This window comes from Streptomyces sp. NPDC059906, from assembly GCF_042730645.1.
GTDB lineage: Bacteria > Actinomycetota > Actinomycetes > Streptomycetales > Streptomycetaceae > Streptomyces > Streptomyces rubrogriseus.
Window position 1 is genome coordinate 1 of the sequence record NZ_JBHWKU010000013.1, and the last position, 56,630, is coordinate 56,630.

A 56,630-nucleotide genomic window follows, 5' to 3' on the forward strand; every position below is an offset into this window, starting at 1 on the left:
GAGACAGGCACCGCGCGGGCCGGTGTGCGCGGCGCCGACTTCGCGGCGCGGGCGGCACGGGTGGCCCGCGCCGCGCTGCCCGGGGGATCGCGGGACTGGCGGGCCGGGCCCCGGGCGCACCTCGCGCTGCGGCCGGTCGCGAGGGACGAGGTGCGCCGGGCGGGCGGTACGGAGCGGGTGGGACGGCGGGTGGCGGCGGCACTGGCCGAGCACCCGGACGTGCTGTCCGCCTACTGGGACACCGGTCTCGCCAGACTGGTGGTGACCGCGACCGAGGACACGCTCACCGACCGCGTCATGGACCACGCCACCGAACTCGCCGAACGCCACGGACTCACCCGGGTGGACCAGGCGGACCGGACCGGCCTCACCGACCCTGCCAAACGGGTCGACGACGGCCTGGTGGGCGACGATCTCGTGGGCGACGATCTGGTGGACGAGACGGACCACCCCGGCGACCCCGCCCCGGTGCGCGTCGCGGCGGCCGCGCTCGGCGCCGACGCGCTGGGCATCGCCGCCGCCGTGACCGGAGCGCGGCTGCGGCTGCCGCCCTCGCCCCGCCTGGTCACCGCCGTCGCGACGCTGCTGCGCGAGAACCCGGCCTTCCGCGCCTGGCTGCGCGAGCGGCTCGGCGACCACCGCATGGACGTGGCGCTGGCCGCCGCCAACGCCGCCGTCCACGGCGCCGGGCAGAGCCCCACCTCGCTGGTGCTCGACGGGGCGCTGCGCGTGTGCCAGCTGACGGAGGCGGTGGCGCGGGGTGCCGCCTTCGAGGTCGTGCACGACCGGTTGTGCGTCCCCGGCCGCGACAGCCTGCCCGCCGCCCCCGCCCTGCGTCCGCCGCCGCGCACCTCCCCGGCCCAGGACTACGCCGCCCACGCCTCGGCGGGCAGCGTGGCGGGCGCCGCCGCGACCCTGCTGGTCAAGCACGACCTGGCCGAGGCGGCGGAGGCGGTGCTCGCCGGTTCGCCCAAGGCCGCCCGTTACGGGCCCGCCGCCTTCCACGCCGTACTGAGCGCCGCGCTGTCCCGCACGGGCGTGCTGGTGCGCGATCCCGGGCGGCTGCGGCAGCTGGAGATGGCCCGCACGGTCGTACTGCACCCCAGCGCGCTGCGGGTGCCGGACGCGGGCGCGGACCCGTGGACCGAGGACGTGCTGGACGCGGCGCGGCGCGCGGGACTGCGCGTGGTCATGGTCGAGGACCCGGCCCTGGCCGACTTCACCGGACTCGCCGACCAGGTCGTCGGCGCCGGGCTCCCGCTCGCGGACGTCGTGGCCGGACTGCGCGCCGAGGGCGGCGTCGTCACCGTCGTACGGCCGCTGCCCGGCGACGACGGGTCCGTGTCGGCCGGGCTGCTCGCCGGGGACGTGGCGGTCGCGCTGGCCGACGGGGACTGCCCGGTGGCGTGGGGCGCGGACGTGCTCGCGCCGCAGGGGCTCGCCGACGTGTGGCGGGTGCTGCGGGCGGTGCCGGTCGCGCGTGCGGTCGGGCGCCGGTCGCAGACGCTGGCCCGGTCCGGGGCCGCGCTGTCCGGTCTGCTGGTCGCGGTCGGCGAGGCGCGCGGCAGGAGCCGGGGCGGCGTGTCGTCGCTGCTGGGGATGCGGCACGCGCCGGTCGACGCGAGCGCGGCGCTGGCCCTGCTGTCCGGCACCAGGGCGGCGATCGGCGTGGCGACGGCCCGCGCCCCGCACCCCCGGGCCCGGGTCGCCTGGCACGCGCTGGACCCGCAGGACGTACGGGACCGGCTGGAGCGGGAGCGCGAACCCGAGCCGACCGCCGTGGAACAGGCCACGGCCGGGCTGCGGGCGGCCGCCGACCGGGCGGGGCGGGTGCCCGTGCTGGCTCCGGTCCGCTGGTCGTGGCAGCTGGCCCGGGCCGTACGCGGGGAGCTGGACGATCCGCTCACTCCGGTGCTGGCGGTCGGCTCGGCCGCCTCCGCCATCCTCGGGTCGGTCGTGGACGCGTTGCTCGTGGTCGGTGCCCTCGACCTGAACGCGCTGGTCGGCGGCTTCCAGCGGCTGCGCGCCGAGCGGGCGCTGTCCGGGCTGCTGGCGGAGCAGAAGCAGAAGGCCCGGGTTGCCGAGGAGCAACTCGGCCCGAACGGCGCGGAGTTCGCCATGGAAGGCGAGCCGCGGATCATGGACGCGGCCAAGCTGCACCCGGGCCAGGTGATCGAGCTGAAGGCGGACGACGTGGTGCCCGCCGACGCGCGGCTGCTGTGGGAGGACGGTCTGGAGGTGGACGAGTCCGCGCTGACCGGTGAGTCGCTGCCGGTGGACAAGCGCGTGGACCCGGCGCCCCGCGCCCCCGTGGCGGAGCGGTACTGCATGGTCTTCGAGGGCACGACCGTGGTGGCCGGGCGGGCCCGCGCCGTCGTCGTCGACACCGGCGACCACACCGAGGCGGCGCGCGCGGTCGCGCTGGCGGCCCGTACGCCGTCCGCGGCCGGAGTGCAGGCGCGGCTCCAGGAGCTGACCCGCAAGGCGCTGCCGCTCACCCTGGCGGGCGGCGCCGCGGTGACCGGGCTGTCGCTGCTGCGCGGGGCGCCGATCCGGCAGGCCGTCGCCGGTGGCGTGTCGGTGGCGGTGGCCGCGGTGCCCGAGGGACTGCCGCTGGTGGCGACCGTGGCCCAGCTCGCCGCGGCCCGCCGGCTGAGCCGCCGGGGCGTCCTGGTGCGCACCCCGCGCACGCTGGAGGCGCTCGGCCGGATGGACACCGTCTGCTTCGACAAGACGGGCACCCTCACCGAGAACAGGCTGCGGCTGTCCCGGATCGCGGGCGCCGACGGCACGGTCCGCCGGGCGGGCGACCCGGAGACCGCCGAGACCGTACGGACCGCCGCGCGCGCCTGCCCGCGGCTGGACGGCGACGGTGCCCGGCCCACGCACGCCACCGACGAGGCCGTCCTGGACGCGGCCGGGGACGACCCCGACTGGACGCAGGAGGAGGGCCTGCCCTTCGAGACCTCCCGCGGCTACGCCGCCGCCGTCGGACGCGAGGGCGGTTCCAGCGGTTCCGGCCGTTCCGGCGGCCCCGCCGTGCTGGTGGTCAAGGGCGCCCCGGAGACGGTGCTGCCCGCCTGCGCCGACCTGCCGGGGCACGCCCTGGAGGTGGCGCAGCGGCTGGCGGGAGACGGACTGCGCATCATCGCGGTGGCGCGGCGGACCCTGGCCAAGGGCGAGAAGGCGGCCGACGTCCTCGAACAGCAGCCCTCGAAGCTGGAGTTCACCGGACTGCTCGCGCTGGCCGACGTGGCCCGCGAGACCTCCCCGGCGCTGGTGCGCGGGCTGCGCGAGGCGGGCGTACGGCCCGTGGTGCTGACCGGCGACCATCCGCAGACCGCCCACGCCATCGCCGTCGACCTGGGCTGGCCCGAGGACGCGGTCGTGGTCACCGGCGACGAACTGGCCGCCGCCGACCGCACCGCCCGCTCCCGGATGCTGCGCGACGCGGACGTCGTGGCCCGGGTGGCACCCGAGCAGAAGCTCCAGGTCGTCGAGTCGCTGCGGGACGCCGGGCGGGTCGTCGGCATGGTCGGCGACGGGGCGAACGACGCCGCCGCGATCCGGGCCGCCGACATCGGCGTCGGCATCAGCGCCCGCGGCTCGGCCGCCGCCCGCAACGCCGCCGACCTGGTGGTCACGGGCGACGACCTGCTCGTGCTGGTGGAGGCGGTACGGGAGGGGCGTGCCCTGTGGCACAGCGTCGCCGACGCCATCGCCATCCTGATCGGCGGCAACGCGGGCGAGGTCGGCTTCGGCATCCTCGGCACGGTGCTGGGCGGCGCCGCCCCGCTGTCCACCCGCCAGATGCTGCTGGTCAACCTCTTCACCGACCTGTTCCCCGCGATGGCGGTCGCGGTGACCAAGACGGGCGATCCGGAGCAGGAGGCCGCCGACGCGGGCGCGCCGCTCGGCACGGCGGTGCTGGGCGAGCCCCTGCTCCGGCAGATCCGGCACCGGGCCTTGACCACGGCGCTCGGCGCGACCGCGGCCTGGCTGCTGGGCCGCTTCACGCCGGGCACCCGGCGCCGCTCGACGACCATGGCGCTGTGCGCGGTCGTCGGCACGCAGCTCGCCCAGACCCTCGCCGACCGCCGCGACAGCCGCCTGGTCCAGGTCACCTCCCTCGGCTCCGCCGCCGCCCTGGTCGCCCTAGTCCAGACCCCGGGCGCCAGCCGCCTCTTCGGCTGCACCCCGCTCGGCCCGGTCGCGTGGACGGGCGTGGCCGCGGCCATCGCGCTGGCACTGGCGGGGCAGCGGGCGCTGCCGGGCGTGGAGGACGCGATCGTCAAGTACTGGCCGAGGGCGGCGGAACGGCTGCCGCGGGCGGTGCGGTGAGGCGGGGCCTCAGCCCGTCGCGGCACCGGCGACGCGCAGCCGGAACGTCAGGAGGCCGGTGTCCTCGCCGTCGCCGTCGCCGTCGCCGTCGGCGTCGGTGTCCGGGACGGGGGCCAGCCCGGCCGCCGCGGCGAGCCGCTCGAAGTCGGACCTGCGGTACCAGTGCAGCGCCCAGGCACGCTCCACGACGGTGCTCTCCCCGCCCAGCCGGCGTTCGTAGCGCAGTACGGCGGTCTGGGTGCGGGCGTCCTCGTCGCGTTCCTCGGACACCATCGAGAAACGCAGCTCGGCGCCGTCGGCGGCGGGGGCCGTGCGGACCGCCCCAAGGTGTTCCGCGGGGGTGGGGGCCGGGATGTGCAGCGGGATCAGGGCGGTGCCGTCGTCCGTCAGGTGCGCGCGGACCCGGCGCAGAGCCGCCTCGGCGGTGGCGTCGTCCGGCAGCAGGTTGAAGGTCGGCCCGGCCAGGAAGACCGCACGGAACCGGCGGTCCAGGCGGAGTTCCTCCATGCGCTGGTGGTGGACGGTGACGGTGAGGCCCTCGCGGGCCGCCCGCTCGCGGCAGCGTTCCAGCATGTCGGCGGAGGAGTCGACGCCCTCCACGTCCAGCCCCTGCCGGCGCAGGGCGAGCAGCGGGTCGCCGTCCCCGCAGCCCAGCTCCAGCGCGGGCCCGCCGCACTCCCGGACGAAGTCGGCGTACGGCTCCGGATCGGGGGAGAACGATTTCAGCGGACCGTAGGACTCCGCCACGATGCCGGTGTAGAAGTCTGCCGCGTCCGCCATGCAACCGCCCCTTTCCAGGCCGCGGTTCGGCCCGGGACCGTGTCGCCGTCGGCCGGGCGCCGACGGACCGGTGTCGCACGGTAGTGCGCGGGTTCCACCGGTCTCCAGTGGATTACGGCGTCACGTCCCCGCCCGCGCCGCCTCCCGCACCTCCGGCGACTCCAGGTGCTCGGCCGTACGCTCCGCCGTGCGGTGGGCCCAGCGGCCGCTCGTGACGGCGCCGAGGACGAGGACCGCGAGGCCGCAGGCGGCCAGGATCCACCAGCCGGGGCGGGCGGCGGAGACGAATGTGTCGCCGTACGACGAGCCGCTCACGCCCGCCGCCAGCACCGCGCCGACCACCGCCACGCCGAGGGTCTGGCCCAGCTGGCGGCTGGTGGAGGCGACGGCCGCGGCGACCCCGGCCTGGGCCCGGGGCATGCCGGAGACCGCGGTGTTGGTGATGGGCGCGTTGACGAAGCCGAAGCCGATGCCGAACAGGACGTAGCCGAGGAAGAGGGTGAGGTCGGACGTCTCGGCCTCGAAGGCGGCGAAGAGGGTCCCGCTCACGGTCAGCGCCCCGCCCGCGATCAGCAGGGGCAGGCGCGGTCCCCGGCTGCCGACCAGCCGGCCGGCGAGCGGGGCGCACAGGAAGGTCGGCACGGCCATCGGCAGCATCCACAGGCCGGCCTCCAGGGCGCTCAGTCCGCGCACGTTCTGGAGATACAGCGTGGACAGGAACAGGAAGCCGCCCAGCGCGGCGAAGGCGCTGATCGCTATGACGGTGGCCCCGCTGAACGGCGCCGACCGGAAGAAGCGCAGCTCGATGAGGGGATCGGTGCGGCGCGGCTCGTGCACGAGCAGACCGGTCAGCGCGGCGAGCGCCAGGACGGCGAAGGGCAGCACGTGCGTGAACCCGGAGTTCGGCGCCTCGATGATCGCGTACGTCAGGGAACCGAACAGCACGATCACCATCAGCTGGCCCAGCGGGTCGGGGCGCCGGGCCTTCGGCGCGCGGGACTCGGGGACGAAGCGGAGGGTGAGCAGCAGGGCGGCCAGGCCCACCGGCAGGTTGACCCAGAAGATCGAGCGCCAGCCGACCGACTCCACCAGCACCCCGCCCACCAGGGGACCGGCGGCCATGGAGATGCCGACCACCGCGCCCCAGACGCCGATCGCGCGGGCGCGCTCGCGCGGGTCGGTGAAGGTGTTGGTGATGATCGACATCGCGACCGGGTTGAGCATCGAACCGCCCACCGCCTGCATCATCCGGAAGACGATCAGCGAGGACAGGTCGGGGGCCAGCGAGCACAGCAGCGAGCCGAGAGTGAAGATCACCAGGCCGGTCATGAAGACCCGCTTGCGGCCGATCCGGTCGGCGGTGGAGCCGGACAGCATCAGCAGCGCGGCCAGCACCAGGGTGTACGCGTCGATGGCCCACTGCAGGCCCGAGGTGCTCGCGTGCAGGTCGCGCTGCATGGAGGGGAGGGCGACGTTGAGGATCGTGTTGTCGATACTCACGATCAGCAGACTCATGCAGCAGATGGCGAGCACGAGCATGCGGCGGCGATGGGTGAGCTCGGGCATGAACTCCAGCCTACGCCTACTTCGATAGTGCGTCTAACTAATGACTGGTGCACGGGTCTTCGTCCACAGGGCGCACGGGTCTTCGTCCACAGGGCGCACGGGTCTTCGTCCACAGGGCGCGACGGGCACCGCCCCGCGTGCGTGACAATGGGGGAATGTCCACGCTCACCACGCCCGCCCCCGGCACCGCCGCCGCACCCCTGCCGATCGGCCCGCACACCGTCGCCCCGCCGGTGGTGCTGGCGCCGATGGCCGGGATCACCAACGCGCCGTTCCGCACGCTGTGCCGTGAGTTCAGCGGGGGCAAGGGCCTGTTCGTGAGCGAGATGATCACCACCCGGGCGCTGGTCGAGCGCAACGAGAAGACCATGCAGCTGATTCACTTCGACGCGACGGAGACCCCGCGCTCGATCCAGCTGTACGGCGTCGACCCGGTGACCGTCGGCAAGGCCGTCCGCATGATCGCGGAGGAGGACCTGGCCGACCACATCGACCTGAACTTCGGCTGCCCGGTGCCCAAGGTGACCCGCAAGGGCGGCGGCTCGGCGCTGCCGTACAAGCGGCACCTGCTGCGGGCCATCGTCCGCGAGGCCGTCACCGGCGCCGGTGACCTGCCCGTCACGATGAAGATGCGCAAGGGCCTCGACGACGACCACCTCACCTACCTCGACGCCGGCCGGATCGCCGTCGAGGAGGGCGTCACCGCCATCGCCCTGCACGGCCGCACCACCGCCCAGCACTACGGCGGCACCGCCGACTGGGACGCCATCGCCCGCCTCAAGGAGCACGTCCCGGAGATCCCGGTGCTGGGCAACGGCGACATCTGGTCCGCCGAGGACGCGCTGCGCATGGTCCGCGAGACCGGCTGCGACGGCGTCGTCGTCGGACGCGGCTGCCTCGGACGGCCGTGGCTCTTCGCCGACCTGGTCGCCGCCTTCGAGGGCCGCACCGACGCGTTCGTACGGCCCACCCTGCGCGAGGTCGCCGACGTGATGGTCCGGCACGCGACCTTGCTCGGGGAGTGGATCGAAAATGGAGGGACGGCCCGAAGGGCCACCGTTGAGGGTGGTGGTGGGCGACGGGCGGGCGAGGCACGCGGTGTCATCGACTTCCGCAAGCACGTCGCCTGGTACCTCAAGGGCTTCGCCGTCGGCTCCGAGATGCGCAAGCGGCTCGCGATCACCTCCTCCCTCCAGGCCCTGCGCGCCGGGCTGGACGAACTCGACCTCGACCAGCCCTGGCCCACCGGCGCCGACGGCCCCCGCGGCCGCACCTCCGGCAACAACCGGGTGGTCCTGCCCGACGGCTGGCTCAAGGACCCGTACGACTGCGCGGGCATCGGCGCGGACGCGGAGCTGGACACCTCCGGCGGCTGATCAGCCCCCTGCACCGGTGGGATGCGGAGTCGAGCCGTACGCGGTCAGGAAGCGGTCGCGGAAGGAACTCATCTTCCACACCGGGGCGTCCTGGGCCGGCTTCAGCCCCTCCGTCCAGTCCCAGCCGTCGATCGCGTCGAGCACCTTCGGGTCCCTGGCGACGATCGACACCGGGACGTCCCGGCTGGCCTTGTTCCCGCTGACGCGGGCGAGCGGCTGGTGGTCGCCGAGGAAGACGAGGACGGTGTCGTCGGTGCCGTAGCGCTCCAGCCACTGGGTGAGGCTGGTGACCGAGTACTGGATCGACTTGCCGTACTCCTCCTTCGAGCGGGCGGAGTCGGTGATGATGTCGGGCGCCCGCACGCCCGCCGCCTCGATGCCGTCGTACACCGACCCGTCGCCGACCTCGTCCCAGCCGACCATCCGCGGGATCGGCGCCCAGGGCTGGTGGCTGGAGGTGAGGATGACCTCCGCCATCAGCGGCCGGTCGCGCTTCCTGCCGTGCTCCAGGCGCTGGAACGCCTCCAGCGCGTACTGGTCCGGCATCGTCGACCAGCTGAACTTCGGCCCCCGGTAGCCCATGTCGAAGGCGTCGTAGACCTTGTCCAGCCCGTGCCAGTCCGCCTCCGGCCAGGCCTTCTGCACCCCCGGCATGATCCCGACCGTGTCCCAGCCGCCGGTCTTCTGGAAGGCCTTGGTGAGCGTGAGGTGGTCGCCGGCGGTGACGGTGCGGTAGCGCTGCTGGTTGTCCACCCACAGGCCGGACAGGAAGGTCGAGTGGCCGAGCCAGCTGCTGCCGCCGTACGTCGCCGAGGTCAGCCAGCCGCTGCGGGCGTGGAAGCCCGCCTTCGCCAGCGCCTCGGTGCTCGTGTCCAGGGTCCGGTCGACACCCGGTGCCATCACCGGGTCCTCGATCGCGCTGCGGCCGTAGCTCTCGATGAACGTGAAGACCATGTCCTTGCCGCGCAGGTCCGGCACCAGCTCGGCGCCGGGTGTGGCGCCGAAGCGGTCCGCCTTCGCCTCCTTCGCGAAGGCCGCCTCGTCCCGCAGCGTGTCCACGACCCGGTGCGCCTGTGCCTCCATCGCCCGGGAGGCACTGGTGGTGGCCACCGGCACGCCGAAGGTCTGCAGGCCCAGTGAGGCGCAGGTCATCCACACGGTGGCCGTCATCAGCGCGCCCCGGGCCGCCCGCTCCCGGTGCGCGGCGAGCAGTTCACCGAGCCGGACCGCCGCCAGCGCCGTGAGCACCAGCAGCGAGCCGGCCAGCACGACGGCGCCCACCGCGGCCCAGGCCGCCGTCGCCCCGCCCATCGAGTCCGCCACGAAGGACTGGGCGTCGTCCAGCAGGCCCCAGTCCAGGACGAGGTTGAAGTTCCGGCCCAGGTACTCGGTGAAGCCCATGTCGAGCAGGTTCAGCACGGTCAGCGCGCCCAGGACGGTCCCGAACAGCGCGGCCGCCACCAGGCGCGGCACCCGGGGCAGGCAGAGCAGCAGCACCGCCGCGACGACCGCCTCCACCGGGATCCGTGCGAAGCGGTTGGGCTCCAGGGCCGCCGGCGTGTTCGGCAGCAGCAGCGCCCCGAGCACCAGAATGGCCGAAAGAGCCGTGGTGACCCGGCGGACCACGACGGCGGCACGCGGGTGCTGGGAGCGCCACGCGCGCCAGCGGGCGAGGCGGGCTCCAAGGGCTCCAAGGGCCTTGAGGGCCTTGAGGGCCGTGCGGGCCTTCAGCGGGGCGGGTCCGGGTGCGCCAGGGGTGTCGGGGTCGTCGTCGGCTGTCTGCGGCGGCCGGCGGAAAGGCGTGATGACGGGCACCCGAAGGTCCTTCCGTGCGAAACCCGGTGGACGGCGGGCCCCGGCGAGGGGGCCGGGACCCGCCGCACTCTCGTACGTCCGGCACCGGCGGTCCGTTCACGGTCCGCATGGTGAAATCCGGCGGTCTGTGGGAGCGTGATTCTCGCCACCTCTGATAGGGGTGGTGCTCAGATGAGCGGATCTTGGACGACTCCACTTCTCCAAGGTGTGGCACTGAGTGCCATGCGTTGATCGTTCATCGAGCGAACTCAAACGTAGATAATGGCGCTCAGGTGAGCGGAGAGTTCGGCATACGAGAGTTCATGCGTTCAAGAAGTGAAAACACAAGCGGTCGGTCGCTTGCCAAGCCTTGACTTTCGATCCGCTGGCGGACGGGTGGTTACAGGCGCATGACGCACACGTGGACGTACCCACAGGCCTTTGATCTGGGTACATTCCTCGCCGTCAGGGCAGCCACCGCGTCCTCGAGGAGTCGAGACCCGTGTCGGAAAACAAAGATCCCCAGGTAGCGAACGCAGCGAAGTTCGTTTACGACTTCACCGAGGGCAACAAGGACCTCAAGGACCTCCTCGGCGGCAAGGGCGCCAACCTCGCCGAGATGACCAACCTGGGTCTCCCGGTCCCTCCCGGCTTCACCATCACCACCGAGGCCTGCAAGACCTACCTCGACAGCGGCGAGGAACCGGCGGCACTGCGCGACGAGGTGAGTGCGCACCTCGACGCCCTCGAAGCGAAGATGGGCAAGAAGCTCGGCCAGGCCGACGACCCGCTCCTCGTGTCGGTCCGCTCCGGGGCCAAGTTCTCCATGCCCGGCATGATGGACACCGTCCTCAACATCGGCCTCTCCGACAAGTCCGTGCAGGGACTGGCCAAGCAGGCCGGCGACGACCGCTTCGCGTGGGACTCCTACCGCCGCCTGATCCAGATGTTCGGCAAGACCGTCCTCGGCGTCGACGGCGACCTCTTCGAGGAGGCGCTGGAGGCGGCGAAGACGGCCAAGAAGGTCGCGGTCGACACCGAGCTGGAGGCCGCCGACCTCAAGAAGCTCGTCACCAAGTTCAAGAAGATCGTCAAGACCGAGGCCGGCCGGGACTTCCCGCAGGATCCGCGCGAGCAGATGGACCTCGCCATCAAGGCGGTCTTCGAGTCCTGGAACGGCGAGCGCGCCAAGCTCTACCGCCGTCAGGAGCGCATCCCGCACGACCTCGGCACGGCGGTCAACGTCTGCTCGATGGTCTTCGGCAACCTGGGCCCCGACTCGGGCACGGGCGTCGCCTTCACCCGCGACCCCGCCTCCGGCCACCAGGGCGTCTACGGCGACTACCTCCAGAACGCCCAGGGCGAGGACGTCGTCGCGGGCATCCGCAACACCGTCGCGCTGGCGGAGCTGGAGCAGATCGACAAGAAGTCGTACGACCAGCTGATGCAGATCATGGAGACGCTGGAGAACCACTACCTGGACCTGTGCGACATCGAGTTCACCATCGAGCGCGGCCAGCTGTGGATGCTCCAGACCCGCGTCGGCAAGCGCACGGCGGGCGCCGCCTTCCGCATCGCCACCCAGCTCGTCGACCAGGGCCTGATCGACGAGGCCGAGGCCCTCCAGCGGGTCAACGGCGCCCAGCTCGCCCAGCTGATGTTCCCCCGCTTCGACGACGAGGCGAAGGTCGAGAAGGTCGGCCGGGGCATCGCCGCCTCGCCGGGCGCGGCGGTCGGCAAGGCCGTCTTCGACTCGTACACCGCCGTCAAGTGGTCCCGCTCCGGCGAGAAGGTCATCCTGGTCCGCCGCGAGACCAACCCCGACGACCTGGACGGCATGATCGCCGCCGAGGGCATCCTGACCTCGCGCGGCGGCAAGACCTCCCACGCGGCCGTGGTCGCGCGCGGCATGGGCAAGACCTGTGTCTGCGGCGCCGAGGAGCTGGAGGTCGACACCAAGCGCCGCCGGATGACGGTGCCCGGCGGGCACGTCGTCGAGGAGGGCGACGTGATCTCCATCGACGGCTCCTCCGGCAAGGTCTACCTCGGCGAGGTGCCGGTCGTGCCCTCCCCGGTCGTCGAGTACTTCGAGGGCCGCATGCACGCGGGCGCCGAGGACGCCGACGAGCTGGTCGAGGCCGTGCACCGGATCATGGCCTTCGCCGACCGCAAGCGCCGGCTGCGGGTGCGGGCCAACGCCGACAACGCCGAGGACGCGCTGCGCGCCCGCCGCTTCGGCGCCCAGGGCATCGGCCTGTGCCGCACCGAGCACATGTTCCTCGGCGACCGCCGCGAGCTGGTCGAGCGGCTGATCCTCGCCGACACCGAGACCGAGCGCGAGGAGTCCCTGAAGGAGCTGCTGCCGCTCCAGAAGCAGGACTTCGTCCAGCTCTTCGAGTCGATGGACGGCCTCCCGGTCACCGTCCGCCTCCTGGACCCGCCGCTGCACGAGTTCCTGCCCGACATCACCGAGCTGTCGGTGCGCGTGGCGCTCGCGGAGTCCCGCCAGGAGCCGCACGAGAACGAGCTGCGCCTGCTCCAGGCCGTGCACCGGCTGCACGAGCAGAACCCGATGCTGGGCCTGCGCGGCGTCCGCCTCGGCCTGGCCATCCCCGGCCTGTTCACCATGCAGGTCCGCGCCATCGCCGAGGCCGCGGCCGAGCGCAAGGCGGCCAAGGGCGACCCGCGCGCCGAGATCATGATCCCGCTGGTCGGCACCGTCCAGGAGCTGGAGATCGTCCGCGAGGAGGCCGACCAGGTCATCGCCGAGGTCGAGGCCGCCACCGGCGCGAAGCTCAAGCTGTCGATCGGCACGATGATCGAGCTGCCGCGCGCCGCGCTGACCGCCGGGCAGATCGCCGAGGCCGCGGAGTTCTTCTCCTTCGGCACCAACGACCTGACCCAGACCGTGTGGGGCTTCAGCCGCGACGACGTCGAGGCCAGCTTCTTCACGGCCTACCTGGAGAAGGGCATCTTCGGCGTCTCCCCGTTCGAGACCATCGACAAGGACGGTGTCGGCTCCCTGGTCGCCGCCGCCGCGAAGGCCGGCCGCGCCACGCGTCCCGACCTGAAGCTCGGCGTCTGCGGCGAGCACGGCGGCGACCCGGAGTCGGTCCACTTCTTCCACGAGGTCGGTCTGGACTACGTCTCCTGCTCCCCGTTCCGGATCCCGGTGGCCCGCCTGGAGGCCGGCCGGGCGGCGTCGCGGTCGAAGGGCAGCGACCACCGGTAATCCCGGATAGGGGGCAAAGTAACCCCGGAAAGGGGTCAAAGGCCCCGGAGCCGCCGTCTGTCACCCGACCACCCTCACCGATCGGCGGCGGCTCCGGTCCACCAGAAAAGGCGGCACCCGTGCGGGGGTGCCGCCTTTTGTGACACGTGCAACGGTGTGAATTCCTGTCTGCTGAGCAGCAGCAAGCTGTCAGCAGACTCCCAGGGCCCTGGCAGCGGACAGCGGCCGACACCCGGAACGGTGGTTGGATGACCCAGACGGATCACAGGGAACCGGCCGGTACGGCCCACCGGGACGGGAGCGCGGACCAGGCGGCGGGCAAGGTGCCCAGCCCCCGGACCGGCGCGGAGGAGAGAGTCCCCGAGGCCGGGCCCCCCGTGGCCCGCAACCGGCTCGCCGCCCTGGACGGACTGCGGTTCCTGGCGGCCCTGTCCGTGGTCTTCTTCCACTTCGTCGGTCAGGTGCCCTCCACGATGCGGACCATGTGGGGCCGCCCCGTCGACAGCGTCTTCCCCGAGGCCCAGAGCTACTTCGCCTACGGCCGGCTCGGCGTCGAACTCTTCTTCCTGATCAGCGGGTTCGTCATCTGCATGAGCGCGTGGGGCCGCACCCCGCGCGACTTCTTCATCTCCCGCGTCACCCGGCTGTACCCCATGTACTGGGTGGCCATCGCGATCACGGCCTGCGTGATCTACTTCGCCGGTGACCCGTTCGGGCAGCCGCACCCGCGCGTGATCTTCGCCAACCTGACGATGCTCCAGACGCCGCTGGGCGTGGAGAACCTGGACTCCGTCTACTGGACGCTCTGGCCCGAGCTGTGCTTCTACCTCACCTTCGCGGTCGTGGTGTGGAAGGGCCTGACGTACCAGCGGGTGGTGATCTACTGCGGCCTGTGGACGGTGGCCGCCGTGCTGGCCCCCGGCGCCGACATCCATCTGCTCACCCTGCTGGTGAACCCGCCGTCCGCGCCCTACTTCATCGCGGGCATGGCCTTCTACCTCATGTACCGCTACCGCCCCACCCCGCTGCTGTGGGGCATCGTCGCCATGTCGTGGCTGCTGGCACTGCACTACCTGCTGACGCCCGGCGGCGGCCGGCTGGACTGGGACGTGTGGCAGCCCGGGCGCGGCTGGCTGGTCCTGATCATCACGGTGTTCTTCCTGCTGGTCGCCGCCGTGGCGCTCGGCTGGACCAGCCGCATCCGCTGGCGCGGACTGACCGTCGCGGGCACGCTGACCTTCCCGCTGTACCTGCTGCACGACGCCATCGGCGTCAACGTCATGCACCACTTCGGCGACCGGGCCCACCCGTGGGTGGTGGTCTGCGTCACCGTCGCCGTCCTGGTCGCGCTGTCCTACGTGGTGCAGCGGTTCGTCGAGCGCCCGGTGGCCCGGGCCGCACGGCGCTGGCTGAGCAGCGCCGCGTTCAGTCTCAGGGCGCCGGAGCCCCGCCGCTGACCGACGGGGCTCCAGGGGTGCGCGACGCGGGGCCGGGGCGCGGGGCGGTTCAGGCCGCGCCGTCGCTCCGGCGGCGGCGCACGGCCAGCAGCAGTCCGCCGCCCGCGAGCACGACGACCGCGCCGCCGGCCGCCAGGTACGGGGTGCTGTCGTCGCCGCCGGTCTCGGCCAGGTCGGTGCCCTGCTGCCCGGCGGCCTCGGCGCCGCCGCCCTGCTCGCTCCCGGAGTCCTTCCCGCTCCCGGCGCCCGCGTCGTCCGTGTCCTTGGCGCCGGTGTCCTTGTCGTCGGCGGGCACGAAGCCGGCCGGGGGCTTGTCGCAGCCGACGCCGTCCTTGTCGCGGTCCAGGTGCTCGCCGTAGTGCTTGTCGCCCTCCTTGATGTTGGAGTAGCCGGCGTCGTACGCCTCGGTGCAGTTCTTGAACGGGTGGGTGCCGTCGTGGGCCTGGGCGGCGGCGGCCGGCAGGGCGGCCAGGGCGAGTGCGGCGACGGTGACGGCGGCGGGCTTGCGGAGCAGCTTCATCGAGAGTCCCGGGAACGGTGTGGATGGACGGATATGAGGTGACGAAGCTATTGAGGTGACCAAGATGTGGTGGAGATATGAAGGACTCGTGATGAGAACGTGACGTGACCGGACGGTAGCTCTCCGCTCAGGGGCGCCGGGCGCGTACGGTGAGACGGGTCAGGACCGGGGAAGGAGCCGCGGATGACCGGCTGGAGCACGGGCGACATCCCCGACCTGGACGGGCGCGTCGCCGTCGTCACCGGGGCCAACGGCGGCCTCGGCTACGTGATCGCCCGGGAGCTGGCGCGCAAGGGCGCGACCGTCGTGCTCGCCTGCCGCAGCCAGGAGCGGGGGAGCGCGGCCGTGCGGCGCCTGATGGGCGAGGTGCCCGCCGCCGCCGTGGAACCGGCCAGGCTGGACCTCGGGGACCTGGCCTCGGTCCGGGAGTTCGCCTACGGACTGCCGTACGAGCGGGTCGATCTCCTCGTCAACAACGCCGGGGTGATGGCGCTGCCGCACGGCACGACGGCGGACGGCTTCGAGACCCAGTTCGGCGTCAACCACCTGGGGCACTTCGCGCTCACCGGGCTGCTGCTGCCCTCCCTGCTGGCCGCGCCCGGCGCCCGGATCGTGACCGTCTCCAGCCTCCTGCACGCGCTGGCCAGGGTCGATCCGCGCGACCTCAACAGCGTGCGGCGGTACGGACGCTGGACCGCGTACGCCCGCTCGAAGTCCGCCAACCTGCTCTTCACCCACGAGCTGGCGCGCCGGCTCGCGGCACGGGAGGGCGCCTCGGACGTACGCGCGGTCGCCGCCCACCCCGGGTACGCGGAGACCGGACTCCACGCCGCCGGGCCCCGGGCCGAGGGGCGCCGGCTCGCCGAGCGGCTGGCGCGGCTCGGGAGCCGGGTCGTCGCCCAGCCCCCGGAGGCCGGCGCGCTGCCCGTGCTGTACGCGGCGACCGCGCCCGGCGTCCCCTCCGACTCCTTCACCGGCCCGTCCTTCGCGATGTGGCGCGGGGCGCCCGCACCGTCCTGGCGGGCGTCCTGGACCATCGACGACGCGATGGGGGAGCGGCTGTGGGCCGCCTCCGAACGGCTGACGGGCGTCATCTACGAGGCGCTGCTGCCCTGAGGGGCGCCGGGGCGGCCTGAGGGGCGCCGGGGCGGACCGCAGGGTGCCGGGGCGGACCGAGGGGGGCGGGCAGTCCCCGGTGCTCAGGCCGTCTGGCCGCCGTCCACCACGAGGTCGGTCCCCACCACCGACGCCGCGTCGTCGGACGCCAGGTACAGCACGGCCGCCGCGACCTCCGCCACCGCCGAGACCCGGCCGAGCGGCGTCTCCTCGCGCATCCGCTCGGCCCGCCCGGCCTCCGTCTCGCCCGGCCGCAGGGACATGGAGGTCGCCGTGGCGCCGGGGCTGACGGCGTTGATGCGGACCCCGTCCCCGATGTGGTCCAGGGCGGCGCCCCGGGTGAGGGCCGAGACGGCCGCCTTGGTCGCCGCGTAGGCGGTGGCGCCGGGGCTGCGCTTGTGCGCTCCGAAGGTGGAGGCGATGTTCACGATCGTGCCGCCGCCCGGCTGGGTGCGCATGTGCCGGACCTCGGCGCGCAGGGCGAGGAACACACCGGTGACGTTGATGTCGAGCTGCGTGTGCCAGTCCTCCTCGGACAGGTCCGCGAGGGGCACCCCGCCGCGGAAGACGCCCGCGTTGTTCACGGCCATGTCGAGGGAGCCGAAGTGATCTACTGCCGCGGCCACCAGGGCGTCCACGTCCTCGCGCCGGGTGACGTCCGCGGTGACGGCCAGCGCCTTGCCGCCCGCCTGCTCGATCAGGGCCGCCGTCTCGTCGAGCGGTCCCCGCGCCCGCCCGGCGACGACGACGTGCGCGCCCTCGGCGGCCAGGGCGAGGGCGACGGCCCGTCCGATGCCGGAGCCCGCGCCGGTGACGAGGGCGGTCCTGCCGGTGAAGCGCTGGGTGGTCATGAATCTCCCCTTTTTCTTGACCGATCGGTTCAGTATGTGGCCGTGAAGACACCTGCCGTGAAGACACCCCTCCGGAGAGGGGTGCGGCCGTTTCCTCAGTCGAGCAGCGCGAGCGCCTGTTCCGCCGCGTCCCGCATCCTGGCCGGGTCCGGCGAGGCCTTGCCGACCACCCGCATGCCCTGGAGCAGGACCAGCAGCATCCGGGCCAGCGCCAGCGGATCGCGCCCGGCCGGCAGGTCGCCCTCGGCGCGGGCCCGGGCCAGCGCCGTGTGCAGCACGGTCTCCAACTGGTCCCAGTTGCGCTCGACCCGCCGGGCGGCGACCGCGTCGTGCGCGGCCAGCTCGGCGGCGGTGTTGGTGACGAAACAGCCGTGCAGGCGCGAGTCGTCGGCGCTCGCCTCGGCGGCGTAGCGCCGCACCAGGGCCCGCACGCCCGGCAGGGCCGGGCCCGGCCGGGACAGGTCCGCCAGCAGGTCCGGGAGCAGCCCCTGCTCGTAGCGCGCCAGCGCCTTCAGGTACAGCTCGCGCTTGTTGCCGAAGGTCGCGTAGATGCTGGCGCGCCCGACGCCGAGGTGCTCCACGAGGTCGGCCATCGACGTCGCCTCGTAGCCGCGCCGCCAGAACAGCTCCAGGGCTGCCCGCAGCGCGGCGTCCGGATCGAACTCCTTGGTCCTGGCCACGATCCGCAGCCTAAGCTCATCTGAAACGATCGGTCAAGAAAGCCTGGCTCAGGCGGTGTTCACGGTGTTCACGGCGCTCACGGCGCTCACGGCCTTCACGGCCCGCACCTGGTACGTCTCCACCCGCATCGCCTCGTCGTCCAGGCACTCCCCGGTCGTGAGGTCGAAGCGCTGCTTGAGCAGCGGGGAGGCGACGAACGGGCGGCCCTGGTGGGTGCCGGTCAGGCCGCGGGAGAGGACCGCCGCGCCGGTGAACGGGTCCCGGTTGTCGATGGCGTACAGCCCGCCGTCCCGGTCGCGGAACAGGGCCACCTGGCCGCCGTCCGGCAGCAGGGCCGCCACGCCCCGGCCCGGGAGCAGGGCGCCGAGGTCGCAGGCCGTGAACCAGTCGTCCGTCAGCCGCAGCCGGACCTTCAGGCCGGTCGTGTCGGGGGCGAGGGTCTCGGGTGCCAGGGTCATCGCGGGGTGCTTCCTTCCAGGAGGTCGTCTGCGGCGGCGGGCCGCCGGCCGATGTCCAGCAGCGGCAGGTCGGGCTTCATCTGGTCGCGCTCGGGTACGAAGCCCACCACCGGGTCGGGGGTGTCGGGGGCGTTCACGAAGGACACGAACCGGGCCAGCTTCTCCGGGTCGTTGATCGTCTCGGCCCACTCGTCCCGGTAGTGCGAGACGTGGGCCCGCATCAGGGACTCCAGCTCGTCGCAGATGCCGAGCGAGTCGTGCACGACGACGTCCCGTACGTGGTCCAGGCCGCCGGGGATGCGTTCCAGCCAGGTGGAGGTGCGCTCCAGCTTGTCGGCGGTGCGGATGTAGAACATCAGGAACCGGTCGATCAGGCGGACCAGTTCGGCGTCGGAGAGGTCCTGCGCGAGCAGGTCCGCGTGGCGCGGGGTGGCCCCGCCGTTGCCGCCGACGTACAGGTTCCAGCCGTTGGAGGTGGCGATCACGCCGAAGTCCTTCGACTGGGCCTCGGCGCACTCGCGGGCGCACCCGGAGACCGCCGACTTCAGCTTGTGCGGCGACCTGAGCCCCCGGTAGCGCAGCTCCAGGTCGATGGCCATGCGCACCGAGTCCTGGACGCCGTAGCGGCACCAGGTCTGCCCCACGCAGGACTTCACCGTGCGCAGCGACTTCCCGTACGCGTGCCCCGACTCGAATCCGGCGTCCACCAGCCGCGCCCAGATCAGCGGCAGCTGCTCGACGCGGGCGCCGAACATGTCGATGCGCTGACCGCCGGTGATCTTCGTGTAGAGCCCGAAGTCCCGGGCGATCTCGCCGATGACGATCAGCTTCTCCGGCGCGATCTCGCCGCCCGGGATGCGCGGGACGACGGAGTAGGAGCCGTTGCGCTGGAGGTTGGCCAGGAAGTGGTCGTTGGTGTCCTGGAGCGCGGCCTGCTCGCCCTCCAGGACGTAGCCGCTCGCGCCGATGGCCGGGGCGAGGGAGGCGATGATCGAACCGACCGCCGGCTTGCACACCTCGCAGCCCTCACCGCCCCGCGCGCCCTCCCGGCCGTGCCGGTCCAGCAGCTCCCGGTAGGAGGTGATCCGCAGGGCGCCGACGATCTCGTACAGCTCCTCGCGGGTCTGCGCGAAGCAGCCGCACAGCCCCTTGTCGACCTCGACGCCGCTCGCCTCCAGCTCGGCGGTGACCAGCTGGCCGAGCACCTTGACGCAGGAGCCGCAGCCGGTACCGGCCCGGGTGCACTTCTTCACCTCGGGCACGGTCGTGCAGGAGTGCTCCGTCACCGCGCCCCGGATGCTGCCCTTGGTGACGTTGTGGCAGGAGCAGATCACCGCGTCGTCGGGCAGCGCGGCCGGGCCGAGCTGCGCCGGGGCCCCGGCACCGGCGGGCAGGACGAGCGACTCGGGGGAGACCGGCGGGACCGAGCCGGTGAAGGCGCGCAGGGTGCCGTACGCCTCCGCGTCGCCGACCAGGATGCCGCCGAGCAGCGTGCCGTCGCGGCCGACGACCAGCTTCTTGTACAGCCCCGCGCGGGAGTCGGAGTAGACGACGTCCAGGCAGTCGGCGGTGGCACCGTGCGCGTCGCCGAAGGAGGCCACGTCCACGCCGAGCAGCTTCAGCTTGGTGGACAGGTCGGCGCCGGTGAAGGACGCCTCCTGGGCGGCGATGGTGGCGGCGGCCGTCTCGGCCTGCTCGTACCCGGGCGCCACCAGCCCGTACACCCGGCCGTCGGCGGCCAGCGCGCACTCGCCGATCGCGAACACGCGCTCGTCGGTGACCGTGCGGCACCGCTCGTCGACGCTGATGCCGCCGCGCTCGCCGACCGCGAGACCGCAGTCCCGGGCGAGCTGGTCGCGGGGCCGGACACCGGCGCTGAACACCACCAGGTCGGTGGCGAGTTCGGAGCCGTCGGACAGCTTCATGCCGGTGACGGCACCCGATGCCTCGTCGACCACGATCTCCTGGGTGCCGACGCCCGTGTGGACGGACAGCCCCATCTCCTCGATGGTGCGCAGCAGCGCCGCGCCGCCGCCCTCGTCGACCTGCACCGGCATCAGGCGCGGCGCGAACTCCACGATGTGCGAGGTGAGTCCGAGCCCCTTGAGCGCACCGGCCGCCTCCAGGCCGAGCAGCCCGCCGCCGACCACGGCACCGGTCGTCGCCCGGGTCTTCGCGTACGCCTCGATGGCGAGGAGGTCCTCGATCGTGCGGTAGACGAAGCAGCCCTCGGCGTCCTTGCCGGGCACCGGCGGGACGAACGGGTAGGAGCCGGTGGCCAGGACGAGGACGTCGTACTCGACGACCAGCCCGGAGCGGGCGGTCACCTTGCGCGCCTCCCGGTCGACGGTCACCGCCGGGTCCCCGACGCGCAGCTCGATGCCGTGCTCGTCGAGGAAGGCGAGGTCGGTCATCGACAGGTCCTCGGGGGTCTTCCCCGAGAAGTACGAGGTGAGCTGGACGCGGTCGTAGGCGGGGCGCGGCTCCTCGCACAGCACGACCACGCGGTGCGTGCCGGTCAGGCCGCGCTCGGCGAGGGCCTCCAGGAAGCGCTGGCCGACCATGCCGTGGCCGACCAGCACGATCGTCGGGGGGTTCCCCGGGGTGGCGGTCATCAGGAGCCTCCGTCTTGGGTGAGCAGGTGGAGCAGGGGGCCGCCGTCGGAGGGGAGCGGCTCTGCTCCCTCCCAGGCGCGCGCCAGCGCGCCGACGGTGCCGAGTTCGCCGACCAGGACCCCGCCCACCAGCCGGTCGTCACGGACGACGACCTTGCGGTAGGTGCCCCGGGTGGCGTCGGCGAGCTGCACGACGTCGTCGCCGGGGCGGGGGTCGGTCTCGCCGAACGCGGCGAGGTCGAGGGGGTCGAAGGGGCTGTCCGCCCCGGTGAGGGTGAGCCGGGTCAGTGCGCGGGTGCCGGTGTAGTGGCGGGTGGCACTCCCGCCCTCCGCGAGCAGTTCGGCCAGCACTCCGGCCTGTTCGAGGGCGGGCGCGGCCAGGCCGTACACGCGGTCCGCGTGCTGGGCGCAGTCGCCGATCGCGCGGATGTGCGGGTCACAGGTGCGCAGCTCGTCGTCGACGAGGACGCCCTTGCCGACCGCCAGCCCCGCCTCCCGCGCCAGCCCGACCCGCGGCCGGACCCCGCAGGCGAGCACCACCAGGTCGGCGCCGAGGGCGTACCCGTCGCCCATCTCCACCGACCGCACCGCCCCGCCGACGCTGCGCACGTCCCGTACCCGGCACTCGGTGTGCACCTCCACGCCGAGGCCCTCCAGGTGCCGCCGCACCAGCGCGGAGGCCGCCGGGTCGAGCTGCCGCTCCATCAGCCGCTCGGACTGCTGGGCGAGGACGACCTGGGCGCCGCGCACGGCCAGCGCACGGGCGGCGGACACCCCGAGCAGCCCGCCCCCGATCACGACGGCCCGCACCCCGGGCCGTACCGCCTTCGACAAGCCGAGGCAGTCGTCCATCGTCCGGAACGCGTGCACGCCCTCGGGCAGCTCGTGGTCCGGGGTGAACAGGCCGCGCAGGGGCGGCAGCACCGCGTTGGAGCCGGTGGCCAGGACCAGCGTGTCGTAGGCGATCACGGACCCGTCGGCGCAGCGCACGGTCCGCCCGGCCCGGTCGATGCCGGTGACCCGGCCGCGCAGCAGCCCGGCGGGCGCCGGCAGGGCGATCACCTCGGGGCCGTACCGTCCGGCCAGCACCTCGGCGAGCAGCACCCGGTTGTACGGGCGGTGCTCCTCGTCGCCGACCGTCAGCGCGGGCGTGCCCAGCTCACCGAGGAGCCGGGCGAGCGTCACGCCCGCGAGTCCGGCGCCGATCACCACCACACGCGTATTCGAGGTCATGGCACCGAGCGTGCGGTGCGGGTGTTACCCGGCCGCATCCCCTCTGTTTCCCACGGGGAACGCTGCCCTCAGCGGGCGCGGCCGGTGCGTGTGAGGGTCCCGGCCGGGTGCGCGGGAACCTCAGAAGTCCCTCATCTCGATGGACGGCACATCCATCCGGTCCATAAGGTCGCGATCATGCCCGACATATCGCTGACCACGGTCGTCCTGCTCTGCCTCGCCGCACTCGCGGCCGGCTGGATCGACGCCGTGGTCGGCGGCGGCGGCCTTCTGCTCCTGCCCGCGCTCCTGCTCGGCCTGCCCTCCGGCACCCCGGCCGCGCACGCGCTCGGCACCAACAAGGCGGTCGCCATCGTCGGCACCACCGGCGCGGCGGTGACCTACGCCCGCAAGGCAACGGTGGACGTGCGCACCGCCGTACGCATCGGCCTGGCGGCGCTGGCCGGGTCCTCGGGCGGCGCCTTCTTCGCCGCCGGGATGAGCACCGAGGTCCTGAAACCGGTGATCATGGTGGTGCTGCTCGCGGTCGCCGCCTTCGTGATCTTCCGCCCCGCCTTCGGCACCGCGCCCGCCACCGGCCCGGCCACCCGCCGCCAGATCCTCGCCGCGATCGGTCTCGCGGGCCTCGGCATCGGCTTCTACGACGGCCTCGTCGGCCCCGGCACCGGAACCTTCCTGGTCCTGGCCCTCACCGCCCTGCTCCACCTGGACCTGGTGACCGCCTCCGCCACCGCCAAGATCGTCAACTGCTGCACCAACGCGGGCGCCCTCGCCACCTTCGCCTGGCAGGGCGCGGTGCTGTGGCAGCTGGCCGTCCTGATGGCCGCCTTCAACCTGGCCGGCGGCATGTTCGGCGCCCACACGGCCCTCAAGCGGGGCAGCGGCTTCGTCCGCGTCGTCCTGCTGACGGTGGTCTTCGCGCTGGTGGCGAACCTGGCGTGGGAGCAGTGGGTGGCCTAGCCGGCGGTTGAGCCCCAGGACCCTCAGGGCATGCTGGTTGGGCTCTTAAGTGCTTCGAGGAAGACGGTGAAGCCGGCGGCGGGGATGGTGAGAGCCGCCCTGCCGGGTGCCTTCGAATCGCGGATACCGACGCGGGTGCGACCCGATGCGACTTCGACGCAGGCGTTCCCGTCGCCGCCACCGGAGTAGGAGGACTTACGCCAGCGGACACGGTCGGCCATGAGTGCCTCACAGTTCCTTCGACAGCTTGTGGATGAACTCACGCGATCGCTCGGGATCGAGCGACATCGTCTCCACCCTACGGAAGTGTGTTCGGAACACCGCCAGCTGTGCTTCTGAATCGACGAAAACCGTGCCGTGGGGCCCGTCGCGCACGACCGTGTCCAGCTTGGAAACGACGCTGCCCGCGTACACCATGGCGGCGCCGACGTCGACGAAGTGCTCCAGTCCGAAAGGGATCACCCGAACTGTGACGTGGTCTGCTTCGGAGAGCTCCAGAACACGCATCATTTGAGCCCGTGCGTCGGCGCGGCTACCGACCATCATGCGCAGCGCCGCCTCGTGGACGAGGGCCATGTATGTCGTGCGCCGTTCCCTGTCCAGAATGACGCGGCGCTGCATGCGGTGCTGGACTCGCCGTTCCAGGTCGGAAGCGGGCAGCTCGGGGACGCGGGACGAGAAGAGTGCCCGTGCGCACTCCTCCGTCTGGAGAAGCCCGGGTACGTGCAGGAACTCCACGTCCCATCGGTGGGTGGCGTAGTACTCCAGCTCTGACAGGTCCAGGAAGGACGCAGGGAGGAGACCTCGATGCTCCTCCCACCAACCAGGCGACCTGTCACCCGCCATGCCCGCCAGAGCCTCCACCAACTCCTGGTCGGTGCAGTTGTAGTGCGCCGTGATCCGTCGTAGCCGCTCCTCGCTCACACCCGCGAGACCGGCCTCGATCTGACTGATCTGGGCGGAGTCGGTTCCCAACAGCGCGGCGGCTTCGCGCCCCTTGATTCCTGCGGCCTCGCGAAGCTTCCGCAGTTCAGCACCCAAGCGTTGCTGACGGGCAGTTGCCTGCTGCCTGCGCGGCATCAGCTTCCCCCTTTGCCTCAACTACCGCACTGAAATGACCCGTTCGAGCTACAGACTATGGGAGCGACTTGCGTGGGACCAAATTTGGTCCCTACTTTCGGTAGTGCGCCGCACACGATGCGGCTCCGGGTGCCGGAAGCGCACCGCCTCGTCGTGCCATGACGGCTGCGGCATTGACACCAGCCCCGCATTTCCATTCCTTCTGTGAAACGGAGTCCCGGATGCATGTATCCGAACCCTGGGAGTACTCCCTCTCCATTCCCAACGACCTCCGCGCTGTCACGGTCAGCCGCCGCACTCTCCGATTGATCCTGACCATGCATGGCCTGATCGGCCTCGTCGATGTGGCTGAGCTGCTGGCCACAGAGCTGGTCTCCAACGCCGTACGGCACACCAAAGGGCCAGCAGCCCTCCGCGTGCGATGGTCACCGCCTGGCACGCTGCGCATCGGTGCGTGGGACGCGGACCCCGAGCCCCCTGCACCCTCGACGTCATTCGAGCTGGCTGCAGATCTTGAGGATGGGCGCGGACTCGCCTTGGTGCGGGCCTGTGCCGACGTGTGGGGGTGGCAGCCGTTGTCCAGACAGGGCAGCCGCGGCAAGTACGTATGGTGCGAGCTGTCGGCGGCCTGAAGGGGCGCATCCGAAAGAACTCTGAGGAGCGGAGCGCTGCCCGATTCTTCTCAGCGCGACTGCTCACTTCGGCTGCGGCAGTCGCTCAGGTGAGAGCGCCGACGCGGTGGACGAACGAACGCACGCCAGGGAGGGCACGGTCGTGCCGCATCAGGTTGGCAGCCATGGTCCGGACTGAGCCACGGCGGACTTCCTGTGGCGCTGCCCGCTCGGCCGCAAGGAGGGCTCGGTAGCAGCGGTCGGGCTTGCCCCACTGGTCGAAGGCGCGGGCGACGTCGATCCAGTATCGGGCCTGGCGTTCGGTGGTGGGCAGGGCGGCGGGGTCGACACGGCGAGCGTGTTCGACGGCTTGGCCTGCGTCGCCGAGCAGGTGACTGATCGAGACCTGGTGCAGGAGAACCTGGCTGGGGCCGAACGCGGTGCCGCGCAGCAGCGCGTCGTGGCCGAGTTGCCCTGCGGCGGTTGCGGCCTCGCCGATGAGCACCTGTGCCGTGTGCCGGTCGCCTTGCTTCGCTGCTGTGTAGGCGGCAGTGGCATACAGGTTGCCCTGGACGGAGAGCCGTTCGGTTGCGTCGGTGGTGCGGTCGACAGCCAGCTTCTGAGCGGCGGTGACGGCGACGTCGGTGGCGCGGGCATGGTGCCCCTGACGGCGCCAGACGGAAGACACCATGCGGTGGGCTTCGGCCACGGTGAGCGCGTCCGCGCCACCGAGCGCCGAGGTAAGGGCCCGGTCTGCGGTGACGGCTGCCAGACCGTCTTCGCCGAGCTTGATGCACAGGCGGGTCGCGGTGGTGTAGAGCTCGGCGACGGCGGTGGCCGCCTGCTCCGGGTGCCCGCGGTCGCCAAGGGCCTGGGCGAGTGCGATCCGGGTCGGCAGGGCGCGGGCGAGCGTGTCGTAGCGGCATGCGCTGAAGTCCTGTCGGGAGGCTTCCGTGGCCGCAGCGACGATGGACGGCGTGGGATCCGAGGCGAGGGCTTGGTCGTGCTGCCGGTGAAGCAGGAGGTCTTCCAGTCCGGACAGGCTTGGTTGTGCTGCAGCGTGGGCGACGGCTGCCGAGCCGAGGACGGCGCTGGTGGTGGCTCCGGTCAAGGTTGCCAGAAGTTGTCGGCGTCGCACGGGGTCGTCTCCCTCCTCGCCGAACAGAGTGTGCGCGCCCACCCTAGTGGCGCCGGACCGGTCTGAGGCGCCTGGCCGGCGTTGCGGCGCGAGACCGAGCAGGTGTGGAGGAATGTCGAGGCAGGCGGCGAGGCTCTGGAGCAGCAGCACGTCGCGCATAGGTTGCTTGCCGCGTTCCATCCTGGACAGGGAGGCGGCGGTATAGCCGACCTGACTGCCCAGTGCGGCGAGCGTGATGTCCGCCGCACGGCGGGCCAATCGGACTATCGCACCGGCATCGCGACGGGTGAGGGCGTCACGCATGGCCGCAGAGCGCCAGATCGGATGGGTGTTGTCCACGACTCACCTCCTGTCGGACCAATTGTCCCGTCAAACCGCCTTTCGGCACACGAAGTTGCAAGCCGTTTACGTCCGATGCAAACCGTGTGCGCGCCGAGGGGTTTCACCTCCCCTCGCCGGGCGGGCTGCGGTGTCCTCGTGACCAGCGCGCATTCGAGCGGGCCGCAAGCGATTCCCAGGAGGCCAGTGACATGAAGGAGACCCCGGCCATGTCGGGCGTACGGACGTCGGTCACCCACGCGACGCCGCTCAAGCGGGATGCGACGTACGACCACCGCGCCCAGCAGACCGCCCTGGCCATCGAGATCCACCACACCAACGGCCGGACCGTTCAGTCGGTGCTCGTCCTGACCCCGGACCAGATGGAGTTGTACGCCATCCAGTTCGAGCAGCTCATCGCCAAGCGCGAGCAGGCCCGCCAGGCGGGCCTGTGACGTCGCACCCCTCACGACATGGAGGCACGGTGCACGAAACCCAGTTGAGAGAACTCGCCGGCCGGACCGTGCTGGTCACGGGCGGAGCCGGGCTGATCGGAAGTCGGATCACCGGCTACCTGCGCCAGGTGGGGGCCCGGCCGATCGCCCTGTGCACGATGGACGCCTACCCCCGGAGTACCTACCGCGACCTGTTCGGCGTCGACCCGGCCGACCCGGACATCATCATCGGCAACATCCAGAACCGAGGCCTGGTCAGGAAGGCGGTGGCCCAGTCCGACTACGTGATCCACGCCGCCGCCCTCGCCGACGTCGCCGCCTGTACCCGCAGGCCCATGGCGGCGATCCAGACCAACATCACCGGCACCCAGGTCCTGCTCGACGCGGTGGCCGCCTGTGAACGGATCCGTCGGCTGGTCCTGGTCTCCTCGGCCAGCGTCTACGGCAACGGCAACCCGGAGGACGGAGCACGTCCGTGCGACGAGTACCGGACTATGCGGAGGCTGCTGGAATCCGTCTACGGTCGAGTGCCGCCCCAGTTCCACGAGCACACGCGCCTGCGGCCGATGTCGGTCTACGCCAACACCAAGGCGTGGGGGGAGACACAGACTGTTCTCACGCTGGGCGGCGTGGGCACCTCGTACACCGTTGTACGGTACTTCTCCGTCTATGGAGAGCCTCAGGTCATCAAGGAGAACAGTCATTCATGGGTCGTGGCCTGGTTCGCTGCCCGTGCTGCCCTGGGACTGCCCCTGCACCTCAATGGCGGCGGCCACCAGGTCCGGGACCTGGTCCATGTCGACGACATCGCCATCGCTACGGTGCGGGCCCTCGTCGCCCCACTTGCCCACAACGAGACGATCAACGTCGGCACCGGAGTACCCACCAGCATCCGCAAGGTGGCCGAGTTGGCCGCAGAGCAGTACCCGGAAGCCCGGTTCGTGGAGACGCCGCTGCCACCCGGTGACCCGCTCGGCGGCTACGCGGCCACCCACCGCATGGAAGCGGTCCTCGGTTGGCGGCCGACCATCACAGTCGAGGAGGGGGTCGCCCGTTACGTGGACTGGCTGGACAAGACCCCCGAGGCGATCCCCCGGTGGCTGAGGGCCCGGACCGAGACCGCGACTGCCTGATCAGATGACCGGTGGCCGGCCCAGGCGGGTCATCCGCCACACCGTGGACCATCGCATCGGCCGACGGGGCGGGCACGGGGTGCGCAGGCCCTCGGCGAATCCGCCGAACCAGGCCCGAAGCCCCGCCGCCGACCGGGTACGTGCCATGGTCATAGCGGTCCAGATGACCAGGTAGAGGGGGACGAGCAGGGCAGGAAGACGCCTCTTGGCGAGCCAGACCCGGTTGCGGGCGACCATCCGGTAGAAGACGGCGTGCCGGGTCGGGGAGGTCCACGGATGCTGGAGCACGAGCTCCGGCTCGTAGAACACCTTCCAACCCGCGTCCAGCGCCCGCCATGCCAGATCGGTCTCCTCGTGCGCGTAGAAGAACGGCTCGGGCCAGCCACCGATCTGATCCAGCATCCGCATGGACAGCCCGTGCCCACCGCCGAGGAACGTCGTCACCAGCCCGCCCCGCATCGGGTCTGTTGCGCGCAGACGCGGGATGTGGCGGCGCTGAGTGCGACCCTGCTCGTCGGCGATGCGGAAACTGACGACGCCCAGCCGCGCGTCCGCCGCGTACAGCTCCGTAAGCCGCGTGAAGACGTCTGAGTCGATCAGCAGGCCATCATCGTCCAGGTCCACCACCACATCGACATCCCCGAACTCCCGTAGCCGGGCCAGAGCGGCGTTCCGGCCACCCGAGATCCCCAGGTTCTCCGTCAGCTCGACGCCGGTCACCCCGTCCGGCAGCACCGGCAGCGACGAGCCGTTGCCAACCACCACCACCCGTGCCGCAGGTGTGTCCTGCCCGGCGACCGACGCAAGGAGGTCGGCCAGCTCGGCGGGTCGCGTGCCCATGGTCAAGATGGCGACGCCAACGCGCGGGTGACTCACGGATGAACTCTCCGTTCCTCGGGTTCGGTCCGAGTGATGCTAGCTGTCCGGGGGCCGACCGCCGACCACAAAGGAAGAGCACCGATGCACCGGATCCGCCTCGGCGACTACCTCACCGTCCCCACCAACAGAATGCTGGGCTCCACCCCGTACAACCAGATGGAGGAGACGGATCTCGCCGAGTTCCTCTCACTCTGGGAGGACTGGCACCTCCGGGCCCTCGACGGGCTCCCGCACCGTATCCACCCCACCGCACAGATCCATCCGACCGCGATAATCGGGGACGACGTGATCATCGGCCCCCGAGTGCGCGTGTGGGAATTCTCCACTGTTCGGGCCGGCTCTGTGCTGAGCGCCGACGTTTCGGTCGGCTTCAACTGCGAGGTCACCCGTTCGTTTCTGGGCGAACGCGCCATCCTCGGGCATCGCATCGGGATCAACCGCACTCTGGTCGGCGCGGACGCTCACCTGTCCGCCAACCTGACCGTCGCGGCCATCAGCATGTGGAGTCCGCACCTGAGCAACCCCGAACGGGAGATCATCCTGCGCACTCCCGGGGGTGTTTACCGTTGCGGTACACCGCAATTCGGCGCCCTGATCGGTGATCGGGTCCAGACAGGCAACAACATCAGCCTGGGACCCGGCCTCGCGATCGGACGCCACTGCCGCATCGCCAGTGGCGTCACCCTCGCCGCGCGCACCATCCCCGACCACAGTGCCGTTACAGCACCGCACACTTCTGACGTCGAAGTCCGTCGGCGATACCCGCATGCGGCGCGAGGAGCGGTGCACTCAGCCGGGACAGATGCCGAGGCCGAATGCGGTTAGGCCGACGGCGAGCCTCGTCACAACCGCAGCAGTTCCGCCGCCCCCGTCGTGTCCTCATCCCCGTGCCCCTCGGCGAGCCGTCGCTCCATCAGGGTCAGGTACGGCGTGAGCAGCTCCGCGCTCACCCCCTGCTCCTCCGCCGTGCGCAGCAGGGTCGCGCTCCCCGCCACCTGCATCGCCAGGTTGGAGACGACGTCCTTGCCGTAGTCGCCGCTCGCCAGTTGCCCGGCGGCCCGGTGAGCCGAGCCGGACATCGCGCCGAGCCAGGACACCAGCAGCGGTGCGAAGTCCTCCGGGGCGATGTCCTCCGAGCCGATCAGGGCGAAGGCGTGCGCCATGCCCGCGAACATGCCGTACATCGCGCTCAGCAGCGCCACGTCGTGCAGCGCCGCGAATCCCGGGTCCGTACCGACGTAGCGCGTTCCGGCCGGCACGGCGAGTGCGTCCCGGTGCTCGTCGAACAGCTCGGCGGAGCCGCTGTAGAGGATGTATCCGCCGGAGTCGGGAGACCCGATCATCGGCGGTACGGCCATGATCCCGCCGTCCAGGAAGCGGGCTTCGCGCTCCGCCGCCCACGCGGCGCGGGCGCGGCCCTCCGCAGGCGTGCCGGTGGTGAGGTTCACCAGGTCACGGCCGGTCAGGTCGGCGCCGTCGAGGGCCGCGCCGACCGTGGCGTCGTCCAGCAGGCAGACGATCACCAGGCGGCTCGCGGCCACCGCCTCACCGGCGCTCGCGGCGACCCTCGCCCCCTCGGCGGCGAGGGCCCCGGCGCGGGCCGGGGTGCGGTTCCAGACGGTCACGGGATGGCCGGCGGCGAGCCAGGCGCGGGTCAGGGCGGTGCCCATGGCGCCGGTGCCGAGGACGGTGAGCGGAATACGGGCGGCGGGTGTCTTGTCAGTCATGGCGATCAGGTTCCGACGGGGCCGGTGACCGCTCAAGTACGTACTTCGGAGTGGGTGGTTACCCCGGCGGAAGCGTGCAGGCAGCGGGCAGGGACGGAGTGACGGTTATGGGGACGGCACGGCGGCCGGGGGCGTACCACTGCGGGGTCGACGCGGCGATCGACGTGATCGGCGGGAAATGGAAGGTACTGATCCTCTGGGCCCTCGGCGAGGGGATGTACCGCTTCGGCGCGCTGCGCCGCGCACTGCCGGGTGTCACCGAGAAGGTGCTCGCCGCGCAGCTGCGGGAGCTGGAGGCCGACGGCATCGTGCACCGCGAGGAGTACGGCGAGGTGCCGCCCCGCGTGGAGTACTCGCTGACCGCCCGGGGCGTCGCCCTCAACGCGGCGCTGGTGCCGCTCGGTGCGTGGGGCAGGGAGCACGTGCTGAACGCGTCACCGGCTCCCGGTCAGGTGGGCGAAGACGACCACGTTGCCCTGGTAGCCGGTACTGCGTGAGTAGGGGCCGCCGCAGGTGATGACGCGCAGTTCGGGGCGGTCGGCGGCGCCGTAGACCTTCTCGTCGGGGAAGGCGTCGGCGGCGTAGACCTCCACCGCGTCCACCGTGAACACGGCGACGCCGCCGTCGCGCCGGTCGATCTCGATCGCCGAGCCCTTCTTCAGGGCGCCGAGGCGGTAGAAGACGGCGGGACCCTCCGCGTTGTCGACGTGCCCGGCGACGATCGCGGTGCCCTTCTCGCCGGGGGTGGTGCCCGCCTCGTACCAGCCGGCGAGGTTCTTCTGCTCGGCGGGCGGCACGTCCAGGCTGCCCGTGTCGGTCAGGCCCAGGCCGGTCAGCGGGGCGTCCACGCCGATCGCCGGGATGCGGACGCGGTCCGGCGGGGAGGGCGGCAGCGCCGGTGCCGCGGCGCCCCGGTCACCCCGGTCGGCCTGGCCGGTGGTGCGGGCCTGCGCGGCCGACGGCTGCGGCGGGGCGTCGGTGCGGTCGCCGCCGAGCAGCAGCCACGCCCCCGAACAGAGGGCGACCGCGGTGACGGCCGCTATCGCGGTGTCCTTGACCCTGCGCATGACGTCCCCTCTCCCTCGGATCCCTGGGCCCCCGGCCCCCTCCGGGCCGCGAGGGGCGTCGGACCCGGAGGGGGTGGGGAAGTGCGGTACCGGCGGCGGACGGGCAGCGGAGGGTGCCCGTCAGATCCCGTCGCCTCTCGCCCGGCGATGCAGGAGCCAGGTACCGCCCGCGGCGGCGACGGCGAGAGCCGCCACACCGGCCGCGGTCTGCACGGGATCGGGGCCAAGAGCGCCGCCGACCCCCGTCTTCACGCTTCCTCTGGGGTACACCTGCTCGGCGGCCGACGACAGCGTGACCACCAGGTCGCCCGTCACCCGCCGCTCGTCGTCCCCACAGGTCGCGACGATCTCGTACGTCCCCGGCTGCGCGCTCGGCGGCACCTCGAAGTGGCCGGTCGCCTCTCCCTCGCCGGAGCCCGGCGCCAGCGGGAACGCGCCCGCGCCGACCGCGCTGGCGTCACCCGCCGCCGAGCCGCCCTCTCCGCACACCGCGGTCGTCACCACGGCCCGGTCGCCCGGCACGACCGAGGACGGGTACACCGTCAGGCCGCCGGTGGCGACGGCGTCCCCGGCGTACACCGGAGCCGCAGTGGTCAGACCGACGGCCGCGGCGGCGAGCGCGGTACCGGTCAGCAGGCGGGCGGTACGTCGCATCGGTGCTCCTTTGAGCTCTTCGGTGGCCCCTGCCCTACCGAGGAAAGGCGCATCGGCCCCGGCCCGCTCCCCGGACGGGTGTGAACGGGTGACCGGCGCCTCCGAACGGGCCCGGGGCGCGGCCATTTGACCTCAAGTAAACTTGAGGTACCAGGCTCTGCCGCATGACCACAACGACCGCACCGCTCCGCGTCACCCTGCTCGTCGGCAGCAACCGCCACGGCCGCTTCGGCCCCGTCGTCGCCGACTGGCTCCTGGACCGCCTCCGGGCCCACGACGACCTGGTCCCCGAAGTGGTGGACGTCGCCGGGACCGACCTGCCCACGACCTTCGCCCCGAGCCCGCAAGCGACCGCCGCACTCGCGGAGATCACCCCGAAACTGGCGGACGCAGACGCGTTCGTCGTGCTGACACCCGAGTACAACCACTCCTTCCCGGCGGGCCTGAAGAACGTCATCGACTGGCACTTCACCGAGTGGCGGGCCAAGCCCGTCGGCCTGGTCTCCTACGGCGGTCTGGCCGGCGGCCTGCGGGCCGCCGAGCACCTGCGCCAGGTCTTCGCCGAACTCCACGCCGTCACCGTCCGCGACACCGTCTCCTTCCACAACGCGGGCGCGTCCTTCGACGACGAGGGCAGGCTCAGGGACCCGTCAGGGCCGGACGGGGCGGCCAAGACGATGCTCGACCAGCTGGTGTGGTGGGGCCGGGCCCTGCGGGAGGCGAAGGAGAAGCACCCCTACGACGGCGCGTGAGACGTCACGGAAACGCCGCCCGGCTGCCATAGGAGCTTCCTATGGCAGCCGCTGCAATTTCGTCTTTGCCTCCCTTCGATTTCCGGACCTACCGTGTGGGAGTCATCACGCGAAGGCGAAAGGGAAAATGCCATGGCCGTGCAGGAAAACGCGTCGGAGAACAAGGAACTCGTAGGAAAGCGGGCCCTGGTCACCGGCGGCACGCGCGGAATCGGAGCGGCGATCGTCCGCGGGCTCCTGGCCGCCGGCGCCGAGGTGGTCACGACCGCCAGGTCGGCGACGCGCCCGGCGCCGGAGGGTGCGGGGTTCGTGCAGGCGGACGTGCGGACCCGCGCCGGGGCCGAGGCGCTCGCCGGGGCCGCGCAGGAGGCGCTCGGCGGGGTGGACATCCTGGTCCACAACGCGGGCGGGGCGCGGCCCCACAAGGACGGGCTGGTCATCCCCGACGAGGAGTGGCTGGACACGCTGAACCTGAACCTCCTCGCGTCGGTCCGGCTGAACTCCCTTCTGGTACCGGGCATGCGGGAACGGCGCTCGGGGGCGATCGTGCACATCTCCTCGGCCGCGGTCGCGCCCCCGGCACCCCCGTTCCTGCACTACCAGGCGGCGAAGGCGGCGCTGGACAACTACAGCGCCGGACTGGCCGCGACGCTGGCACCCTCCGGCGTCCGGGTCAACACCGTCAGTCCCGGCCGGACCTCCACCCCCGGCGGGGAGGAGACCCGGGAGCACTGGGCGAGCCTCGACGCGGGACCGGCCGTGAGCGGCACCGCTCCGCTGGGGCGCGACGGCCTGCCCGACGACATCGCCCACGCGGTGCTGTTCCTCGTGTCCGACCGGGCGGGCTGGGTGACCGGGACCAGCCTCGCCGTGGACGGCGGGGAATATCCCAGGGGTTGACATTCCAGGGGTTGACATTCCAGGGGTGCCGGACGTCCCCCCCCCAAAAAAAAAGAGAAATGAAGCTGGAAAAGTTTGCGAAAAGGGGCCCGGGAATGGGAATTTACAGCAACAGGAATGCCGTGATCACGGGTGGCGGCAGCGGAATGGGTTTCGCGATGGCGGAACTGCTGGTGGCCGGCGGAGCCCGCGTCGTGATCACCGGCCGTTCGCAGTCCACGCTCGACGCCGCGCGGGAGCGGCTCGGCGAGAACGCGGTGGCCGTCCGGGGCGACGTGGCCTCACTGCCGGACCTGGACGCCCTCACCGACCGGGTGAAGGCCGAACTGGGCACGGTCGACGCCCTGTTCGTGAACGCGGGCATCGCGACCCTCACACCGCTCGAATCGACGACCGAGGAGGCGTACGACGAGCTGTTCGACATCAACGTCAAGGGCGCCTGGTTCACCGTGCAGAAGCTCGCCCCGCTGCTGAACACGGGCGCCGGTGTCGTCCTCACCACCTCGGTCGCCAATGTCATCGGCATGGCGGACACCAGCGTCTACGCGGCCGGGAAGGCGGCGCTGCGCTCGATGGCCCGCAGCTTCTCCCGTGAGCTGCTGCCCCGCGGCATCCGGGTCAACGCGGTCAGCCCGGGACCCGTCGACACGGGAGCCCTGGACGCGGCGATGACCGCCGAGGAGGCCGAGCGGTTCAAGGCGGAACGGGTCGCGGACAACCCCATGCGGCGCTTCGGCACCCCCGAGGAGATCGCCCGGGCCGCCGCCTTCCTCGCCTTCGACGCCACCTACACGACCGGCGCCGAGCTGGCCGTGGACGGCGGCGCCACCCAGCTCTGAGCGAACCGGTACCAGGTCTCCTGGCGCAGGAACTCCAGCAGCGCCGTCTCCGCCGGGCCCGCGCCGGGCCGGACCGCGGCGACCACGGGCTGGGACACGGCCGGGGACACCGGACGCACCAGGTGCTCGTGGCCGGGGGGCACCGCGGAGGCCGGGACGAAGGTCACCCCGAGGCCGTGGGCGGCCCAGCGCACGGCCGTCGCCGTCTGGGAGACCCGGGCGACGGTGGTCGGGGCCAGCCCGTTCTCCCGCAGCACCTCCACCAGGACGCCGTCGAGCGCGCTGGCCGGGTCGAACCGCACCCACGGCTCCCGCTCCAGGTCCCGCAGCGCGACCCGGTCCGCGGCGAGCTGCGGGTGCCCGGCCGCCAGCACGACGACGAACTCCTCGTCGCCGAGGTGGTGGCCGTCGTACAGGCCCTCCTCGCACGGTCCGGCCATGATGGCGAGGTCGATCACGCCGCCGCGGGCCAGCCGCTCCAGCTCGGTCGGGTTCGGCTCCTCGAAGACGGTGACCTCCAGGCGCGGGAAGCGGCGGCGCAGCGCGCTCAGGGCGCCCGGCAGCTGTCGCGTGCCCAGGCCCATCTGCACCGCGACCACCAGCTCGCCCGCCAGCTCCCCGGAGCCGGCCCGCGCCGTCGCCCGCGCCCGGCGCGCCGCGTTCACCGCGATCTCCGCGTCCCGCAGGAAGGCGCGGCCGGCCACGGTGGGCACCAGACCGGTCGGGGTGCGGGAGAACAGCTCCACGCCGAGGTCCCGCTCCAGACCGCGGATCTGCTGGGACACCGAGGGCTGGGCGACGCGCAGCGCCTCGGCCGCGGCCGTCACCGAGCCCTCCTCGGCGACGGCCAGGGCGTACTCGAACTGCCTCAGGCTCATCGGCTCCCGTCCCGCCTCGCTCGTGCTCTCGACGCAAGCGTAAGCGAGCGCGGGACGGCCCGGGGGCCGTCAGCCCACGTTCACCGCGCTCCACGCCGCGCCGACCGCGGCGTACTCGGCGCTGTCGGTGCCGTACAGGTCACCGGCCGCGCTCAGGGTGGCGGCGCGGGCGCCCGCGTAGTCGGTGGACGAGGTCATGTAGACGGTCAGCGCCCGGTACCAGATGTCGCCGAGCTTGTCCCGGCCGATCCCCGAGACCGTGGAGCCGTCGCAGGTCGGGGAGTCGTACGCCACGCCGCCCACGGTCCGCGCGCCGCTGCCCTCGGCCAGCAGGTAGGCGAAGTGGTTGGCGACGCCGGAGGAGTAGTGGACGTCCAGGTCGCCCAGCGAGGTGCTCCAGCAGTCGGCCGAGCTGCCGTCCCGGCTCGGCCGGTCCAGGTAGCGCAGGGCGTCCCGGCCGAAGCCGTCCCGGACCACCTTCTCGCCGATTCTGTAGTCCCCGGGGTCGGCGGAGTTGTCCGCGTGCCACTCCACGAGCGTGCCGAATATGTCGGAGGTCGCCTCGTTCAGGCCGCCGGACTCGCCCGAGTACGCCAGCGCCGCCGTCTTCGACGTCACCCCGTGCGACATCTCGTGCCCGGCGACGTCCAGCGAGACCAGCGGCCCGAAGGTCGTCCCGTCACCGTCGCCGTACGTCATGCAGAAGCAGCCGTCGTCCCAGAAGGCGTTGTTGTAGCTGTTGCCGTAGTGCACGCGGTTGTACGAGCCCTTGCCGTCACCCGCGATGCCGCGGCGCCCGTGGACGTCCTCGTAGTAGTCCCAGGTGGCGTCCGTGCCGTACTGCGCGTCCACCGCGGCCGAGGCGCGGTCGTCCGCGGTCCCCGTGCCCCAGTGGTTGTCGGCGTCGGTGAACAGCGTCGCGGGCGCCCGCACCAGGCAGATGGTGAGGAAGCACAGGTCGGTCCGGTTCTCCGCGTCACCCGTGTACGTGCCGCCGCGCGTCGGGTCCTCGAGCCCGTACGACGACGACCCGGACGACGTCGTCTCCAGCGGCACCGTGCCCCCGTACAGCGACTTCCCGTCGCCGGACGCCGACTCGACGGTGTCCCAGGCGTCGATGCGGGCGCCCGTGCCCGCGTCGGTCAGCACGGTGCGCGCGACCGGGTTGCCGAGGGAGTCCAGCGCCGCCGCGTCGGTCCGCCAGGCCAGCCTCGGGGTGCCGTGCAGGGCGTCGACGACCAGCTCCGGCCGGGCGGTGAGCTTCTTGAGCAGCTCGCCCGGATTGGCCGCGCGCAACGCGTTCGAGGCCAGGTCGGCGGCCTTCGGAGCCGACAGCTTGGGCGTGACGGTGGGCAGGGCGAGCGGGGTGCCCGTCGCGCGGTCGGCGCCGCGGAAGTCGCCGTCGGGGGCGAGGTGGACGACGAAGTCACCGCCCAGGACGGGCAGTTCGCGGTAGGTCCGGTCGTAGCGGACGTGCTGGGTGCCGTCCTCGTCGACGATGACGTCGCGGACCTCGGTGTCCTGGTCGTCCGTCAGGCCCAGGGCGGCGGCGTGCTCCGACAGGGCCGCCGCCGCGTGGTCGAGGGCCGTGGCCGGGGTCGGACGGCCGGCCGCCGCGGCGCCGGGGGCGAGGGCGGCGATCAGCAGGGTCGCGGTGGTGGCGGCGGTACCGGCCAGGGCGAGACGGGAACCTCTGACGTGCCGTATTCGGCTCATCGATCTCCTCGGGACGGGCGCGCCTTCGGCGCGCCTGCGGGCGCTGGTGCTGACTCGGATTCAAGAATCCGGGACATGACATGTCCATAGCGCTCACGTGGAGATCATGGGAGGAGAGGATGACGCCGTCGGGCAGGCCTTAGGAAGTCACCGTTTCCACCCGCACCGCGCACACCTTGAACTCCGGCATCCGCGAGGTCGGGTCCAGGGCCGGGTTGGTCAGCGTGTTGGCGCGGCCCTCGCCGGGCCAGTGGAACGGCATGAACACGGTGTCGGGCCGGATGCCGGTGGTGATGCGGGCCGGGGCCACCGCCCGCCCCCGCCGGGACACGACCGCCAGCGGGTCGCCGTCGGCCGCCCCCAGCCGTGCCGCGAGCCGCGGGTGCAGCTCCACGAACGGGCCCGGTGCGGCGGCGTTCAGCTCGGCCACCCGCCGGGTCTGCGCCCCGGACTGGTACTGCGACACGACCCGCCCCGTGGTCAGCAGCACGGGGTACTCGTCGTCCGGCTCCTCGGCGCTCGGACGGTGCGTGACGGGCGCGAAGCGGGCCCGCCCGTCGTCGGTGGCGAAGCGGTCGAGGAAGAGGCGCGGGGTGCCGGGGTGGGGCGCGGCGGCACGGAGGCCGGTGCCGCCGCTGCCCGTGGCGGCGCTGTTGCCGGTGCCGGTGAGGGTGCCCCTGCCGCTGCCGCTGCCCGTTCCCATGCCGGTGCCGCTGCCGCTGCCGCTGCCCGTTCCCATGCCGGTGCCGGTGCCGCTGCCGCTGCCCGTTCCCGTGCCGCTGCCGCTGCCCGTTCTCATGCCCGTGCCGGTGCCGCTGCCGCTGCCCGTTCCCATGCCCGTGCCGGTGCCGCTGCCGCTGCCCGTTCCCATGCCCGTGCCGGTGCCGCTGCCGCTGCCCGTTCCCATGCCGGTGCCGCTGCCGCTGCCCGTTCCCGTGCCGGTGCCGCTGCCCGTTCCCGTACCGGTGCCTGTACCGGTGCCCGTGCCCGTTCCCGTGCCGCTGCCCGTTCCCGTGCCGACGGAGTCCCTGTCGTCGGCCGCCGGTTGCGCCGGGCACGGCCAGAAGACGCCGTTCTCCTCCGCCAGCCGCCGGTAGTCGATCCCGGAGTAGTCCGCCGGGCCGCCCGCGCTCGCCCGCCGCAGTTCCTCGAAGACCTCCTCGGGGTCGGTCGGGAACCCCTTCTCCACGCCGAGCCGTCCGGCCAGCCCGTGCAGCACCTCCAGATCGCCGCGCACCCCGTCCGGCGGCGTGATCGCGCGCCGCCGCAGCAGCACCCGTCCCTCCAGACTCGTGGTGGTCCCCGTCTCCTCCGCCCACTGGGTCACCGGCAGGACGACGTCGGCCAGTTCCGCCGTCTCGGAGAGCACCACGTCGCACACCGCCAGGAAGTCCAGCGACCGCAGCCGCCCCTCGACGTGCGCGGCCCGGGGCGCGGACACCACCGGGTTGGACCCCATCACCAGCAGCGACCTGACGTCAGTCCCCAGCGCGTCCAGCAGTTCGTACGCGCTGCGCCCCGGCCCCGGCAGTGCGTCGGGGTCCACGCCCCACACCTCGGCGACGTGCCGCCGGGCCGCCGGGTCGGTCAGCTTGCGGTAGCCCGGCAACTGGTCGGCCTTCTGGCCGTGTTCGCGCCCGCCCTGCCCGTTGCCCTGCCCGGTCAGGCAGCCGTACCCGGACAGCGGCCGCCCGGCCCGCCCGGTCGCCAGGCACAGGTTGATCCACGCGCCCACCGTGTCCGTGCCCTTGGCCTGCTGCTCGGGCCCGCGCGCGGTGAGCACCATCGCCGCCTCGGGCGCGCTGAACAGCCGTACCGCCTCCCGCAGTTCGGGGACGGACACGCCCGTGATCCGCTCCACGTACTCCGGCCAGTGCGCCATCGCCGCCGCCCGCGCCTCCTCCCAGCCCACCGTGCGCTCCTCGACGTACGCCTCGTCGACCCGGCCCTCGGCGACGACCAGGTGCAGCATGCCCAGCGCGAGGGCGAGGTCGGTCCCGGGCCGGGGCGCGAGGTGCAGGTCGGCCTGTTCGGCGGTCTTCGTCCGGCGCGGGTCTACGACGATCAGAGTGCCGCCGTTCTCCCGCAGTTCGGTGAAGTAGCGCAGGGACGGCGGCATCGTCTCCGCCGGGTTGGACCCGACGAGGATCACGCATCCGGTCTTCGGGATGTCCTCCAGCGGGAAGGGCAGCCCCCGGTCGAGCCCGAAGGCCCGCGTCCCGGCCGCCGCGGCCGACGACATGCAGAACCGCCCGTTGTAGTCGATCTGCGAGGTGCCGAGCACCACCCGGGCGAACTTGCCCAGCGCGTACGCCTTCTCGTTGGTCAGCCCGCCCCCGCCGAACACCCCGAGCGCGTCCGCGCCGTACCGCGCCCGCGTGCGCTCCAGGTTCCCGGCGATCCGGTCCAGCGCCTCGTCCCAGCCGGCCGGCACCAGCGCGCCGCCGTCCGACCGCACCAGGGGCGAGGTCAGCCGCGCCCCCGGCGCCAGCACCGCCGCCGCCGTACGCCCCTTGCCGCACAGCGCGCCCCGGTTCACCGGGAAGTCCGCCCGCTCGGACACCTCGACGGTCCCGCCCTCGACGGGCGTCAGGTTCATCCCGCACTGCAGCGCGCAGTACGGGCAGTGCGTGGGGGTGGGGTCGGGGTTCCGAGTGCCGGGGTTCCGCGTGCCGGTGTTGTGCATGCCGCCCAGCCTGCGGCTTCCGTGTTACGCGACCGGGCGGCGCCTTGTTACACGGCGGGGACGGCGGCCTCCCCGCCCCCGCCGGGCCGCGGTGAGGGACGCGTCATCCGGCGCCGGCCAGGGCCCGCGCCACCCCCGGTTCCCTCGGGCCGAGGAAGTGCGGGTCCGGCTCGAAGACCGCGTCCAGCGCCGCCTTGCCCGCCGCGAGGATCTCCCGGGCGCCCCCGTAGTACCAGGTCGCGTCGTGCTCGTCGTCGACCCCGACGCCGTACGACGCCACCCCCGCCTCCTGGCACAGCGCGACCGCCCGGCGGATGTGGAAGCCCTGGCTGATCAGCACCGCCCGGTCGACGCCGAAGATCCGCTTCGCCCGGACGCAGGAGTCCCAGGTGTCGAACCCCGCGTAGTCGCTGACGATCCGCCCGTCGGGCACCCCGTGCCGGACCAGGTAGGCGCGCATGGCGTCCGGCTCGTCGTACTCCTCGCGGCTGTTGTCCCCGGTCACCAGCACCACCTCGATCCGCCCCGCCCGGTACAGCTCCGCCGCCGCGCCCAGCCGGTGCGCGAGGTACGGCGACGGCTCCCCGTCCCACAGCCCGGCCCCGAAGACGACGGCGACCTCGGTGCGCGGCACGTCGGCGACGGTGCGCAGCCGGTCGTCCGTCACGACCCGCAGCCACGCGCCCGGCAGCAGGGCCAGCACACACCCGGCCATCACCACCCGCACCAGCCGCCGCCGCCCCTTTCGGGTGCGCGGAAGACGCGGTCTGCGAAGCCTCGGGCGGCGCATACGGACGGTCCCCTCCCCGGTCGGTTCCTGCCACCAGGGACGTCCGGGGCGGCCGTCCGGTTCGCCGCCCGCTCACACGGACGGTCCCGCGCCGTGTGAACCGACGGAAAATCCCCGTGACACCCACGCAACGGGGAGGCAATCTCCGGCCGCCACCCTCGGAGCATGACGGCGACGACAGTGACGAGCAACCGGACCGCGGCGGCCACCGGCGGCACCCCCGCCCTGGTCGTCGTCGCCCACGGCAGCCGCGACCCACGCGCGCTCAGCACCGTACGGGCCCTCCTCGACCGGGTCCGCGCCCTGCGCCCCGCCCTGCCGGTGCACCTCGGCCACGTCGAGCTGAACGAGCCCCTGCTGCCGGACACGCTCACCGCCCTCGGCGACGGGGCGGCGGTCCTCGTCCCGCTCCTGCTGAGCCGCGGCTACCACGTCAAGCGGGACATCCCGGAGATGGCCGCGCTCTCCCCGGTCCGCACCCGCGTGGCCGCGCCGCTCGGCCCGCACCCCCTACTGGTGGACGCCCTGCACGCCCGCCTCCTGGAGGCCGGCTGGCCCACCCACCCGGGCCCGGAGCACGCCGTCGTCCTCGCCTCGGCCGGCTCCCGGGACCCCGAGTCCCGCGCGGACACGGCCCGCACGGCAGCGCTCCTCGCCGCCCGCCTCGGCGTCCCGGTCGCCCCCGCGTACGCCTCGGCGGCGACCCCGACGGTCGGGGACGCGATCCGCGCCCTGCGGGCCCGCGGCCACCGCCACGTCGCCGTGGCCTCCTGCTTCACGGCCCCGGGCCGCTTCGCGACCCAGTGCGCGGCAGCGGCCCCGTGGATCACCTCGTCCCCTTTGGGTACCCACCCGTCGATGGCCCACCTACTGCTCCACCGCTACGACCAGGCACTTGGAATCGGCGGCGAGGGGAACGTGCCCAAAGGGGCGCGGGGAACTGCGCGACAAGCCACGACGAACGCCGCACTCGCCCGATAACCGCACCAGGCAGACGAGTAGGCCCCCACCTGTCACACCTTCCCCTTACTGTTCATGACATGGAAGGCACCCGCACCGCACCCCCCTACGACCCGGCGTCAGCCGCCCGCTACGCCCCCGAACCCGACAAACGCCCCGGCCGTACCGCCTTCCAGCGCGACCGCGCCCGCATCCTGCACTCCGGCGCCCTGCGCCGCCTCGCCGGGAAGACGCAGGTCGTCGCGCCGGGGGAGGGCAGCCCCGTCTGGGACGCCAGCCCCCGTACCCGCCTCACGCACTCCCTGGAGTGCGCCCAGGTCGGCCGGGAGCTGGGCGCCGCCCTCGGGTGCGACCCGGACCTCGTCGAGGCGGCCTGCCTCGCGCACGACCTGGGCCACCCGCCCTTCGGGCACAACGGGGAACAGGCGCTCAACGCCTTCGCCGAGGACTGCGGCGGCTTCGAGGGCAACGCCCAGTCGCTCAGGCTCCTCACCCGCATCGAGCCCAAGCGGTTCACCGAGGACGGCTCCGTCGGGCTCAACCTCACCCGCGCCACGCTCGACGCCGCCACCAAGTACCCGTGGCCCCGCGGTGCCCACCCCGCCGCCCCCGCCTCGCCCAAGTTCGGCGTGTACGACGACGACCGGCCCGTCTTCGCGTGGCTCCGCGAGGACGCCCCCGGCGCCCGCACCTGCTTCGAGGCCCAGGTCATGGACTGGGCCGACGACGTGGCGTACTCCGTGCACGACGTCGAGGACGGCCTGCACGCCGGTCACATCGACCCGAACTGCCTGCTCGCCGACCCCGAGCGCGAGGCCGTGTTCGACGTGGCCGTCGGACGGTACGTGCCGGCCGGCACCGACCACGCCGAACTCGCCGCCGCCCTCGACCGCCTCCTCGCCCAGGACTGGTGGCCGCACGGATACGACGGCTCGGCGCCCGCCCAGGCGCGGCTGAAGGACGCCACCAGCCAGCTCATCGGCCGCTTCTGCCTGGCCGCCGAGGCCGCCACCCGGGCCGCGTACGGAGACGGCCGGCTCACCCGCTACACCGCCGAGCTGGTCGTGCCCCGCGAGACCCGCATGGAGTGCGCCGTCCTCAAGGCGGTCGCCGTCCGCTACGTCATGCAGCGCACCGAGCAGGAGCGGCTCCGCGCCGACCAGCGGATCGTCGTCGCCGAGCTGGCCGAGGCGCTCACCGCCCGCGCGCCGGACGGGCTCGACCCCCAGTTCCGCGCCCTGTTCGACGCGGCCGCCGACGACCGGGCCCGCAAACGGGTGGTCGTCGACCAGATCGCCTCCCTCACCGACGCCTCGGCCCGCTCGCTTCACGCCCGCCTGACGGGGCATCCATGAGACTGGCGGCGGGACGGGCATGGCCCGGATCGGCCCGGATCGGCCCGGATCGCGGCACTCCGTGGCCTGATCGGGGCACTGCCCCTTCCCGCACCACGCCACGTGCGGGACGCTCGCATGTGGCGGCACCCTGACGAGGAGGCAAACAAGTGGTCGACGCGGATCAGACATTCGTCATCGTCGGAGGCGGCCTGGCGGGCGCGAAAGCGGCCGAGACGCTCCGCACGGAGGGCTTCACCGGCCGGGTGATCCTCGTCTGCGACGAACGCGACCACCCCTACGAGCGCCCGCCGCTGTCCAAGGGCTACCTCCTCGGCAAGGAGGAGCGCGACAGCGTCTTCGTGCACGAGCCCGCCTGGTACGCGCGGCACGACATCGAGTTGCACCTCGGCCAGACCGTCGTCGCGATCGACCGCGCCGCCAGGACCGTCCACTACGGCGACGACGGCACCCACGTCAGGTACGACAAGCTGCTCATCGCGACCGGGGCCGAGCCCCGCCGCCTGGACGTCCCCGGCACCGGTCTCGCGGGCGTCCACCATCTGCGCCGCCTGGCCCACGCCGAACGCCTCAAGGGCGTCCTCGCCTCCCTCGGCCGGGACAACGGACACCTGGTGATCGCCGGTGCGGGCTGGATCGGCCTGGAGGTCGCGGCCGCGGCCCGCGAGTACGGTGCGGAGGTCACCGTCATCGAGCCCGCCCCGACCCCGCTGCACGGCGTCCTCGGTCCCGAGCTGGGCGCCGTCTTCGCCGAGCTGCACGAGTCGCGCGGCGTCCGCTTCCGCTTCGGCGTGCGGCTGACCGAGATCGTCGGCCAGGACGGTGTGGTGCTGGCCGCCCGCACCGACGACGGCGAGGAGCACCCCGCGCACGACGTGCTCGCCGCGATCGGCGCCGCCCCGCGCACCGCGCTCGCCCAGGCGGCCGGGCTGGAGATCGCCGACCGCGCGCACGGCGGCGGCATCGTCGTCGACGACCACCTGCGCACCTCCGACCCGGACGTCTACGCCGCCGGTGACGTCGCCTCCTTCCACCACGCCCTCTTCGACACCAGCCTGCGCGTGGAGCACTGGGCCAACGCCCTGAACGGCGGTCCGGCCGCCGCCCGCGCGATGCTCGGCAAGGGCCTCGCCCACGACCGCGTGCCCTACTTCTTCACCGACCAGTACGACCTGGGCATGGAGTACTCCGGCTGGGCGCCGGCCGGGTCGTACGACCAGGTGGTGATCCGCGGGGACGCGGCGAAGCGCGAGTTCATCGCCTTCTGGGTGAAGGAGGGCCGGGTGCTGGCCGGGATGAACGTCAACGTGTGGGACGTCACGGAGCCGATCCAGCAGCTGATCCGCTCGAAGGCGCAGGTGGACACGGAGGTCCTGGCGAACCCGCACGTATCCCTCGAAAGCCTCGTCGCGTAGCTGTCAGTCCGCCCCCGACCCCGATTCCCGGGGGCAACCCCCGGACCCCCGGCCGAACCCGGGAGCGCCGCGGCGGACAGCCGCTGCGCGGCGGGCGGGCCGCACCTCCAGGCGGAGCCCGACCGCCGGACCCGGGCATGTCGGTCCCGCCCCGTACACTTCACGCGTGGCAGGACGGATCAACGACGAGGACGTGAAGGCGGTACGGGACGCGGTCCCGATCGACGCCGTCGTCTCGGAGTACCTCCAGCTGCGAGGCGCCGGGGGCGGCAATCTGAAGGGGCTGTGCCCCTTCCACGACGAGAAGTCGCCGTCCTTCCAGGTCAGTCCGAGCAAGGGGTTCTTCCACTGCTTCGGCTGCCAGGAGGGCGGCGACACCATCACGTTCGTGATGAAGATCGACCACCTCACCTTCTCGGAGGCGGTCGAGCGCCTGGCCGGCCAGGCCGGCATCACCCTGCGGTACGAGGAGGGTGGGTACAACCCTTCCCACCAGCGCGGTGAGCGCATCCGCCTGGTCGAGGCCCACAAGATCGCCGCGCAGTGGTACGCGGAACAGCTCGCGACCGGCCCCGAGGCGGACACCGGCCGCGCCTTCCTCGCCGACCGCGGCTTCGACCAGGCCGCCGCCGAGCACTTCGGCGTCGGCTACAGCCCCCAGGGCTGGGACCACCTCACCCGCTTCCTGCGCGGCAAGGGCTTCAGCGACAAGGAGCTGCTGCTCTCCGGCCTGTCCCAGGAGGGCCGCCGCGGCCCCATCGACCGCTTCCGCGGCCGGCTGATGTGGCCCATCCGCGACATCGGCGGCGACGTCGTCGGCTTCGGCGCCCGCAAGCTCTACGAGGCGGACAACGGCCCGAAGTACCTGAACACCCCCGACACCGCCATCTACAAGAAGTCCCAGGTTCTCTACGGCATCGACCTCGCCAAGAAGGACATCGCGAAGGCGTCCCGCGCCGTCGTCGTCGAGGGCTACACGGACGTCATGGCCTGCCACCTCGCCGGGGTCACCACCGCCATCGCCACCTGCGGCACCGCCTTCGGCGGCGACCACATCAAGATCCTGCGCCGGCTCCTCATGGACAACGGCTCGGCCCGCGTGATCTTCACCTTCGACGGTGACGCGGCCGGCCAGAAGGCGGCCCTGCGCGCCTTCGAGGACGACCAGAAGTTCGCCGCCGAGACCTACATCGCCATCGCCCCCGACGGCATGGACCCCTGCGACCTGCGCCTGGCCAAGGGCGACGACGCGGTCGCCGACCTGGTCGAGCCGCGCACCCCGCTCTTCGAGTTCGCGCTGCGCCAGATCGTCGCCCGCTACGACCTGGACACCCCCGCCGGTCGCGCCGCCGCCCTGGACGAGGCCGCGCCGGTCGTCGCCCGGATCAAGAACAGCGGGGCCCAGCACGAGGTCGCCGTGCAGCTCGCCGGCATGCTCGGCATCCTCGACACCCAGTTCGTGGTCAAGCGGATCGCCCAGCTGGCCCGCTGGGCCCGCGACCGCGGCGGCAAGGGCCCCGCCCCCGACCAGCGGCAGCGCGGCGGCGCCTCGCAGCAGCAGGCCGGACCCATGACGGCCACCCCCCGGGGCCCGGCCCTCAACCTACGCAACCCGGTCTTCGCCACCGAACGCGAGCTGCTCAAGCTCGCCCTCCAGCGCCCCGAGCTGGTCTCCCCGGCCTTCGACGCGTACGGCGCCGACGAGTTCACCGCCCCGCCCTACGCCGCCGTACGCGAGGCGATCATGGAAGCGGGCGGCGCCGAGCCCGGCGTCCAGGACCCGCAGGACTACCTGGTCCGGGTCCGCGAGGCCGCCCCCGACGACGCGGTCCGCGCCATGGTCACCGAACTCGCGGTCGAGGCGATCATGCTGCACCGCGGCGTGAAGGGCGTCGACGAGGTCTACGCGGGCGCCCAGCTGGTCACGGTCCGCCGCCGGGCCGTCGAGCGCCGCATCCGCGACATCACCGGCCGCCTCACCCGCCTCTCCGGCCACGGCGACCCCGCCGAACTGGCCGCCGTCCAGAACGAGCTGTGGATCCTCCAGCAGTACGACCAGAACCTGCGCGAACACGGCGCCGCCGCGCTCTAGGCTCCCAGTAACACCCGTGGGTAACCGTGCGGTCACGCCCCGGACGCAAAAAGTCACCGCACGCCCCTCGTGGCGGCGATGTGTCGTACCCCACACTGGGGGCGGTACCTGAGTGCACGCGTGCGAGGCGGACAGCGGCGAGCGAGCCGGCTCCGCCCCCCGACGTACCGCCGCCGGCCCCCGTCGGCCGCGTCCATCCTGGAGGTCGCCCCCGTGCAGACCCAGACCCTCACCCAGACCGACACCGGTGCCGTCGGCGCGGAGCCGGACGTGGAGCGCGGTGTGCTCCTCGCGATGCCCGCGCAGCCCGGTGCCGGAGCGGCCCTGCCCCACCCCGGCGCCCCCGCGGACCAGCCCGAGCACCGGGAACCGCCGCCGCCCACCCGTACCGAGTCCGGCGGCCCCTCCTCCGACCTGTTCCGCCAGTACCTGCGCGAGATCGGCCGGATCCCGCTGCTGTCCGCGGCCGAGGAGGTCGACCTCGCCCGGCGGGTGGAGGCCGGGCTGTTCGCCGAGGAGAAGCTGCGGCGCACCCCCGGTCCGGACGACCGCCTCGCCCTCGACCTCGACCGGCTCGTCGTCATGGGCCGCCTCGCCAAGCGCCGCCTGATCGAGGCCAACCTGCGGCTCGTGGTGTCGGTGGCCAAGCGGTACGTGGGGCGCGGGCTGACCATGCTGGACCTGGTCCAGGAGGGCAACCTCGGCCTGATCCGGGCCGTCGAGAAGTTCGACTACGCCCGCGGCTACAAGTTCTCCACCTACGCCACCTGGTGGATCCGCCAGGCCATGTCCCGCGCCCTGGCCGACCAGGCCCGCACCATCCGCGTCCCCGTCCACGTCGTGGAGCTGATCAACCGGGTCGTCCGCGTCCAGCGCCGGATGCTCCAGGAACGCGGCTACGAGCCGACCCCGCAGGACGTCGCCGCCCACCTGGACCTGGCGCCCGAGCGGGTCGGCGAGGTGCTGCGCCTGGCGCAGGAGCCGGTGTCGTTGCACGCCCCGGTCGGCGAGGAGGACGACGTCGCCCTCGGCGACCTCATCGAGGACGGCGACGCCGCCAGCCCCGTCGAGTCGGCCGCCTTCCTGCTCCTGCGCCAGCACCTGGATGCGGTGCTCTCCACTCTCGGCGAACGCGAACGCAAGGTCGTCCAGCTCCGCTACGGCCTGGTCGACGGCCGCCCCCGCACCCTGGAGGAGATAGGCCGCCTCTTCGGCGTCACCCGCGAACGCATCCGCCAGATCGAGTCCAAAACCCTCAACAAACTCCGCGACCACGCATACGCGGACCAACTGAGGGGCTATTTGGACTGACCCGCGGCAGCTGCGGGCAGTCGTGCCGCTGGGGCGGCACGGGTGGGCGCAGCGGCACCCCGACGCCGGGCAACGGCCTAACCCACCTCAGCCACAGCCTCCGCGAACTGCGCCTTGTACAGCCGCGCGTACGCCCCATCCGCGGCCAGCAGCTCCGCGTGCGCCCCCTGCTCCACGATCGACCCCTCCTCCATCACCAGAATCGTGTCCGCGTCCCGGATCGTCGACAGCCGGTGCGCGATCACGAACGACGTCCGCCCGTGCGCCAGCTTCGCCATCGCCTTCTGGATCAGCACCTCCGTCCGCGTGTCCACGGACGACGTCGCCTCGTCGAGCACCAGGATCACCGGGTCGGACAGGAACGCCCGCGCGATGGTGATCAGCTGCTTCTCACCCGCGCTCACCCCCGTGCCCTCGTCGTCGATCACCGTGTCGTAGCCGTCCGGCAGCGTCCGTACGAACCGGTCGGCGTGCGCGGCCCGCGCGGCCTCCTCGATCTCCCCGCGGGTGACCTCCCGCGAGGCCCCGTACGCGATGTTCTCCGCGATGGTGCCGCCGAACAGCCAGGTGTCCTGGAGCACCATGCCGATGCCGGCCCGCAGCTCGTCCCGGGACATCTTCGCTATGTCGACGCCGTCCAGGGTGATCCGCCCGCCGGAGACCTCGTAGAACCGCATCAGCAGGTTGACCAGGGTCGTCTTGCCGGCCCCCGTCGGGCCGACGATGGCGACCGTGTGGCCGGGCTCCACCTTCAGCGACAGGTCCTCGATCAGCGGCTTCTCGGGGTCGTAGCGGAAGGACACGTGGTCCAGTTCCACCCGCCCGCGCAGGTCCTCGGGCCGGGCGCCCGGGATCGGGTCGGCCGACTGCTCCTCGGCGTCGAGGAGTTCGAACACGCGCTCCGCCGACGCCACGCCCGACTGCACCAGGTTCGCCATCGACGCGACCTGGGTCAGCGGCATCGAGAACTGCCGGGAGTACTGGATGAAGGCCTGCACGTCGCCGATGGACAGCTGGCCGGAGGCCACCCGCAGCCCGCCGACCACCGCGACCAGCACGTAGTTCAGGTTGGACACGCACATCATCAGCGGCTGCATGATCCCGCTGTTGAACTGCGCCTTGAACCCGGCCTCGTACAGCGCGTCGTTCTGCTCGGCGAACTGCTTCGCCGACTCCTCCTGGCGCCCGAACACCTTCACCAGCGCGTGCCCGGTGTACATCTCCTCGATGTGCGCGTTCAGCTGCCCCGTCGAGCGCCACTGCTGCACGAACTGCGGCTGGGACCGCTTGCCCACCCGCGTGGCCACCACGAAGGACAGCGGCACGGTCACCAGGGCGACCAGCGCCAGGATCCAGGAGACGTAGAACATCATCGCGAGCACGCCGATGATGGTGAGCAGCGAGTTGATCAGCTGGCCCATCGACTGCTGGAGCGTCTGCCCGATGTTGTCGATGTCGTTGGTGGCGCGGCTGAGCACCTCGCCGCGCTGACGCTTGTCGAAGTAGGACAGCGGCAGCCGGGACAGCTTCGTCTGCACGTCCTCGCGCAGCCGGAACATCGTCCGGTTCACCGCCCGGTTCACCAGGCGGGTGGCCACCGCCATCAGCAGACCGGCCACCGCGAACGTCGCCAGCGCGAGCAGCAGCACCTCACCGACCGCGCCGAAGTCGATGCCCTGCCCCGGGGTGAAGTCCGTGCTGCGCAGCATGTCGGCGACGTTGCCGTCCCCGTGCTCGCGCATGTTGTCCAGGACCTGCTCCTTCGTGGCCCCGGACGGCATGTCCCGCCCGACGATGCCCGCGAAGACCAGGTCGGTGGCCCGGCCGAGGATCTTCGGCCCGACCACGTTGAGGCCGACGCTGACGACCACGCACGCCAGCAGCGTGAACAGCGTCGCCCGTTCCGGCCGGAACTGGGAGACGAGCCGTTTGCTCGACCCCTTGAAGTCCATCGACCGCTGGTCGGGGCTGCCGCCCCCGGCCATCATGCGACCCGCAGGCCCGGCCATCAGGCAGCCTCCGCTTCCGTCAGCTGGGAGAGCACGATCTCCCGGTAGGTCTCGTTGTCCGCCATCAGTTCGTGGTGCCGGCCCACGCCGACCACCCGCCCCTCGTCCAGCACGACGATCCGGTCCGCGTCCCGGATGGTCGCCACCCGCTGCGCCACGATCACCACGGTCGCCTCGGCGGTCTCCTGGGCCAGCTGGGCCCGCAGCGCCGCGTCGGTGGCGTAGTCGAGGGCGGAGAAGGAGTCGTCGAAGAGGTAGATCTCGGGGCGCTGGACCAGCGTCCGCGCGATCGCGAGGCGCTGGCGCTGACCGCCCGACACGTTGGTGCCGCCCTGCGCGATCGGCGCGTCGAGCCCGCCCTCCAGCTCGGAGACGAACTCCTTGGCCTGCGCCACCGCCAGCGCGTGCCACAGCTCCTCGTCCGTCGCGTCCGGATTGCCGTAGCGCAGATTGGTCGCGACGGTGCCGGCGAAGAGGTACGGCTTCTGCGGCACCAGGCTCACCACCTTGGCCAGCGTCTTCGGGTCGACGGTGCGCACGTCCACCCCGTCGACCAGGACCTCCCCGTCGGTCGCGTCGAAGAGGCGGGGGACCAGGCCCAGCAGCGTCGACTTGCCGCTGCCGGTCGAGCCGATGACGGCGGTCGTCTCGCCCGGCTTGGCCACCAGGCCGATGTTCCTGAGCACCGGTTCCTCGGCACCCGGGTAGCGGAAGCCCGCCTCCCGGATCTCCAGGTGCCCGTGCCGGCGCAGCTCGGTGACCGGCGCCACCGGCGGCACCACGCTGCTCTCGGTCTCCAGGACCTCCTGGATGCGCTCGGCGCAGACCTCCGCGCGCGGCACCATCATGAACATGAAGGTGGCCATCATCACGGACATGACGATCTGCATCAGGTAGGCGAGGAACGCCGTCAGGTCGCCGATCTGCATGCCGCCGCTGTCGATGCGGTGGGCGCCGAACCAGACCACCGCGATCGACGACAGGTTCACCACGGTCATGACCACCGGGAACATCAGCGCCAGCAGGTTGCCGGCGCCGAGGGCCACCTCGGTCAGCTCGGTGTTGGCCTTCCGGAAGCGCTGCTGCTCGTACTCGTCGCGCACGAAGGCGCGGATGACGCGGTTGCCGGTGATCTGCTCGCGCAGCACCCGGTTCACCGTGTCCAGGCGCACCTGCATCTTCCGGAACAGCGGGCGCAGCCTGCGCACGATCAGCGTGACGCAGATCGCCAGCACCGGCACGACCCCGAGCAGCACCCCGGACAGCGGCACGTCCAGACCGAGCGCCATCACGATGCCGCCCACGCACATGATCGGCGCCGACACCATCAGCGTGAACGTCATCAGGGCCAGCATCTGGACCTGCTGCACGTCGTTGGTGGTCCGGGTGATCAGCGAGGGCGCGCCGAAGTGGCCCACCTCGCGCGCCGAGAAGGACTGCACCCGGTCGAAGACGGCACCGCGCACGTCCCGGCCGAGGGCGGCCGCGGTGCGCGCCCCGTAGAAGACGGCACCGATGTTGCAGACCACCTGGGCCAGCGAGATGCCGATCATCAGGGCGCCGTAGCTCAGGATGTAGCCCGAGTCACCCTTCACGACACCGTCGTCGATGATGTCCGCGTTCAGGGTGGGCAGGTAGAGGGAGGCACAGGTCTGCAGGAACTGCAGCGCCACCAGCAGGGCGATGGGTTTCTTGTAGGGCCTGAGATAGGTCCGCAGTAGTCGTATGAGCACACTGAGTCTCTCGGAGTCGGCGACAGGGGCCGCGGTTGGTTGCCCCTGGCCCCTATCGTCGGACACTCCACCCGCGTTACCTCAACCGATTAACCCAAGAGCGCGGCAAATTCCGGCCTACGAGCGGTAAGCCCCGGCGTCAGAGCGCGCCCGGGTGCGTCAGAGCGCGCCGGGGTGCGTCTGCTCGCGCACCGACACGTACTGCTGGCGCACCGCCTGCCCCACCGCCAGCTCCGCGCCCGGCTCAAGCACCTGCGCCACCGCGCCCTGCCAGACCGGGGGAGTGCGCGGGTCAAGCGTGCCCTGGGAGACGCCCAGCGCCCAGGCCGCCTGCCGGGCCGAGCCGATCGCCGCGTAGTCCGCCGGCTGCGGCACGACGACCTGCGTCCCGAACAGCGCGGGCGCCGCCGCCTGCACGGCCGGCAGCTCGGCCGCCGCCCCCAGCAGGAACACCCGCCGTACGTCCACGCCCCGGCCGCGCAGTACGTCCAGGGCGTCGGCGAGCCCGCACAGCATGCCCTCGAACGCGGCCCGCGCCAGGTGCTCCGGCCGCATCGACTCGCGCCGCAGGCCGGCCAGCGTGCCGGCGGTGTGCGGCAGGTTCGGCGTCCGCTCGCCCTCCAGATAGGGGAGCAGCACCAGCCCGTGCGCGCCGGGCGTCGACTTCATCGCCAGCTCGGACAGGCTCTCCAGGTCCGGCATGCCGAGCAGTTCGGCGGTGCCGCGCAGCGCCCGTACGGCGTTCAGGGTGGTGACGACCGGCAGGTGCATGCCGGTGGCGTCGGCCAGGGCGGTGATCATCCCGGACTGGTCGACGAGCGGCTCGGTGTGCACGGCCATCACGGACCCGGAGGCGCCCAGCGACACCACGGCGTCACCGAGGCCGATCCCGAGCCCGAAGGCGGCCGCCTGGGTCTCACCGGTCCCGGCGGAGATCAGCAGCCCCTCCGGCGTCGTACCGGCCGCGTCGGCCGGGCCGATCACCTCCGGCAGGATCGCCTGGTGCCCGAGCGCCAGCTCGACCAGATCGGGCCGGTAGCCGCCGGTCGCCGCCGACCAGTACCCGGTGCCCGACGCCCCGCCCCGGTCGGTGGTCCGCCGGACCGGCCGCCCGAGCAGCTGCCACACCAGCCAGTCGTGGGCCTGGAGCAGTACGGCGGTGCGCGCGGCGGCCTCCGGCTCGCTCCGCGCCAGCCAGCGCAGCTTCGTCACCGGCTGCCCGGTCTGCGGCACCGAGCCCACCGCCTGCGCCCACGCCTCACGCCCGCCGAGCGCGTCGATCAGGTCGGCCGCCGCGACCTGGGAGCGCTTGTCGCCGCCGACCAGGGCCGGGCGCACGGTGTTGCCCTGCGCGTCCAGCGGCACGACCGAGTTGGCCTGCGCCGACACGCCGATGGCCTGCACGCCCTCCAGGAGCCCGCCGCCGGCCGCCTCCCCGAGGGACAGCAGCCAGGCCTGCGGATCGACGTCCGCGGGCCGGCCCCCGCCCTCGGGGCTCTCCAGCGGGTGCGGCGCGTAGCCCTGGCGCAGCACGGCACCCGTGTCCGAATCGCAGACGACGATACGAGTGAAATCGGGCGAACTGTCCAACCCGGCGACTATCCCCATACCCGAAATTCTGCCGCACCGGCCGAGGTCCCCGTACCGGGACCTCAGGTGTTGCTGGTGCCCCAGTCGTCGGGACCGCTGCCGTTGCTGCCGCGTTCCCGCAGCGAGCGGACCCGGTGGGCCACCGAGTCGGGCATCCGGTCACCGACCTTGTCGCTCACCACGTGGTACGCCTTGTCGGCGAAGTGCCTGCCCTGCTGGGCGGCGGACTCCGCGGTGTTGCGCACGGCCGGGTTCTGCGCGACCTGCTGCGCGGACTTCCGCAACTGCTCGTAACGCTCCCGCCCGGCCTTCGTGCCGAGCACGTACCCCACCGCTAGTCCGACGACGAACGTGAGCCGGTAACGCATGGCGGCCACCCTTCCCTTCACTGGCTCCGGGGGTGCTGGCGAGTACCGATTGGCGGAGCACCCCCCTGCTTGCGCTAATGTATGTGTCGCAGCGAGCGCGCGCCCCCTGGCGAATACCCAGGCAGACGCGTTCGATGCGACACCGACATTCCTCGGTAGCTCAATTGGCAGAGCAGCCGGCTGTTAACCGGCAGGTTACTGGTTCGAGTCCAGTCCGGGGAGCTCGGTCCTCCGTAGCTCAATTGGCAGAGCAGCCGGCTGTTAACCGGCAGGTTACTGGTTCGAGTCCAGTCGGGGGAGCGCCGTGAACGAGGACCCTCCGGGGTCCTTTTTCATGTGCCCTCGAGACTGCCCTCAAGACCCGGGAACCACGCGGCACGCTGCGGAGTCCTCAAGGTCATGAAGGCAGCCGTGGAAGCCGACCATCCGAGGCAGGAGATCGTATGAGCGGCTATGCTGCGGCAGACGGCGCGCACACATGTACGCGACACGCCGCTATGGGGCGGTAGCTCAGCCGGTTAGAGCAGCGGACTCATAATCCGTCGGCCGTGGGTTCGAGTCCCACCCGCCCCACTCGTGCGCCTTGCCGCAGGAACGTTCTCACCTGCGGCGGAGCCTGAACCCGGGACTGATCGAGGGCCACCTTTCGGCCACCGCTGACGCATGTGCCATACTCGGCGCCGCTCGTAGCACTATCGGACCGGGGGGCCGCCGCATGCACGCCGTATCTCTGCAAGCTGCCTTCCTGGATACGGCTGCGGATCAGCTCTGCTTCTCCCTGGACCTGGCCGAACTGCCGGCGCTCGCCGAGCGTGAGGTGTCCGTGGGAGGGCTCCCCGTGCGACTGAGGCTGCTCGGCGCGTCCCACCAGGTCTTCGCGGGCCCGGTGCGGGAGACCGTGGCGTGCCTGCCCGAGGCGGTCAGGGGACTGCCGACGACGCTCACCCGGACCTTGGCCGGGTGGACGTACGACTTCAGCGCCGTCACGGCACGCCTGGACCCCGGGGAGTTCAGCGCCCGGGTCGCGGACGCCCTGAGCCGCGCCGACGCGGCGGAGCACAGTCTGAGCGGGGTCTTCCCGGGGTCTCCGGAAGCGGTGACGGCGGTGGTCGTCGAGGCGTGCGGCGAGGGGTCCGGCGGGTCAGACCGCCCGGGGCTGGCCTGGCGCACCTGGCACAGCTACCCGCAGGACGGGCACATCGTATCGACGCACAGCCGGCTGGAGGCTCGATGAACAGCGCCCGACTCCTTCCCGGGGCGGTGGCGGCCGTGCTGGTCACGGTCCTGCTCTCCGCCTGCTCCAGCGACGGGGAGGACGGCGTCCCGCGCAGCTGGATCGGCAAGACGTACTCCACCGGCGGGAGCGGGTGGCTCGACAGGAACAGCTCGCCGGCCAAGGTCGCCGACGCGATCGACGGCCACCGCGACGCCCTCGACCGGGCGTCCGGCGGCGGCAAGGAGTTCCTGCGCTACGGCGACGACATGGTGACCGTCTCGCCGTACCGCAACGGCAGCACGATCGAGATCGAGGACTACCGCAACGGCTACCGCCGGCATCACCAGCACCTCACCTACTGGCCCAACCCGAGCAGCTTCCGCGGCGGCGGCCCCGGCTCCGGCAAGTGACGCCCGGCTCCCCTCCCCGCACCTGACGACGCCCTCCAGAAAGGCAACGCAGTGACCGAGATCTTCGAGTCGGCCGGGCAGGCCCTGCTCTACGGGGTCGTGGGCCTCGCCGTGATGGCCGTCGGCTTCGTCGCCCTCGACCTCGTCACGCCCGGCAAGCTCTTCCACGTGGTGTGGCGCGACCGCAACCGCGGCGCGGCCGTGCTCCTCGGCAGCCAGTCCGTCGCGGTCGGGCTGGTCATCATGTCGGCCATCCGGGCCAGCGAGTCCGAAGAGGGCCTCGGGTACGGCCTGTTCAGCACGCTCCTCTACGGCCTGGCCGGGGTGCTGGTGATGACGCTGGTCGGCATCGTCATCGGCATGCTGACGCCGGGCCAGATGGGCGCGGTGGCCCTCGACGACGGCGACGACCGCCGTCCGCACCCCGCCGCCTGGGTCCAGGCCGGCATGTACCTGGGCACCGCCGCCATGGTCGGCGCGGCCCTCTCCTAGGACCACCACCACCCAGGACCATCACCTCCCAGGACCACCACTTCCCAGGACCACCGCGAGGCCGCCCCCCATGAGTTCCGCCCTGGACGACCGTGCCGTCGCGGCGCCCCCGAGCCCCCCGGCCGATCACCACACCCGGGGGGCGCGGTTCCTGCTGCTGCTCGCCGTCTTCCTCTGCGCCGCCTGCGGCCTCGTGTACGAACTGGCCCTGACCGCGCTGGGCAGCTACCTCATCGGCAACTCGGTGCTGCAGACCTCCGTGGTCATCTCCGTGATGGTCTTCGCCATGGGCGTGGGCTCGCTGGCCGCCAAACCGCTGCGCCACCGTCCCGTCGTCGCCTTCGCGGTGGTGGAGGGAGTGCTCGCGCTGGTCGGCGGCCTGTCCGTGCTGATGCTGTACGCGGCCTTCGCCTGGCTCCAGCTCTACATGCCCGCGATGATCGTGGTGTCCCTGGTGGTGGGCCTGCTCATCGGCGCCGAGATCCCGCTGCTGATGACGCTGCTCCAGCGCATCCGCACCCAGGAGGCGAGCAGCGCCGTCGCCGACATGTTCGCCGTCGACTACATCGGCGCCCTCGTCGGCGGCCTGTGCTTCCCGCTGTTCCTGCTGCCCACCTTCGGCCAGTTGAAGGGCGCGCTGGTGGTCGGCGTGGTCAACGCGGTCGCCGGGGTCATCGTCGTGGTGTTCCTCTTCCGCCGCCAGACCGGCCGGCTGGCCAAGGCCGGGCTGCTGGCCGGCGTCACCCTGGTGCTCGCCGCGCTCGGTACGACGTATGTGCTGGCGGACGACCTGGAGGTGACGGCGCGCCAGCACATGTACGCGGACCCGATCATCCACTCCGAGACCACGCAGTACCAGGACATCGTGGTCACCCGCTCCACCGCCTTCACCGGCGAGCCCGACATACGGCTCTTCCTCAACGGCGACCTCCAGTTCAGCTCGGTCGACGAGTACCGCTACCACGAGTCGCTGGTCCACCCCGCGCTGTCCGGCCCCCACTCCAACGTGCTGGTCATGGGCGGCGGTGACGGGCTCGCGCTGCGCGAGGTGCTGCGCCACGAGGGCGTCCGGCACGC

Annotated in this window: 47 protein-coding genes and 3 tRNA genes (1 of these 50 running past the window's edge); 26 read left to right on the forward strand and 24 right to left on the reverse strand. The window is 72.5% G+C overall.

Annotated elements, in window-relative coordinates; all coding sequences use genetic code 11:
* Positions 1-4,341, forward strand: a 4,341-nt coding sequence (locus tag ACFV9J_RS20515; protein WP_385356132.1) for a cation-translocating P-type ATPase, incomplete at its 5' end; no start/stop codon positions are given.
* A 9-nt stretch (positions 4,342-4,350) separates the two neighbouring features.
* Here ACFV9J_RS20515 and ACFV9J_RS20520 read toward each other — a convergent pair.
* Both ACFV9J_RS20520 and ACFV9J_RS20525 read right to left on the reverse strand, forming a co-directional pair.
* Positions 4,351-5,121, reverse strand: a complete 771-nt coding sequence (locus ACFV9J_RS20520; protein WP_385356133.1) for a class I SAM-dependent methyltransferase — start codon at positions 5,119-5,121, stop codon at positions 4,351-4,353.
* A 120-nt stretch (positions 5,122-5,241) separates the two neighbouring features.
* Complete coding sequence (locus ACFV9J_RS20525) at positions 5,242-6,687, reverse strand: MFS transporter (protein ID WP_385356135.1); 1,446 nt, start codon at positions 6,685-6,687, stop codon at positions 5,242-5,244.
* 155 nt (positions 6,688-6,842) lie between these two features.
* On the opposite strand from ACFV9J_RS20525, the gene dusB reads away from it, so the two are divergent.
* Positions 6,843-8,063, forward strand: coding sequence for a tRNA dihydrouridine synthase DusB (dusB, locus tag ACFV9J_RS20530; RefSeq protein ID WP_385356136.1), 1,221 nt, complete (start codon positions 6,843-6,845; stop codon positions 8,061-8,063).
* Here the strand turns inward: dusB and ACFV9J_RS20535 are convergent, their stop codons facing one another.
* A complete protein-coding gene (locus ACFV9J_RS20535) occupies positions 8,064-9,878 on the reverse strand; it encodes a CDP-alcohol phosphatidyltransferase (protein WP_385356138.1) in 1,815 nt (604 codons plus the stop codon).
* 481 nt (positions 9,879-10,359) lie between these two features.
* On the opposite strand from ACFV9J_RS20535, the gene ppdK reads away from it, so the two are divergent.
* Together ppdK and ACFV9J_RS20545 are read left to right on the forward strand one after the other, a co-directional pair.
* The gene (gene ppdK, locus ACFV9J_RS20540; RefSeq protein ID WP_385356139.1) at positions 10,360-13,089 is read left to right on the forward strand and encodes a pyruvate, phosphate dikinase; all 2,730 of its coding nucleotides are present in this window, start codon (positions 10,360-10,362) and stop codon (positions 13,087-13,089) included.
* 248 nt (positions 13,090-13,337) lie between these two features.
* Positions 13,338-14,546, forward strand: a complete 1,209-nt coding sequence (locus ACFV9J_RS20545; protein ID WP_385356141.1) for an acyltransferase family protein — start codon at positions 13,338-13,340, stop codon at positions 14,544-14,546.
* A gap of 49 nt (positions 14,547-14,595) precedes the next feature.
* Here the strand turns inward: ACFV9J_RS20545 and ACFV9J_RS20550 are convergent, their stop codons facing one another.
* Entirely contained in the window at positions 14,596-15,066 is a 471-nt protein-coding gene (locus ACFV9J_RS20550; RefSeq protein WP_385356143.1) for an LAETG motif-containing sortase-dependent surface protein, read from the reverse strand.
* Positions 15,067-15,249: 183 nt separating this feature from the next.
* Between ACFV9J_RS20550 and ACFV9J_RS20555 the strand changes: the two genes are divergently transcribed.
* On the forward strand, positions 15,250-16,182 hold the full coding sequence (locus ACFV9J_RS20555; protein WP_385356144.1) for an oxidoreductase: 933 nt from the start codon (positions 15,250-15,252) through the stop codon (positions 16,180-16,182).
* Between the two features lie 83 nt (positions 16,183-16,265).
* On the opposite strand, the gene ACFV9J_RS20560 is transcribed toward ACFV9J_RS20555, so the two are convergent.
* From ACFV9J_RS20560 to ACFV9J_RS20580, 5 genes are all read right to left on the reverse strand, one after another.
* Complete coding sequence (locus ACFV9J_RS20560; protein WP_385356145.1) at positions 16,266-17,033, reverse strand: SDR family NAD(P)-dependent oxidoreductase; 768 nt, start codon at positions 17,031-17,033, stop codon at positions 16,266-16,268.
* A gap of 95 nt (positions 17,034-17,128) precedes the next feature.
* On the reverse strand, positions 17,129-17,713 hold the full coding sequence (locus ACFV9J_RS20565; RefSeq protein ID WP_385356146.1) for a TetR/AcrR family transcriptional regulator: 585 nt from the start codon (positions 17,711-17,713) through the stop codon (positions 17,129-17,131).
* Positions 17,714-17,761: 48 nt separating this feature from the next.
* Positions 17,762-18,172, reverse strand: a complete 411-nt coding sequence (gene nirD, locus ACFV9J_RS20570; RefSeq protein ID WP_385356147.1) for a nitrite reductase small subunit NirD — start codon at positions 18,170-18,172, stop codon at positions 17,762-17,764.
* The gene (nirB, locus tag ACFV9J_RS20575; RefSeq protein WP_385356148.1) at positions 18,169-20,787 is read right to left on the reverse strand and encodes a nitrite reductase large subunit NirB; all 2,619 of its coding nucleotides are present in this window, start codon (positions 20,785-20,787) and stop codon (positions 18,169-18,171) included. The genes nirD and nirB overlap by 4 nt, the downstream gene beginning before the upstream one ends.
* Positions 20,787-22,019, reverse strand: a complete 1,233-nt coding sequence (locus tag ACFV9J_RS20580; protein ID WP_385356150.1) for an NAD(P)/FAD-dependent oxidoreductase — start codon at positions 22,017-22,019, stop codon at positions 20,787-20,789. Before ACFV9J_RS20580 ends, nirB begins: the two co-directional genes overlap by 1 nt.
* A gap of 177 nt (positions 22,020-22,196) precedes the next feature.
* On the opposite strand from ACFV9J_RS20580, the gene ACFV9J_RS20585 reads away from it, so the two are divergent.
* On the forward strand, positions 22,197-22,979 hold the full coding sequence (locus ACFV9J_RS20585; protein WP_385356152.1) for a sulfite exporter TauE/SafE family protein: 783 nt from the start codon (positions 22,197-22,199) through the stop codon (positions 22,977-22,979).
* A gap of 23 nt (positions 22,980-23,002) precedes the next feature.
* Here the strand turns inward: ACFV9J_RS20585 and ACFV9J_RS20590 are convergent, their stop codons facing one another.
* Positions 23,003-23,200 (reverse strand): DUF397 domain-containing protein, encoded by a 198-nt coding sequence (locus ACFV9J_RS20590; RefSeq protein WP_385356153.1) that lies wholly within the window; start codon positions 23,198-23,200, stop codon positions 23,003-23,005.
* Positions 23,201-23,207: 7 nt separating this feature from the next.
* The gene (locus tag ACFV9J_RS20595; protein ID WP_385356154.1) at positions 23,208-24,059 is read right to left on the reverse strand and encodes a helix-turn-helix domain-containing protein; all 852 of its coding nucleotides are present in this window, start codon (positions 24,057-24,059) and stop codon (positions 23,208-23,210) included.
* A gap of 221 nt (positions 24,060-24,280) precedes the next feature.
* On the opposite strand from ACFV9J_RS20595, the gene ACFV9J_RS20600 reads away from it, so the two are divergent.
* Positions 24,281-24,691 carry an ATP-binding protein gene (locus ACFV9J_RS20600; protein ID WP_385356156.1) on the forward strand — a complete coding sequence of 137 codons (411 nt, stop codon included), beginning with the start codon at positions 24,281-24,283 and terminating at the stop codon, positions 24,689-24,691.
* A gap of 85 nt (positions 24,692-24,776) precedes the next feature.
* On the opposite strand, the gene ACFV9J_RS20605 is transcribed toward ACFV9J_RS20600, so the two are convergent.
* Positions 24,777-26,147, reverse strand: a complete 1,371-nt coding sequence (locus ACFV9J_RS20605; protein WP_385356158.1) for a helix-turn-helix domain-containing protein — start codon at positions 26,145-26,147, stop codon at positions 24,777-24,779.
* Between the two features lie 191 nt (positions 26,148-26,338).
* Between ACFV9J_RS20605 and ACFV9J_RS20610 the strand changes: the two genes are divergently transcribed.
* Together ACFV9J_RS20610 and ACFV9J_RS20615 are read left to right on the forward strand one after the other, a co-directional pair.
* Entirely contained in the window at positions 26,339-26,581 is a 243-nt protein-coding gene (locus tag ACFV9J_RS20610) for a hypothetical protein (protein ID WP_385356160.1), read from the forward strand.
* A 29-nt stretch (positions 26,582-26,610) separates the two neighbouring features.
* Positions 26,611-27,714 (forward strand): NAD-dependent epimerase/dehydratase family protein, encoded by a 1,104-nt coding sequence (locus ACFV9J_RS20615; RefSeq protein ID WP_385356162.1) that lies wholly within the window; start codon positions 26,611-26,613, stop codon positions 27,712-27,714.
* On the opposite strand, the gene ACFV9J_RS20620 is transcribed toward ACFV9J_RS20615, so the two are convergent.
* Positions 27,715-28,590: a glycosyltransferase family 2 protein gene (locus ACFV9J_RS20620; protein WP_385356163.1), complete on the reverse strand. Its 876-nt coding sequence runs from the start codon at positions 28,588-28,590 to the stop codon at positions 27,715-27,717. It abuts the gene before it with no gap.
* Between the two features lie 84 nt (positions 28,591-28,674).
* On the opposite strand from ACFV9J_RS20620, the gene ACFV9J_RS20625 reads away from it, so the two are divergent.
* On the forward strand, positions 28,675-29,418 hold the full coding sequence (locus tag ACFV9J_RS20625) for a transferase (RefSeq protein ID WP_385356165.1): 744 nt from the start codon (positions 28,675-28,677) through the stop codon (positions 29,416-29,418).
* 17 nt (positions 29,419-29,435) lie between these two features.
* Here ACFV9J_RS20625 and ACFV9J_RS20630 read toward each other — a convergent pair whose 3' ends face one another.
* Entirely contained in the window at positions 29,436-30,320 is an 885-nt protein-coding gene (locus tag ACFV9J_RS20630; RefSeq protein WP_385356166.1) for an NAD(P)-dependent oxidoreductase, read from the reverse strand.
* Positions 30,321-30,427: 107 nt separating this feature from the next.
* Here ACFV9J_RS20630 and ACFV9J_RS20635 point away from each other — a divergent pair, with 107 nt between their 5' ends.
* Positions 30,428-30,817, forward strand: a complete 390-nt coding sequence (locus ACFV9J_RS20635; protein WP_385356167.1) for a winged helix-turn-helix transcriptional regulator — start codon at positions 30,428-30,430, stop codon at positions 30,815-30,817.
* Here the strand turns inward: ACFV9J_RS20635 and ACFV9J_RS20640 are convergent.
* The gene (locus tag ACFV9J_RS20640) at positions 30,755-31,387 is read right to left on the reverse strand and encodes a class F sortase (protein ID WP_385356168.1); all 633 of its coding nucleotides are present in this window, start codon (positions 31,385-31,387) and stop codon (positions 30,755-30,757) included. The genes ACFV9J_RS20635 and ACFV9J_RS20640 overlap by 63 nt on opposite strands.
* Before the next feature lie 120 nt (positions 31,388-31,507).
* Entirely contained in the window at positions 31,508-32,041 is a 534-nt protein-coding gene (locus ACFV9J_RS20645; protein WP_385356170.1) for a hypothetical protein, read from the reverse strand.
* Positions 32,042-32,205: 164 nt separating this feature from the next.
* Here ACFV9J_RS20645 and ACFV9J_RS20650 point away from each other — a divergent pair, with 164 nt between their 5' ends.
* The 3 genes from ACFV9J_RS20650 to ACFV9J_RS20660 all read left to right on the forward strand — a co-directional run bounded on the left by ACFV9J_RS20650 (position 32,206) and on the right by ACFV9J_RS20660 (position 34,532).
* Complete coding sequence (locus ACFV9J_RS20650; protein ID WP_385356171.1) at positions 32,206-32,793, forward strand: NADPH-dependent FMN reductase; 588 nt, start codon at positions 32,206-32,208, stop codon at positions 32,791-32,793.
* A 132-nt stretch (positions 32,794-32,925) separates the two neighbouring features.
* Positions 32,926-33,693 carry an SDR family oxidoreductase gene (locus tag ACFV9J_RS20655; protein WP_385356172.1) on the forward strand — a complete coding sequence of 256 codons (768 nt, stop codon included), beginning with the start codon at positions 32,926-32,928 and terminating at the stop codon, positions 33,691-33,693.
* Positions 33,694-33,788: 95 nt separating this feature from the next.
* Positions 33,789-34,532 (forward strand): SDR family oxidoreductase, encoded by a 744-nt coding sequence (locus tag ACFV9J_RS20660; RefSeq protein ID WP_385356174.1) that lies wholly within the window; start codon positions 33,789-33,791, stop codon positions 34,530-34,532.
* Here ACFV9J_RS20660 and ACFV9J_RS20665 read toward each other — a convergent pair.
* The 4 genes from ACFV9J_RS20665 to ACFV9J_RS20680 form a co-directional block, all read right to left on the reverse strand.
* Entirely contained in the window at positions 34,481-35,410 is a 930-nt protein-coding gene (locus tag ACFV9J_RS20665; protein ID WP_385356176.1) for a LysR family transcriptional regulator, read from the reverse strand. The two genes, ACFV9J_RS20660 and ACFV9J_RS20665, sit on opposite strands and share 52 nt — an antisense overlap.
* Before the next feature lie 69 nt (positions 35,411-35,479).
* Positions 35,480-37,126, reverse strand: a complete 1,647-nt coding sequence (locus ACFV9J_RS20670; protein ID WP_385356177.1) for a M4 family metallopeptidase — start codon at positions 37,124-37,126, stop codon at positions 35,480-35,482.
* Between the two features lie 139 nt (positions 37,127-37,265).
* Complete coding sequence (locus ACFV9J_RS20675; protein ID WP_385356179.1) at positions 37,266-39,812, reverse strand: molybdopterin oxidoreductase family protein; 2,547 nt, start codon at positions 39,810-39,812, stop codon at positions 37,266-37,268.
* A gap of 103 nt (positions 39,813-39,915) precedes the next feature.
* Positions 39,916-40,602: a vancomycin high temperature exclusion protein gene (locus ACFV9J_RS20680; protein WP_385356181.1), complete on the reverse strand. Its 687-nt coding sequence runs from the start codon at positions 40,600-40,602 to the stop codon at positions 39,916-39,918.
* 165 nt (positions 40,603-40,767) lie between these two features.
* Between ACFV9J_RS20680 and ACFV9J_RS20685 the strand changes: the two genes are divergently transcribed.
* The 5 genes from ACFV9J_RS20685 to ACFV9J_RS20705 all read left to right on the forward strand — a co-directional run bounded on the left by ACFV9J_RS20685 (position 40,768) and on the right by ACFV9J_RS20705 (position 47,735).
* A complete protein-coding gene (locus ACFV9J_RS20685) occupies positions 40,768-41,583 on the forward strand; it encodes a sirohydrochlorin chelatase (RefSeq protein WP_385356183.1) in 816 nt (271 codons plus the stop codon).
* Positions 41,584-41,642: 59 nt separating this feature from the next.
* The gene (locus ACFV9J_RS20690) at positions 41,643-42,917 is read left to right on the forward strand and encodes a deoxyguanosinetriphosphate triphosphohydrolase (protein ID WP_385356185.1); all 1,275 of its coding nucleotides are present in this window, start codon (positions 41,643-41,645) and stop codon (positions 42,915-42,917) included.
* A gap of 149 nt (positions 42,918-43,066) precedes the next feature.
* Positions 43,067-44,332, forward strand: a complete 1,266-nt coding sequence (locus ACFV9J_RS20695; RefSeq protein WP_385356187.1) for an NAD(P)/FAD-dependent oxidoreductase — start codon at positions 43,067-43,069, stop codon at positions 44,330-44,332.
* 166 nt (positions 44,333-44,498) lie between these two features.
* Positions 44,499-46,424, forward strand: a complete 1,926-nt coding sequence (gene dnaG / locus ACFV9J_RS20700) for a DNA primase (protein WP_385356188.1) — start codon at positions 44,499-44,501, stop codon at positions 46,422-46,424.
* A gap of 120 nt (positions 46,425-46,544) precedes the next feature.
* A complete protein-coding gene (locus tag ACFV9J_RS20705) occupies positions 46,545-47,735 on the forward strand; it encodes an RNA polymerase sigma factor (protein ID WP_385356190.1) in 1,191 nt (396 codons plus the stop codon).
* Positions 47,736-47,812: 77 nt separating this feature from the next.
* On the opposite strand, the gene ACFV9J_RS20710 is transcribed toward ACFV9J_RS20705, so the two are convergent.
* The 4 genes from ACFV9J_RS20710 to ACFV9J_RS20725 form a co-directional block, all read right to left on the reverse strand.
* A complete protein-coding gene (locus ACFV9J_RS20710) occupies positions 47,813-49,744 on the reverse strand; it encodes an ABC transporter ATP-binding protein (protein ID WP_385356192.1) in 1,932 nt (643 codons plus the stop codon).
* Positions 49,744-51,477, reverse strand: a complete 1,734-nt coding sequence (locus tag ACFV9J_RS20715) for an ABC transporter ATP-binding protein (RefSeq protein ID WP_385356194.1) — start codon at positions 51,475-51,477, stop codon at positions 49,744-49,746. Before ACFV9J_RS20715 ends, ACFV9J_RS20710 begins: the two co-directional genes overlap by 1 nt.
* Before the next feature lie 159 nt (positions 51,478-51,636).
* Entirely contained in the window at positions 51,637-53,085 is a 1,449-nt protein-coding gene (locus tag ACFV9J_RS20720; protein ID WP_385356196.1) for an FGGY-family carbohydrate kinase, read from the reverse strand.
* Between the two features lie 44 nt (positions 53,086-53,129).
* Positions 53,130-53,435: a YtxH domain-containing protein gene (locus ACFV9J_RS20725; protein ID WP_016326153.1), complete on the reverse strand. Its 306-nt coding sequence runs from the start codon at positions 53,433-53,435 to the stop codon at positions 53,130-53,132.
* Positions 53,436-53,584: 149 nt separating this feature from the next.
* Here ACFV9J_RS20725 and ACFV9J_RS20730 point away from each other — a divergent pair.
* From ACFV9J_RS20730 to ACFV9J_RS20760, 7 genes are all read left to right on the forward strand, one after another.
* Positions 53,585-53,657, forward strand: a tRNA-Asn gene (locus ACFV9J_RS20730).
* Positions 53,658-53,662: 5 nt separating this feature from the next.
* Positions 53,663-53,735: transfer RNA gene (locus ACFV9J_RS20735), tRNA-Asn, on the forward strand.
* 199 nt (positions 53,736-53,934) lie between these two features.
* Positions 53,935-54,008 (forward strand) — tRNA-Ile (locus ACFV9J_RS20740).
* Between the two features lie 142 nt (positions 54,009-54,150).
* Positions 54,151-54,669 (forward strand): DUF2617 family protein, encoded by a 519-nt coding sequence (locus tag ACFV9J_RS20745; protein WP_385356198.1) that lies wholly within the window; start codon positions 54,151-54,153, stop codon positions 54,667-54,669.
* On the forward strand, positions 54,666-55,061 hold the full coding sequence (locus tag ACFV9J_RS20750; protein ID WP_385356200.1) for a DUF4247 domain-containing protein: 396 nt from the start codon (positions 54,666-54,668) through the stop codon (positions 55,059-55,061). The genes ACFV9J_RS20745 and ACFV9J_RS20750 overlap by 4 nt, the downstream gene beginning before the upstream one ends.
* 51 nt (positions 55,062-55,112) lie before the next feature.
* On the forward strand, positions 55,113-55,553 hold the full coding sequence (locus ACFV9J_RS20755; protein ID WP_007388107.1) for a DUF350 domain-containing protein: 441 nt from the start codon (positions 55,113-55,115) through the stop codon (positions 55,551-55,553).
* A 70-nt stretch (positions 55,554-55,623) separates the two neighbouring features.
* Positions 55,624-56,630, forward strand: the 5' portion of a protein-coding gene (locus tag ACFV9J_RS20760) for a polyamine aminopropyltransferase (RefSeq protein ID WP_385356202.1). 589 nt of this gene lie beyond the right edge of the window; the window shows 1,007 of its 1,596 coding nt (coding positions 1-1,007); its start codon is at positions 55,624-55,626; the stop codon falls past the right edge of the window.

Excerpts from the sequence above, each read along its gene's own strand:
- ACFV9J_RS20680 (WP_385356181.1), bottom strand. The coding sequence starts at position 40,602 with ATGCGCCGCCCGAGGCTTCGCAGACCGCGTCTTCCGCGCACCCGAAAG.
- ACFV9J_RS20520 (WP_385356133.1), bottom strand. The coding sequence starts at position 5,121 with ATGGCGGACGCGGCAGACTTCTACACCGGCATCGTGGCGGAGTCCTAC.
- ACFV9J_RS20590 (WP_385356153.1), bottom strand. The coding sequence starts at position 23,200 with ATGGCCGACCGTGTCCGCTGGCGTAAGTCCTCCTACTCCGGTGGCGGC.
- ACFV9J_RS20710 (WP_385356192.1), bottom strand. The coding sequence starts at position 49,744 with ATGGCCGGGCCTGCGGGTCGCATGATGGCCGGGGGCGGCAGCCCCGAC.
- nirB (WP_385356148.1), bottom strand. The coding sequence starts at position 20,787 with ATGACCGCCACCCCGGGGAACCCCCCGACGATCGTGCTGGTCGGCCAC.
- ACFV9J_RS20660 (WP_385356174.1), top strand. The coding sequence starts at position 33,789 with ATGGGAATTTACAGCAACAGGAATGCCGTGATCACGGGTGGCGGCAGC.
- ACFV9J_RS20690 (WP_385356185.1), top strand. The coding sequence starts at position 41,643 with ATGGAAGGCACCCGCACCGCACCCCCCTACGACCCGGCGTCAGCCGCC.
- nirD (WP_385356147.1), bottom strand. The coding sequence starts at position 18,172 with ATGACCCTGGCACCCGAGACCCTCGCCCCCGACACGACCGGCCTGAAG.
- ACFV9J_RS20685 (WP_385356183.1), top strand. The coding sequence starts at position 40,768 with ATGACGGCGACGACAGTGACGAGCAACCGGACCGCGGCGGCCACCGGC.
- ACFV9J_RS20670 (WP_385356177.1), bottom strand. The coding sequence starts at position 37,126 with ATGAGCCGAATACGGCACGTCAGAGGTTCCCGTCTCGCCCTGGCCGGT.
- ACFV9J_RS20585 (WP_385356152.1), top strand. The coding sequence starts at position 22,197 with ATGCCCGACATATCGCTGACCACGGTCGTCCTGCTCTGCCTCGCCGCA.
- ACFV9J_RS20560 (WP_385356145.1), bottom strand. The coding sequence starts at position 17,033 with ATGACCACCCAGCGCTTCACCGGCAGGACCGCCCTCGTCACCGGCGCG.
- ACFV9J_RS20665 (WP_385356176.1), bottom strand. The coding sequence starts at position 35,410 with ATGAGCCTGAGGCAGTTCGAGTACGCCCTGGCCGTCGCCGAGGAGGGC.
- ACFV9J_RS20745 (WP_385356198.1), top strand. The coding sequence starts at position 54,151 with ATGCACGCCGTATCTCTGCAAGCTGCCTTCCTGGATACGGCTGCGGAT.
- ACFV9J_RS20635 (WP_385356167.1), top strand. The coding sequence starts at position 30,428 with ATGGGGACGGCACGGCGGCCGGGGGCGTACCACTGCGGGGTCGACGCG.
- ACFV9J_RS20675 (WP_385356179.1), bottom strand. The coding sequence starts at position 39,812 with ATGCACAACACCGGCACGCGGAACCCCGGCACTCGGAACCCCGACCCC.
- ACFV9J_RS20725 (WP_016326153.1), bottom strand. The coding sequence starts at position 53,435 with ATGCGTTACCGGCTCACGTTCGTCGTCGGACTAGCGGTGGGGTACGTG.
- ACFV9J_RS20655 (WP_385356172.1), top strand. The coding sequence starts at position 32,926 with ATGGCCGTGCAGGAAAACGCGTCGGAGAACAAGGAACTCGTAGGAAAG.
- ACFV9J_RS20640 (WP_385356168.1), bottom strand. The coding sequence starts at position 31,387 with ATGCGCAGGGTCAAGGACACCGCGATAGCGGCCGTCACCGCGGTCGCC.
- ACFV9J_RS20580 (WP_385356150.1), bottom strand. The coding sequence starts at position 22,019 with ATGACCTCGAATACGCGTGTGGTGGTGATCGGCGCCGGACTCGCGGGC.
- ACFV9J_RS20645 (WP_385356170.1), bottom strand. The coding sequence starts at position 32,041 with ATGCGACGTACCGCCCGCCTGCTGACCGGTACCGCGCTCGCCGCCGCG.
- ACFV9J_RS20625 (WP_385356165.1), top strand. The coding sequence starts at position 28,675 with ATGCACCGGATCCGCCTCGGCGACTACCTCACCGTCCCCACCAACAGA.
- ACFV9J_RS20595 (WP_385356154.1), bottom strand. The coding sequence starts at position 24,059 with ATGCCGCGCAGGCAGCAGGCAACTGCCCGTCAGCAACGCTTGGGTGCT.
- ACFV9J_RS20555 (WP_385356144.1), top strand. The coding sequence starts at position 15,250 with ATGACCGGCTGGAGCACGGGCGACATCCCCGACCTGGACGGGCGCGTC.
- dusB (WP_385356136.1), top strand. The coding sequence starts at position 6,843 with ATGTCCACGCTCACCACGCCCGCCCCCGGCACCGCCGCCGCACCCCTG.
- ACFV9J_RS20630 (WP_385356166.1), bottom strand. The coding sequence starts at position 30,320 with ATGACTGACAAGACACCCGCCGCCCGTATTCCGCTCACCGTCCTCGGC.
- ACFV9J_RS20600 (WP_385356156.1), top strand. The coding sequence starts at position 24,281 with ATGCATGTATCCGAACCCTGGGAGTACTCCCTCTCCATTCCCAACGAC.
- ACFV9J_RS20525 (WP_385356135.1), bottom strand. The coding sequence starts at position 6,687 with ATGCCCGAGCTCACCCATCGCCGCCGCATGCTCGTGCTCGCCATCTGC.
- ACFV9J_RS20545 (WP_385356141.1), top strand. The coding sequence starts at position 13,338 with ATGACCCAGACGGATCACAGGGAACCGGCCGGTACGGCCCACCGGGAC.
- ACFV9J_RS20610 (WP_385356160.1), top strand. The coding sequence starts at position 26,339 with ATGAAGGAGACCCCGGCCATGTCGGGCGTACGGACGTCGGTCACCCAC.
- ACFV9J_RS20720 (WP_385356196.1), bottom strand. The coding sequence starts at position 53,085 with ATGGGGATAGTCGCCGGGTTGGACAGTTCGCCCGATTTCACTCGTATC.
- ACFV9J_RS20750 (WP_385356200.1), top strand. The coding sequence starts at position 54,666 with ATGAACAGCGCCCGACTCCTTCCCGGGGCGGTGGCGGCCGTGCTGGTC.
- ACFV9J_RS20650 (WP_385356171.1), top strand. The coding sequence starts at position 32,206 with ATGACCACAACGACCGCACCGCTCCGCGTCACCCTGCTCGTCGGCAGC.
- ACFV9J_RS20550 (WP_385356143.1), bottom strand. The coding sequence starts at position 15,066 with ATGAAGCTGCTCCGCAAGCCCGCCGCCGTCACCGTCGCCGCACTCGCC.